Below are 56,638 nucleotides of genomic sequence, written 5' to 3' on the forward strand. Positions count from 1 at the left end.
GACTTAATGTCGGCTTTTTACTCAGCACCTGTCCTTGCTCATCAGTAAGTCCGTACTGTCTGCATACTCATGCCAGTCAAAATTGCAGCAATGCATGCGCCCGAATACGCATTCGGGAAAAGTTTTGTTTGCCACTTAATAGTAGTTCACATTCGGGGTTTTGCACGGCACAGGGGCTTTTTTTTACTAACTTTTTACACTAGAAGTTAGTGAATTTATTCCAAACAGAACTGAAGAAACAATGCATACAAAAGCTTACGCGTTTTGCGCAAGCTTTTGTTGATAAAGTGACCCTAAGAAATTACGCTGCGACGGCGATTAGGTGGCATTTTGAATTTGCTAACCTGCTGAAGCAGAAATTTGCCAGCCCGGTACATCGCAAGGCAAATAATCACAGACACCATCGTTTTGGTACCTTCGTTACTGCTAAAGGCATTAACCGTGGTCAGGATGAACATTAACACGCCGCTTAATAACAGCAAAAAGCCCATTAAGCACAGACCCAGGGCACTGGCAATAGCTGGCTTGTCCGTTCGCTCTTGGTGTTGCTCAGGTCGCTCTGAAGGTAAGTATCGATTCATAATCTCAATTCATTTAATGTGAACGATGTCATTTGAAAATCAACGACTTTAAGGTTAGTCACTTGTATGACGAATTCGTTCAATATATTTACATTTTGATTACAATACCTGAGAACCTTGGTTACGAATATGGGTCTTTAGTATAGATAACAATCATTAACGGCATAGATTATAGACAAGAACCGTCAGCTTGTCGCTAATCTGCTACACATATTATCGGCTTTTTGTATAAAAATAGTATTTTTTTTATCTCTTGTGGCTATAAGTCGATACGGTGCACGATAAAAATGGTACTACTTTAAGGTGATAGCCATCACAGCCTGGCGTGCTGCTTCGTATCCGGCAGCATCGAAGTCAGTAAAATCCTGCACATGAAAACTCAGTAACTGCTGCTGATAAATCAGGCAGTACATTTCGCCATACAATGCCTGATTGTTGTCGGTGCTGCGGCCCTGCCAACGGATCCTTGCCGCCGGTGTACCACCGATCGACACGGTTTCAATGGCAGAAGTAGAAAAGTTATCCCGACGTCGCTTCACGCCTTCCAAAAACTGCATCAGGTATTGTTTGGAAAAAGCGATTTGCTTCGCTTCATTGAGTTCAGGTATGCCATTTGGCGGCGTGAACACTGTCAGTTGCAGCAGCGTGCTTTTCTCATCCCCCTGGTGTTGCCGGGTGAATCCGATAGCGGAAAATTCCTCACTGGGTGTTTTCAGCACAGGCCCCTCAAACCCTTCAGGAACATTAATATCACCCACGCCAAAATCATAAGCCCTGGCGCTCTGGCTGAGGACTAAAAACACACTTAAACACATAAATCGGAACATCACGCTTCGCAGTACTCTCATTGGCTTCAACTTGTTAATTATCATTGCCTTACTATCAGAGTATCAGAAGTTGTGAGAATGTCGGCTTTTTTTAGTGGCGAGTAACGCGCTAATGCCACAACGTGTTAAGCCGAAGGCGACTTATTGATGGCTACTACATCCTACCCACCACACAATTTCTGCCGCCATGCTTCGCTTCATAAAGCAGTTCATCAGCGCGTCCGATAAGACTGGTCAGATCATCGTTACGCTTAAGCTCTGTAACACCAAAACTCGCCGTTATATTGCCGTTGAGTAAACCGGCGTCAAATTTGATACTGGCAATAGACTTTCGCAAACGGTCAATAATCCCATTCGCATTTTGCAATTCGCATTCTGGCAGAATAATACAAAATTCCTCACCGCCTATACGCCCCACCATATCCACCTTACGCAGTTCCAGCTCGACAACCGAACAAACCGTTTTCAGAACCTTGTCGCCGGCACGGTGGCCAAAGTTATCATTAATGCGCTTAAAAAAGTCGATATCAAAATAGGCAACGCTCAGAGTATAGCCATACCGTCGGCAACGGCTGATCTCATTTTCCAGTAAGGTAAATATATGGCGGCGGTTGGCAATGCCGGTAAGCTCATCAAACAGGGCCTGGCGACTCAACGTTTCCTGGGTTTTAAGTAACCGTCTGCGCATTTCAGCAATGCGCGTTCCGTTGCCGAATCGTCTACCACCATTACATTTAGCGGTTCCGCAAAGGATATCTTGCTCTGCATACTGACTAAGGGATTTTCAATTTGTTTTTTAATGTTCACGCAGACTCCCACAATGTTTTTATCCGTTTACCTCAGGATTTAACGGAATCTGCAATTAACATTCCAAGCTCTACTTTGTTAATCAATTTCAATAACTTACCACTATTCTTGCCAGCCAAATTTCTTCCTGTAAATGGTAGAAGGGCTCACATCCAGCAATTCTGCTGCTTTGGGGATATTCCCATTGCAATATGCAATCGCCGACTCGATAGCTTCTCGCTCAGTGACCGCCAGCGGTTGAATTTTTTCAACGGCGGCAGGCGCCGCTTCAACCTGCGGCATACTGGCTTCGGGAGCGGCGGCAGTTTCGCTACTCATCCCACTATTCAAGGGATGTGGCAAATGATGAAGCTCTACCATTTTTGCATTATGCAACACCACCACATTCTGAATAACATTTTGTAACTGGCGCACGTTACCAGGCCAGTAATGCCATGAAAACAATCAGGTTCAGCAAAAATAGTGGCGCTTTGATTTTGAGTAAAGAAGACACAAGACTGTCACTCCCAAACAACGAGAAGTAGCCGGCAGTTACCGGCATCATTTATAAAGCGTAGTCGGGAAACGCAAAAGCACCCATTAACAAATAGGTTAATTTTTTATATGGGGTAAAAGAAAACAACTATGGCGGTAGATGCAGAGCAGCAACCTGTAAAAACACTCACTTAAGAGAAAAAACCTATGCAACAATAGATAAATATAAAGTCTATTCTTCATAGCTAATCCGATTGATATACCAGACCCTGAGACCTTCAGGCGTTTTTACATCGACCTGATCATCTTCCTCTTTTTTCAGCAGTGCCCGCGCCATGGGCGAATCGATGGAAATATAGTCTTTACGGTCATAAATTTCATCCGGCCCGACAATGCGAAAGGTTTTAGTGTCACCGTCGTCATTTTCAATTTCTACCCAAGCACCAAAGAACACCCGCCCTGCCTGTTCCGGGGCAAAATCAACAACTTTTAGTATTTCCAGGCGCTTTCTTAAAAACCGGATCCGTGAGTCGATTTTTCGTAACAGGCGCTTGTTCTCTTTATAGTCAGCATTTTCTGACCGATCGCCAAGGCTTGCCGCCCAGGTTACCTTGGCCGTAATTTCCGGACGGTACTCACGCCAAAGATAGTTTAGTTCATCACGCAGTTTGTCATACCCTTGGCGGGTCACCAGGTTTGTACGCAATTTGCCAGGCCTTTAAAATTGATGCTAAAAGTAAATTGTATCGGCAATTAACGATGCCAGCCAGGGATTATATCTGCCACCTGTTTGCAGCTCAAAATGAGGTAAGCAAACCCATATGACACGGCGGGTAGAGGTGCTATACTCTGTGCCCATATAAAGCGTGACTGACGCTTGCCAGTTTCAACTCAATAGTAGGTAGGAAGGGACACTTCCAATCATTAAATTCACTACCGCCTGAATCTCTTACATGATGATAATTAATACCATTGCCAACGAACTCGCCGTTAAACCTGCACAGGTCGAAGCGGCTGTAAAACTGCTCGACGAAGGTTCAACCGTACCTTTTATTGCCCGTTACCGGAAAGAAGTCACCCAGGGCCTGGATGACACCCAGTTACGCAACCTGGAACAGCGATTAGGCTATTTACGCGACTTAGAAGACCGCCGTCAGGTCATTTTAAAGTCCATCGGTGAGCAGGAAAAACTCACGCCTGAGCTGGAGCAACAAATTCTCTCTGCAGACAACAAAACGACGCTGGAAGATTTGTATCTGCCTTATAAGCCGCGCCGCCGCACCAAAGGGCAAATTGCCATTGAAGCCGGACTGGAGCCGCTCGCTGATGCACTGTTTGCTGATCCAACACTGACTCCGGAAACCTTAGCTGCTGACTATGTTAGTGCGGAAAGTGGCGTGGCAGACACCAAAGCAGCACTGGAAGGTGCCCGCTATATCCTGATGGAGCGCTTTGCCGAAGATGCAGGATTACTGGCCAAAATCCGTCGTTATCTCAACGAAAACGCGCACATTCGCAGTCGCGTTGTGGAAGGCCAGGAAAAGGCCGCGGTGAAATACAGTGATTACTTTGAGCACTCTGAAAAACTGGCGTCAGTGCCATCGCACCGGGCGCTTGCTATGTTCCGCGGTCGTAACGAAAATATGCTGCACATACAGATGATAGCCGATCCGGGTCAGGAAGATTCACCCGCTCAGGCGTCTTACTGTGAGCAAATTATTGCAGAGCATTTTGGGTTGAGAAATCAGGGGCGCGCTGCCGATGTCTGGTTGGCTCAGGTTGTTACCTGGACCTGGAAAATCAAAATTGCCCTGCATATGGAAACAGAATTGTTTGGCCAGCTTCGTGAAAAAGCCGAAGAAGAAGCCATTAATGTGTTTGCCAAAAACCTCAACGACCTGCTTATGGCGGCCCCTGCGGGCGCAAAAGTAACCATGGGTCTGGATCCGGGTCTGCGTACCGGGGTAAAGGTGGCCATTGTAGATCAAACCGGTAAGGTGGTGGGCACAACCACTATCTTCCCCCATGCGCCACAAAATCAGTGGGATAAATCACAGCGAACCCTGGCAAACCTGTGCCGACAGCATAAGGTTGAATTGATCAGCATTGGTAACGGCACCGGTTCACGGGAAACCGATAAACTGGTTGGCGAAATGCTAAAAGCCAATGCCGAACTTAAGGCGCAAAAAATTATGGTCAGCGAGGCCGGCGCTTCGGTTTACTCAGCCTCGGAGCTTGCTTCCAAAGAACTGCCGGGCATGGATGTATCACTGCGTGGTGCAGTGTCGATTGCCCGCCGGTTACAGGATCCGCTGGCCGAACTGGTTAAAATTGAGCCCAAGGCCATTGGTGTAGGTCAGTATCAGCATGATGTGAGCCAGAGTTTGCTGGGTAAATCACTGGATCAGGTCATTGAAGACTGTGTAAACGCCGTTGGCGTTGACTTAAACACGGCTTCTCCGGCCCTGCTCAGTTATGTTTCCGGTTTAAATAAAACGCTGGCGCATAATATTGTCAGCTACCGTGATGCCCATGGCGCATTTGGTCGTCGTCAGGATTTGAAATCAGTTGAGCGCTTAGGACCTAAAGCCTTTGAGCAGGCAGCGGGATTCCTGCGAATTGTAAACGGTAGTAATCCACTCGACAGCTCTGCGGTTCACCCGGAAGCCTACCCGGTAATCGATACTATTGTGAGCCGTACCGATGTCGCGGTAAACGATTTGATTGGTAATACCGACCTGTTACGTAAGCTCAATCCGGAAGATTTTGTTAACGATAATTTTGGTATACCCACCGTTAAGGACATCCTTAAAGAGCTCGACAAACCTGGTCGGGATCCGCGTCCGGAGTTTAAAACCGCCGCCTTTAAAGAAGGGGTGGAAACCCTGGCCGATCTGAAGCCGGGCATGATCCTCGAAGGAGTGGTAAGTAACGTGGCCAACTTTGGCGCCTTTGTTGATGTGGGCGTTCACCAGGATGGTCTGGTACATATTTCAGCTCTGACCAATAAATTTATCTCGGATCCGCGGGAAGTGGTTAAGGCTGGCGATATCGTTAAAGTAAAAGTGCTGGAAGTTGATGTCGACCGTAAACGCATCTCTTTCACCATGCGCCTCGATGAAACGCCGGCACCACAAAGTAAAGGGCCAAAGGGAGCAGGAAAGCCCCAGAGTAAAGGCAACAATAACCGTAACCAGAATCGCCAGCAAGGCCGCCAGAGCGCGCCTGCCAACGCGGCAATGGGTAATGCTTTTGCCGATGCTTTTGCAAAAGCCAAGAAAGACTAATTCAGTAACCAGACTGAACTAAAAAAAGCCCCGCTCGCAAGAGACGGGGCTTTTTTGTAATACATAACTGTTACGCGGAGGCGCTGAAGCCACCTTCAAACGGCTCTGCTACATTCTTGTAAAACGAGGCTATTACCGAATTGCGCTGCTGCATGCGCTCGCTGTCTATTTCCAAAGAGCGACGACCAGTGTTTTGCTGGGTGTACTGGTCTTCACCACCAGCGGCCAGTTCGTCGAGCTTTCGAGTTGGAATTTGCGGCTGATTGTTGGCCACAATTTCTTCAAGCGTCGGCACCTCTGACCCCACACGCGAAACAGAGTCACTTTCTGTGGTATCTACTGCCGCAGTCTCTTTGCGCTCCTCGGCCAGTTTACTGCGCGCCTCAAAGGCAATCCGGGAGGCTTCAGCTGCCACCTGTAAATCCTGCGGTGATGGCTCAGCGGGCGCTAATGCTGCAGCACGAACCTGCTGCATTTTGCGAATAGTCTGCTGCGGAGTATTTTCAGTAGAGACGTCAATAGACACCTCACCGTCAATCGCATAGCGCTGGCCGTCCGGACCGCGTTGAAAGTCATACTGAGGTGAGCCGGCGTACTGCCCACCGGTTGTTGCATGAGCCTGTTCATGAGTGCGCACTTCCTGATCGCGCTCCTTCAGTGATTCTACCTGGCGCTGATCAGCTTGTTGCTGCTGACGCTCCCTGGCATCTTCTTTACCGGCACTTTCTTCGCCAGCATCGTTAAACTGTTGGGGGTTGTCACCGGTCGACTGGGTCGTGCTGTTCTGATTGGCCTGCGGGCGCTCATAGGTAAGGGGCTGATTACCCTTTACTGACGATTTAAGTTTGTCTGACTCAGAACCAAGGCCTTGTTCGGCACTGCCTTGTTTGGCGTCTGAAGGTTGGGGAATAGATTCCCGGGCAAGGTTGTCACGCCGGGCCGCTTCCACGCTAAGATTAGCCGTTGGAATGGCAAAGGAAGTGGGGATGGGCGTAACGATGTTCATACCAGGCTACCCGAACTCAGGCGATCGTATCAATGATGCGGCCAACCGTCTCGTTAGCAACATCAATAACCTTAGCCGACGCCAGGGCGTTATTGGTGTACATCTGCATAGACAACAAATCAGACGTCATACTATCGCCACCGCTGGGCAACAGATTGGATGTGGTGGACAAACTGCGCAATGCAGAATCAGCCAGAAAATTACCGGTTCCATTTTGCGCCACGTCCTGCTGGGCCGTCCGCTGTGCAATATTCATCGCTGACTGGGTCATGCCCTCAAACGATTGCTGCAAACCAAACTGACCAGCAACAATCGCAGAATTTACATTATTGCTTATCGCCATACACTACCTCTACACTCTCATGTTCAATTATTAACCAAAACGGTCAAAAAATAAAGTCTGAGATGGTCGTAGACGTGGTACTAAATCGTTACACAGGCCAGGGCACACGGGGCTCAACTTCGGTTCACGGGTTAATCAGGCGCACAAAAACCAGCGGCCGGCCACCACAGCGACTCCTCTTAACCTAAACAACGCTGGCAAAGTGTCTTCGACACTCTAGCAGCAGTGGCGGTCGATACGGGTCATATTGTTGATGAAATTCAGCAGGATATCTGCAGTTTGCTGCGGATGAGAAATAAATGGCGCATGGGCAGCATGGGGCATCACCACGGTATCCGCACCGGGATGAAGCTCATGAATTCGGTCTATGCTACTGGTCGGCACAAGGCTGTCCAGGCGGCCATATAACCGCAGTGTTGGCTGGCTTATACGCCCAATTTGCTGACGCAAATCCACCGTTTCAAGCAAAGAAAGTCCGGCGGCCAGTGCCACCTCGGCAGGGGAAGGTAAGGCACCAAGCTGCTGACGAATGGTTTTCACATCCTGCCTGGCTGACGCGCTACCCATTGCCTGAATGGCTAAAAACCGGTCCAGGGTTTTGTCATAGTTGCGCGCCAGTTGGCGTTGAAAACCAGTTAACACTTCGGGTTCTATGCCTTTCCAGCAACCCGCAGAAACAAAACAAGGACTTGAAGCCAGGGTAATTAAACCGGCCACTTTATCCGGGTAAGACAGAGCCAGCTGCTGGGCAACCAATCCCCCCAGGGACCATCCCGCGACTATTGCTCCGGCAGGCACAGCGTCATTAACCAGTGCGACGACATTTTCCAGCGAATAGTCGTCGGGCAACTTATCAGTATTAAGACCAAATCCGGGCAAACAAATGCGGATCACCTCCAGGTCTTCCGTCAGGAAAGGTAAAAATTCACTAAAAACGGCGCTGTTCATTCCCCAGCCATGGAGTAAAACCAACGCCCTTCCCGATCCCTGAGACAGGCTTTTTAATGCTGTATTAGTGCTATTGTCACCCACGTAATCACTTCCTGACAGAACGTAGCAAAAGTGTACATGAGCATTTTAAAAACCCCAATAGTGAAATGTGTAGAACGACTAAGAGGCGCGACGAAATTCCTGCCCGACGGTTTGTGCTATTTATGTCAGCAGCATTCCAATACCGCCGTATGCAAGGTCTGCGAACAAGATTGTTTATTCTTTAATAATCACAAGGTGGCGGCTAACCTGTTGAACTGGCCGGCCATTAAACAGGGGCTGGCCCCTGGCCACTATCAGCAGTTGTGTGCCTTGAGCTATTTTCAGTGGCCGCTGGATCACCTGATTCGACGTTTTAAATACGGTCACCCTTCACTGGCAATACCATTGGCCCAGTGGTTTTTGCGTTATTCGTTGGTGCTATCCGGCCCGTTACCTGACTGTCTGCTGCCGGTTCCCATAAGTCCCTGGCGTTATGCTAAACGTCAGTATCATCAAACCCTGTTGCTGGCCGAGTATTTGGGAAAACAGTTAGACATTCCGGTGAGCGCCAACTGGGCTTACCGGCGAGGCTGGCAACGCAGTCAGCAAACGCTCGGCCGGCGCGAGCGACTGCGCAATTTGAAACAGGCTTACCAGTTGGGCAATGTAGTATTCCCGGCGCGGGTCGCACTTATCGACGACGTCGTCACCACCGGTGCCACCATCGCTACCTTAAGCCGTCTAATCCATCAGATAGCGCCCGACACCGACATAGTGGTCTGGTCGCTGGCGGTCACGCCGGCCAAACCCGACACGACCCTGCTCCTTCCGGGCCACCAGCTTGATGCGCTGGCAACAAACTCTTAGTTAATGGCCTCAGCCATAAACAACGCATTGCTCATTAGCTTATTGGTGCCGTACCAGAAGCCCCGGAACTGCGGATCGTCGGTAAAACCGATCACCCGGCCACGACCCAACGGCTGCGCCATTACTGCCACCGAACCGGCAATTTCGTTGGCTACCGCGTCGGCACTGAATCCAGCCACCAGCGGGGAATCGGTATACCGGGCCGCCACCACTGTTGGCGAGGCTTTGCTGAACGCCATCATATTACTGGTTTTAAATAGGTTTAACTGCGCCTCGTCATAGCCGTAAAACAGCGGGTGGGAAGTATCGATGCTGGCCTGATAAACCGCCCCGGCCACCAATTGCTGCGCATTGTGCGCAGCACGGTCGGCAAAGGTCAGGTTCTTTTCGCTGAACAGATCGGCGACGTCCTGACGTGAACTTAGTTTGATATCCAGCCAGTTATGCCGGGCAAATAATCGCAGGGCCGAAGTCTGCCCTACCAGGGTGCCGCCGGCACGAACCCAGTCGGTAAACGTTTCATCGACACCTTCAGGCAATTCATAACGACCACCCACAAATACGACGTGGGTGTAATCATGCAGGGAAACGTTATCGAGATGACTTTGATCCACCAGGGTTACCGGCATGCCCACCTGTGTATCCAGGTAATGCCACACTTCACCGGCCTCATACGGGCTAACCCCTTCGCCGCCTACCAGTAAGATTTTCGGCGCTTTCACCGGAACCATACTGCGGCTGCCAATGTCGATGCCGGTACGGGTAAAGCCACTGCTGAGAGATAACACAGCCACCCCGGCATCAACTGCTGCTCCAGTCAACAGCTCAATGAGCGCCTGCGGCTGTGGTACGCCTCGCGGGATCACAATCGTACCGGCGGCCAGCGACAGGTTGCCCTGAGTGGTTGCTGCGGTAAAAGGCTGGGTAGCAATGCGCGCGGCCACGCCGGCATCAAGCAATTGTTGTAACAACGCAGGGGCTTTGTAGTGATGCCACTCAAAAGCGTAAGCGTAGGCATCATTGTCTACCGGCACAACCGCCTCTGGAGCAGGGCTGTTATCGATGAATTTGGCCCGGCGCAGTTCTCGGCTGCTCATGGGGGCAAAGGCTAAATCAAATGCCAGTGGCAGGTTGAAGTTAGACACATCATAAAAAGTGTTATCCACAAAGTCCTTTTGAGTAGAGAACAATGACTTAATGAGCCGGTACTGCGGCTGGGCCAGTGGCACCACAAGGGTGTTTTCGGCTTTATAGACAGTGTCATTCACCTCTATATCTTCCCGCGGTTGCTGGAAGCGAATATTGTGGCCGGACAGCACCCAACGCGCTTTCTCCAAGCGCCAGCTATCTTTGGGTTCATGCAGTAAATAAGCCGCGTTCTGATCCTGACTGGCCAGTTCAGCGGTTTCTTTGTAAAAGTTATGCTGATAGTCCAGCAGCGCAGCCTTGTTAGCCATGGCGCCATCAAACACCGCGACCGACATAGTAAACTGATTCTGGATAGTCTGCGCAAAAGCCAGCGGGCCGTTAATCGAGTCCTGCAGATGACCGCGGCTACTGGCCTGTTCGAACAGTACACCAATACTGCCCTGGGCATCCGGATAAGACGATCCTTTCCCATAATAGAAATCGTCAAAGCCTTCCTGACTAAAGTACAGTTGCTTCTGGTTGTCGAAAGCACGCACATAATATTCTGCCAGCGCGTTGGTCAGGCGCACATTCCCTTCAGGCGTGAGAGGGTTTTTGCGGCTCGGCACCCCGGGCTGGAAAAAGTACGAGCTGTTGGTGCCCATTTCATGAAAGTCGGTTAAGACATGTGGCCGCCAGTGCTGAAACTGGGTTATACGCGCCTGGGACTCCGGATGTACCATCATTAACCAGTCCCGGTTCAGGTCGAACCAATAGTGATTGGTGCGTCCGTTAGGCCAGCCTTCCTGATGTTCACGATGCGCCGGGTCGGCATTAAGGACTTTACCTTTATGCATGTTGGCCCAGTGAGCAAACCGGGATAATCCATCCGGGTTATAGGAAGGGTCCAGCAGCACCACGTTTTCCTGCAGTAAACGGCTCACTCGCTCATCCTGAGCGGCGGCAAGATAATAGGCCACCAACAGTGAGGCATTGGCACCAGAGGGCTCATTGCCATGCACACTGTAGCCCATGTAGAAGAACAGCGGGGCATCTGACGGTGTTTTCTTACCTTGCTGAACCTGGGCGATGTGTGCAGTGCGCCAGTCATCCAGCTTGCTGCGATTTTTCGGTGAGGTAATGGTAAGCAGCAACAAAGGGCGTTGCTCATGGGTATAACCGGTAACCTCCAGGGTGACCCGGTCAGAGGCCGCGGCAAGACGACGCATGTAGGTTACCAGTAAATCATGGCGAACATGCCAGTCGCCAACATTATAGCCGAGCACCGACTCCGGCGTGGGAATTGCCGGATCGAGCTGAACATTATCAGGCAGGTAGGTCTGCGCCGGCTTGCCCTGAGCAACAGCTAAACTGCTAAGACACAGCGAAAAGGTAACCAGCAGAACAGTGTAAAGCGTGGCAAAACATGAACGTGAAGCGGTGGAATTTGTCGTTATTGGCGCTGATAGCATTTTACGGACACCATAATTAGTTTTATTTGATGGTCTTGAAACCAGTTACTTCGGCATAATATATTTTCAATACCTGACTGTTTTACTCAGGTTAATTTGTTATCATATGCAATAGTTATTGATTATGCAGGACTCTACAATGATCTCAATATCAAAAGAGGCCCAGGGACACTTTGTTAAGTTACTGGCTAAACAGGAAGAAGGCACTAATATTCGTGTTTTCGTAGTGAATCCGGGAACCTCAAGTGCTGAATGTGGTGTTTCTTACTGTCCACCCGACGCGGTGGAGCCTTCTGACACCCGATTACCCTTCGATGGCTTTGACGCCGTTGTTGATGAAGAGAGCGCGCCTTATCTCGAAGAAGCTGAAATCGATTATGTGACCGATCAAATGGGTTCTCAGCTAACCCTTAAGGCACCCAATGCCAAGGCTCGCAAAGTGGCTGACGACGCGCCAATAGTCGAACGTCTGAACTACATGATTGAGTCTGAAATTAACCCTCAGCTGGCTAATCACGGCGGACAGGTTGTGTTGCTTGAAATCACCGACGACGGTTACGCTGTACTGCAATTTGGCGGCGGCTGTAATGGTTGTTCCATGGTTGACGTAACCCTTAAGGAAGGTATCGAAAAGCAGATGCTGGACGAATTCGCTGGCGAAATCAAAGGTGTTCGGGATGCCACAGAGCATCAATCTGGTGAGCACTCTTACTACTAAGCCAACTTCCCGGTTACGGCGTTATGCTGCCGTATAGCCACTGGCAACGCTTTATTCAGGGCCTCAGTGTGTTTGCATTGGGGCTGAGCGTTATGGTGGCGGGCGCCTGGTGGTTCGAACCGCTTTATTACCTGGGATTAGCAGTGCTCTTCGCCGGCTTTGGCTGGGCCATGTCCGGCTATCTTGGATTGCTGTGGCAACGCCTCACCCGATCGATTAACCCTAATCGGCACAAGTAACTTCAGGCGGTTTCAGCTAGCTGGTCTTTACGCCAGTAGAAAATCGCGCCCAGAGTGATTCCCCGGGCCAGTAAAAACGCCAGTAACGCCCACCACAAAGCCGGATTTCCTGCTGACTGAGTGAAGTACCACACCGGGAAATACACTAACAACGCACTGACGATCATGGTATCTCGCATGGCCTTGGCCTGGGTCAGACCAACAAACACGCCATCATATAAAAAGCACCAGTGGGCCACTAATGGCAACAACGCCATCATGCCAAGGTAAGGGTAAGCGGCCTGCTGTAATGACTCAATATCTGTCAGCAGCCCAATGATTTGCCGCCCGGAAAACCAGAATATCAGCGCATACCCGACAGCAAAAAGCCCTGACCACAGCAGGCCCCGGTGAGTCTGGCGCACTACCCCCCGGGCATTTTTCGCGCCGGCGGCTTCGCCGACTGTCGCCTCTACCGCATAAGCAATACCATCGAGGCCCAGCGCGATCAGCACAAAAAACTGCATAAGGATGGCATTCACTGCAGTAGCGGTTTGACCATAGCGAGCGCCCTGAATGGTTAAAAACGCCAGGCACGCCTGCAACGCCAGATTTCGCAGCAGCATGTCACCATTGAGCTTCATTAAAAATTTACGCGCCGTTTTGTTAAACCATTCCAGCGCCGGCGGCTGCCATTGAATGTGTTTCAGTGCAATCAGCATCGCCATTGTCATCATGGTGTATTCAGCCGCCACACTGGCCAGCGCCACACCACTGACGCCCCAATCCCACCACCAGACCAGCAGGATATCGAGCCCGGCATTGAGCAGGTTGCCGACAATCTGCACCAGCAACACACTGGTCGTTTTTTGTTGCCCTACCAGCCAGCCAATAAGGGCCAGATTTAACAGCGCAGCCGGCGCTCCCCACACTCTGATATTAAAATATTCGCGACTATAAACCGCCACATCGACGGCCGGCGCTGCCAACCACAAACCCGCCTGTAAAATTAATTGTTGAGCAAGCCAGATAAGCAGGCCAATCGCCACCGCAATGATTGCCGTTTGATAAAACGACCTGGCCATGGCTTTAACAATGCCCTCGCCCCGGGCCTGTGCGCTCATTCCGGTAGCCGACATTCTGATAAAACCGCACACCCAGTAGATTTGCGTAAGTATTAACGCACCAATGGATGCGCCGGCCAGTTGCGCAGATGAATCCATATGACCCATTACCGCCGTATCAACCAGACCCAGCAATGGGGTGGTGATATTCGCCAGGATCATCGGCAAGGCCAGCTTAAGCAACTGAATGTGGGCAGCACTGCCACGTAACTGATAGGATAGGGTTGTCACCGGAACCTTTTTAAAGTTTTGTATTAATTTCAAGGAGAATGCATGCAGTTTATCATGACCCGCCGATTTATCCCGCTGTTACTGAGCCTGCTTTGTTTGGCCGGTCCGGCTAGCTCGGCAGACACTCAATTAGCGCATTCCAGTGGCGTGATTTTACTGTATCACCATGTGGCAGACGACACGCCACGCAGCACTTCGGTAACGCCCGATGAGTTTGCTCAGCACCTCGACTATATTGCTGAACACTACACGGTGGTGCCCTTAGAACAGCTGGTTGACGCAGCTAAAGGAAAGACTGATGTGCCCGACAACGCCCTGGCGATTACCTTTGATGATGGGTACGAAAATATTCTTACTAATGGCCATCCGTTACTGCAGAAGCACGGCTTCCCTTACACCATTTTTATTAATCCTGAAGTCATTGGCAAACAAGGCAATCAGCTAAGCTGGGAACAGGTAAAGCAAATGCAACAGCAGGGAGTGACTTTCGCCAATCACACCATGGATCATTTGCACTTGCTGGAAAAGCAGGCTGGTGAGAGTGAGCAGGACTGGCTTAAACGGGTCTGGCAAAACATCACCCGTGCCGAGAAAATTATTCAGCAACACACCGGGGAGTCACTCAAATATCTCGCCTATCCCTTCGGCGAATACAATCAGACGCTGGCGAAACGCCTTGAGCAGCATGGTTATACCGCTTTTGGTCAGCACTCTGGCGCATTGGGTAAATTCAGTGATATGACAGCGATTCCACGCTTTCCTGCTGCGGGCCCGTACGCCAAACTCGACACGCTAAAAACCAAAATGGCCAGTCTCGCCATGCCGGCTGTGAAGGTGTCGCTGACCGATCCGCAAATGACCAACCGCCAACTCGATAAAACGGTACAAGTTACACTCGATGCCAGTGCCGCTAAGGATGTGAGATTATCGCAACTGGCCTGTTACTATCAGGGCAGCACGCTGAAAGTGTCCACCGATGCCAGCCAGTTTGGTTTTAGTCTGGATTCAACCTTACCGATTGGTCGTTCAAGGGTGAATTGCACGGCGCCCTCGGAGTCCGCCGGGGGACGTTTTTACTGGTATTCCCTGCCATTTTTTGTGGCCAATGAGCAAGGTCAATATCCGGATTAGCTGAAACAGCGGCTATTGCTGAGGCGATAAATATCGCAGCCAGCAATAGCCCACTGGTTATTCAGTTTCAATATGCAGCGCTTTGATCATTTGCACAAACTGATCGTTGGTCCGGTGTTCACCAAACCCTAATCGCTGATAAAAGGCAATGGCGCCTTCATTAGCAATTTCACAGTTTAAAACGAGCGCGTTTTTCTTCATCGCACGGGCTTTTACTTCCATAAACTCAATCAGTGCCGAGCCGGTGCCCTGACGACGGGTGTCGGGCGATACGGCCAGGTGACCAATACCGAGTTCAGTAAATAAAGGGGCCTCTAATTCAGCCAGGTATCGCTGCGAACGCATGACAATTTCAAGCGCGTCATCGATACCATAGTGCTCTACAATAGAAGACAGGGTTTCTCTGTCGAAGTTTTCAGGCAGGCGATCGTGCCAGCAACTAATCAGGCCGGTCACTTTGCCGTTAAATTCGGCAACCCAATGATTTTCAAAACCGTACTGTCCACCACCTTTACTCCAGGCTGATAACAGGTAGTCCAGGGCAACCTCAGAGTTACCTTGGCCAAAGACCTCGGTAAGCAAGTGCTTACCAGCGTTAAACAGCAGGGGAACAGCTATACTACCATCATCCTTTTTGGCATTTCGGATAATACTACAACATGGCATTTATTGTTCTTTGGTAATAACAGGCATATCAGTAAGTATTTGAACACTGTCACTTACTGCAAGTTCACCAGGATTATACTTAGGCTTAAACCTTCCGATGGCAAAACCATTCGGATCAACAACAACCACAGAAGCACTGTGATCAACAAGATAATTGGGGTTATCTGTACTTTCAGCAATGGCATACATCAGCCCCAGCGATCTCGCCAACGGGAACAACATTTTATGCTCACCCGTTAAAGCAACGAACTCCGGGTTGAAGTAGTCAACGTAAGAGGCGAGCCTTTCAGGTGTGTCCCGCTTTGGATCCACGGAGACAAACACTACCTGAATCGGCGAGTCTGTGGAAATATTTTTTAGTTCTGGATAAATTTTTCCTAATGCCGCCATGGTGGTAGGGCACACATCCGGGCAAAAAGTATAGCCTAGAAATAACAGGCTCCAATGCCCTTTAAACAGCTCATTAGTAACCGTTTCGCCGTGTTGATTGAGCAGTGTTACCTCGGCCAGCTGCCGCGGCTCTGGAAAGGTTTGCAGATACTGAGGTGTTTCGTTTTCGGTGCTTTGGGTGGTGAACCACCACGCCATCCCCACGCCGGCCACCAGGGCCAGCGCAGCAACCAGGGTTAACAACAATTTTTGATTCATAAAACCATCGGCACATAATGATCGACCAACAAGACAACGAATAATACCATCAGATGCACAATAGAGTATTTAAAGGTAGTCATGGCGGTTTGCTCATCCGCCGCATATTTTAGTTTCAACGCATAATATAAGAAGCCGGCATTCAACAATGACGACCCCACCAGATAAATAAGATGCGCTTTACCAATCAGGTAAGGCAGCAGGCACACTAAACACAGTAAAATAGTGTATAGAAGTACGCAGGTTTTAGTAAAAGCAACGCCATGCGTTACCGGCAGCATAGGCACCTTGGCTTTTGCGTAGTCTTTCTCACGATGAATAGCCAGCGCCCAGAAGTGTGGTGGTGTCCAGGTAAATACAATCAGCACCAACAGCAATGCGTAGGCGTGAACTTCTCCGGTGACTGCCGTCCAGCCCAGTAATGGCGGTGCAGCGCCGGCCAAACCGCCAATCACAATATTTTGTGGTGTGGCACGTTTTAGAAACATGGTGTAAACCACTGCGTAGCCCACCAGGCTGGCTAACGTGAGCATGGCCGTTAAGCGGTTAACCCAGATTTCCAGCATCGCATAGCCCACAATGGCCAGAACAAAAGAAAAAAGTAATGCCTGCGGTATGCTGACTTTACCTTTTACCACCGGGCGATTAAACGTGCGGGCCATCTGGCTGTCTATTTTATGATCGACTATATGGTTAAGCACTGCTGCCGCGCTGGCCAGCAGGCCTATCCCCAACAGGCCGGCGATCAACCTATCGGCAGGAACCCAGCCGGGCGTGGCCAGACACATTCCCACCAGCGCCGTGAGTAGCAAAAGCATCACTACCCGGGGCTTGGTCATTTCGTAGTAATAACGCCAATTGGCCCGCCAGCCGCTTGCCGGGCGACTTTTTGAATCAGTAAGCGGTGCATTAATCAGTTGAGATTTTGCCATGAGGATCTCCTACACTTTTCGATACAGTGTGTAAGTAATAAGAACGAGCACCAGTAATAAACATGCCGCCACGGCATTGTGTAATACGGCAACCTGCAACGGTAAGCTGAACACGACATTGCTGATACCCAGACCAACCTGAGCCAGCAATATCAGGCCTAACACCACAGAGGCATTGCGCAGATGCTGAGAAGCGGAGCGGCGATACAGGCTAATAGCAAGCCACCCCAGGTAGAGAAAAGTGATCACCGCCCCTAAGCGATGAGCAATATGCATTGTCATGCGTTCGGCGTAGTCATGCGCGCCGTATTCGTAGTTATCGGCATCAGGCACACTATACGCCCCAGCCACATCAACCCGGCTCAGCCAGTCGCCCTCGCAAACCGGGAATTCGGTACAGGCGAGGGCGGCATAGTTGGCCGATGTCCAGCCACCCAGCGCAATTTGCCCTACCAGCACCACAATGCCCAGCGCAGCAAAGGCCGCATAACGTTTAATTCGCATATCGACAAAGCCAATTCGATAGCGGGATAACCGCAAATACAACAGGAACAAACAGGTAAGCACACTAAAGCCGCCCAGCAAGTGGCCCATCACCACAACCGGCAACAGATTCAGCGTGACTGTCCACATACCGAGCAGGGCCTGAAATGACACCAACACCAGTAAAATGAGTGGCAGTTTTATGGGGACCTGGGCAGACCGTTTGCTAACCGCCCAAATGGCGATAGCCAGAATGCACAGCCCCAGAGTACCGGCAAAATAACGGTGAATCATTTCATTCCAGGCTTTATGGGATTCTACCGGCCGTTCGGGGTAGGCTGCGTTAGCCGCTTCAATGTGATCGTCTGATTCAGGTACCGTAAGGTGTCCGTAGCAGCCCGGCCAGTCCGGGCAGCCTAAGCCAGCATCGGTTAAACGGGTATAGGCGCCAAGCACAATAACCACAACAGCCAGGAGAATGCTAAAACCAACCAACTTCCGCATAGTGCCGCCTTAACCGATACGTGACAGTTTGAGTAATTTGCGCAAATCAGACAGCACGTCACGACTGCCCATTACCGCATCCTGACGAAGTTGGTAAAGGGGGTAGCGCAACATGGCATTGCCCTGAGTATCGACCAGAAAAATATGCTCATTGATCTGGCTGGTTTCCAGTTGCTGAATTTGCGACTGGTTAAGTGTGACCGCATTGATATGTTCGTAATCATGCAGGATATTCATCGCTCTGTTGTCACTGAACGGTGTAACAAACACCGCAGGCTGCGCCCGGTCGGACTCTTTGCCAAGGGCCAGCCAGACCTGCTGGATGGCGTAAATCGCATTTTCACATTCGTTACCACACTGCGCCGGAACGATATACATAACCCGCCATTTTGGGGCCTGTTCGCTTAACAAGGGCTGCAGATTTTCAACCGGTTGCAGCAGTTCACCCTTATTGGTGGCGCCTTGTTCAAACCAGTTAAAGTCGAGGGCCAGCTTGGCCAGCACAACGGGAATAATAAACGCCGCCATTAAAATCAGCAGCGAACGTTTGGGTTTAGCCTGAGGATGCATTGCGGTCGCCATATTATTTGGTTCTCCTGATGAGCACGATAATGAAAATAACAACGGCAGCAATGGCCAGCCCGAACCATTGAATGGCATAGCCGAGGTGTTTTTGCGGTGACATCACAACCGGTTGCCAGTTTGTCGCAAACTGGTTCATCTGAGGTTGGGAAGCTAACCGCTCAATCACCATATCCGGCAGTTGAGATGCCCATTGCTGATTAAAAAGGGGAATATCAATTTGCTGCACCAGCAGCGGAAAATCATCGAAATGCTGCTGGGTTTCCTGGATCAGGGGGTTCATTCCTGGTTGAGTTATAACGCCTTCAATTTCTACCTGACCAGCCGGAAGCTCAATGACCGGCAATTCAGCACGTGAGGCAGGGGCTGCTACCCAACCGATATTCACCAGCACCGGCCGACCGCGAGTTATCACCGGAACCAGCACGTCGTACCCGGTGGCCCCGGCAGTAATCTGGTTATCGAGTAATATAGGCTGGTCTGCGTTGAGTTCGCCACGAAACTTCACCGGTACATCACGCACATCCTGCCATTGCTCTGCCACGTCAAAAGGATGCATTGGCGCAGTGGTGTATTTTTGCGCTATGCTGTCGAGACGGTGTTGTTTTTGTTCCATGCGATCGAGCTGCCAACTACCCAAAAACACCATAATAACCACCGCTGACAGCGTTAAGCAGCTTGCCAGAACCGGCCATTTCATTGGCGCGGGGCTGGTCGCCACGGAGCTCTGAGGAGTTTTACTCATGGTCATCAAAGTGATTATTGTTGGTTTATTGATTTTTATGATCATTAACCTGTTTTTAGCGATGAAAGCGATGCTGGGTAACAACTCAGGTAAAGCCCCGATGAGTAAGTATATTGGCCGACGGGTGATGACATCGGCCCTGATTGTGGTGATCATCCTGGTAGCCATGGCCACCGGGTTGATCACGCCCAATCCAAGTCCTTATTAGCCTTACAGCACGTAAACAAACACAAACAACATTACCCACACCACGTCCACGAAGTGCCAGTACCAACTGCCCGCCTGGAAAGCAAAGTGATTGTCCGGGGTGAAATGCCCTTTGATTACCCGCAGGAAAAGCACCATCAGAATGAGGGTTCCCAGCGTAACGTGCATGCCGTGAAATCCGGTTAACAGGAAGAAAGTGTTGCCATATACGCCGGATTGCAGGGTCAGCCCCAGCTCCTGATAAGCATGGATATATTCTTCCACTTGCAGAAATAAGAAGACACAACCAAGCAGTATGGTTGCCCCCAGCATGGCCGTGAGTTGCTTGCGCTTATCCTGCTCCAGGCCAACGTGGGCAAAATGCAGTGTAACCGACGATATCAACAGGATAATGGTGTTGATGGCAGGTAACCCCGCCCAGCTCATTGGTGTGGTATTGACTCCGCCCGGGGTTTCCACCAGCGGCCACATCGCCTGGAATCCGGGCCATAACACTTCGTTGGTCATGGCATTATTTGATGAGCCACCCAGCCATGGCACCGCAATCATACGAGCGTAAAATAAAGCGCCAAAGAACGCCGCAAAGAACATGACTTCAGAAAAAATAAACCAGCTCATGCCCTGTCGGTAAGAACGGCCTAACTGGTCACTGTACAAGCCGCTCATAGACTCATTAATTTGATCCTTAAACCAGCCAAACAGCATCACCAGTAACATAAAGATGCCGACACCCAGCACGTTGTCGCCCCAACCGCTTTCACCTCGGGTTGATTCAATAACAAAGTTGCCGGCCCCTACTGCAATTAAAAACAGCGCAATCGCCCCTACAATAGGCCAGTAGCTTTGCGCTGGTACATAGTATTTCTGATACTCTTGTTGCATTACTTTCTCCTTAGACTCAGTTATCGCTAAACGAAGTCAGGAAAGGGTTGTTAAGTTGTTTGTCATCGGTACCATTACCAGTGACGTCAAAAAGGGTGTATTGCACGGTAAAAAAGTGAATGTCTTCGGGCAGTTGCGGATCCACATAAAATCGCATAGGCATAAGTGATTCGCCGCCTGCCGCCAGTGGCTGACTGTTAAAACAAAAACATTCTGTTTTGTTCAGGTATAAGGCCGCCTGACCCGGTGTAACCGATGGAATGGCCTGCGCCACCATGTCTTTGTGAGCCGGATTGCGCACATAAAACTCCACCATGTTCATTTCACCGGGATGCACTTTTACTTTCTTGGTTTGCGCCCTGAATTCCCATGGCATACCGGTATGTGTGCGGGTAATAAATTCCACCGTAATGGTACGCGACTCATCCACCTGGCCGTCGTAGTAAACCGCAGCGGTTTCATTGGTTTTGCCATTGATGCCGGTGATGTCGCAAAACACGTCATACAGCGGAACCAACGCAAAACCAAAGCCAAACATACCCACTACAATCAGCAGTAATTTGGTTACCAGTGCCGAGTTGGAATTGGCCATGGTTGTGCCCTTACTTCACAACCGGTGGCGTTTCAAAGGTGTGATAAGGTGCCGGAGAGGGAATTTCCCACTCCAGGCCTTCCGCACCATCCCACACCTGATCCGACACCGGCTCACCCTGTTTACGACAGGCTTTAATCATTACCGCCAGGAAGATGAGCTGGGACAGACCAAAGGCAAAACCGCCCAGACTGATCCACTTATTAAAATCAGCGAACTGTAATGCATAGTCGGGGATCCGCCGTGGCATGCCCGCCAGACCCACAAAGTGCATGGGGAAAAACAGCACGTTAACGGAAATCAGCGAGCACCAGAAATGCCATTTTGCCAGCGTGATATCGAACATGCGGCCGGTCCATTTCGGGATCCAGTAATAGACTGCCGCCATTATCGAGAACACCGCCCCCGTCACCAATACATAATGGAAATGCGCCACCACAAAATAAGTATCGTGGTACTGGAAATCCACCGGTGTAATCGCCAGCATCAAACCGGATAATCCGCCTATGGTAAACAGCACTATGAAGGCCAGGGCAAACAGCATCGGGACCTCAAAGGTCATCGAACCGCGCCACATGGTAGCCACCCAGTTAAACACTTTTACTCCCGTAGGCACCGATATCAGCATGGTGGCAAACATGAAGAACATCTCCGCCGCCACCGGCATACCCGTGGTAAACATATGGTGTGCCCACACAATAAAGCTGAGTAACGCAATGGATGTGGTGGCATAAACCATCGAGGCATAACCGAATAAACGCTTACGGGAAAAGGTAGGGATAATCTGCGAGATAATACCGAAGGCCGGTAAAATCATGATGTACACTTCAGGGTGACCAAAGAACCAGAATATATGCTGGAACATCACCGGGTCGCCACCGCCGGCGGCATCAAAGAAGCTGGTGCCAAAGAACTTATCGGTGAGTACCATGGTTACGGCCCCGGCCAGTACCGGCATTACCGCAATGAGCAGGAACGCCGTAATCAACCAGGTCCATACAAACAATGGCATTTTCATCCACGTCATGCCCGGCGCACGCATATTAAAGATAGTAACGATAACGTTTATCGCGCCCATAATGGATGAGATACCCATGATGTGCACCGAAAACACGAACAATGCCGTGCTGTCGCCACTGTAGGTGGTAGACAGCGGTGCATAGAACGTCCAGCCAAAGGCCGGGCCACCGCCCTCTACAAACAGCGAAGCGAGCAGAATAGTGAAGGCAAATGGCAAGATCCAGAAGCTCCAGTTATTCATCCGTGGCAGCGCCATATCCGGCGCGCCAATCATCATTGGGATAAGCCAGTTTGCCAGCCCGGTAAAAGCTGGCATTACCGCACCAAATACCATGATAAGCCCGTGTACGGTGGTCATCTGGTTAAAGAAGTTTGGTTCAACAATTTGCAAACCGGGTTGGAATAATTCCGCCCGGATCACCATTGCCATGGCCCCGCCCACTAAAAACATAATAAACGCGAACCACAGGTACAGTGTGCCTATATCCTTGTGGTTAGTCGTCAGTACCCAGCGCATTAACCCTTTGGGAATATGATGCTCGTGGTGGTCGTCGTGGGCATCTGCCGCCCCGTGTTCGGGGCTGATGATCTCAGTTGCTTTACTCATGTTCTGCTCCTATTCCCCGTTGACGACAGCGTTAACGTCTTTGGCCTGCACCAAGTCACCGGTGTTATTGCCCCAGGCGTTCCGCTCGTAGGTAATCACCGCTGCCAGCTCTTTAAGGCTCAGCATTTTGCCGAACGCCTGCATAGCGGTGCCGGTTTTACCATTCAGCACAATATTGATATGGCCCTGCATGTCATTTAACGCCATTGGACTGCCCTTAAGTGCCGGGAAGACACCTGGCAACCCTTCGCCATTAGGCATATGACAGGCCGCACAGGTAGCGTTATAAACCCGCTCACCTTCGGTCATCAGTTCATCCATAGACATGTTCATAGCCAGTAACCGTTGCTCTTCTTCTCGGGCTTGCTGACGGATAGATTCCTGCTCATTCACCCAGGCCTCATAGGCGGCTGGCTCTTTAGCAATCACCACCACCGGCATAAAGCCATGATCTTTTCCGCACAACTCGGCGCACTGACCACGATAGATACCCGGCTCATCCACACGGGCCCACGCCTCATTGATAAAGCCCGGATTAGCATCTTTTTTCACCGCAAAGTCCGGCACCCACCAGGAATGGATCACATCGTCTGAAGTGATCAGAAAGCGCACTTTCTGGCCGGTGGGGATCACTAGCGGACGGTCGACTTCCAACAGATAGTTCTCGCCTTTGGTATACCGATTATTGATTTGCTCCCGCTGGGTAGCCAGCAGTGAATAAAACTCAACGTCGCGATCCATATACTTGTAATGCCATTTCCACTGCGACCCCGTTACCAGAACGGTCATATCCGGTTCTGTAGTGTCTTCCATTGCAAGCAGAGTTTTGGCGGCGGGTACCGCCATAAAGATAAGAATTAAGAAGGGTATTACGGTCCAGGCTATTTCGACTTTCACGCTCTCATGAAAATTAGCGGGTTTTGCCCCCCGTGATTTGCGATGCAAATACATAGAAACAAACATGATCCCAAACACTACTACTGCTATTCCCACACAAATGGAGAACATCAGCATGTGCAGATCGTAAACCTGCCCACTGATCTCTGTCGCGCCACGACGCAGATTCAGTGCCGACACTTCGCTACTCCCTGCTGCAGACGCTGTTGCGCCAGCCACCAATAGAACGAGTGTTGTCCAGGCTTTCAGTACACATATCCCGAGTTGTTTCACTCGACACCTCCGTTAGACCGGTAGCTACTCGCGAAACGCCCCAATGCGAAAAAGCCAAACTGGTCTGTTTTGGTTGTTATTTGAACTGCCTTTTTAATATTTTGTACTTACTTTGTTATTTTATTGTTAAGCACTGTATAAGAATTACTCATTGTGACAATGGCGTCCAGTTCTTTTTGCCTAAAATTCGGATAAATGGTTATTTTTTGTTCGTAGGGAGGGGATTTGATGCAGTTTGTTAGTAAGCTTTTACTAACTTAATAACCAGACCTGAGCAGGTCAAAAGCAACGGGAAAGCGTTGCTTAAAGGAAATAAAACCTTCAAAGCGAGAAAACCGGCGAATGCCGGTTTTCAAATTCATAGATTTAAAAAATAATGCCGGACGTGCTTACATCCAGTCGGCATTACGGATAACGCCTACAGCAATACCTTCGATATTAAACGGCTGATTAGCCAGGTCGACCTTAATGGGTGAGAATTCTTCATTTTCTGCATGCAGCAGTACTTCACGGCCACGCTTTTCCAAACGCTTTACGGTAACGTCTTCATCTACGCGGGCCACCACTACCTGCCCATTGTGAACATCGCTGGTGCGGTGCACTGCTAATAAGTCGCCGTCCAGTATGCCTATGTCTTTCATACTCATACCGTTTACACGCAGCAGGAAATCGGCTTTGGGATGGAATAACGCCGGATCCACTTTATAGTGCATTTCCACATGTTCCTGAGCCAGAATCGGCTCGCCAGCCGCTACCCGTCCAATTAGCGGCAAACCTTCCTCTTCGGCTTCGTCGTCCAACGGAATATTCAATTTGATACCCCGCGAGGTGCCCGGCAGAATTTCAATCACGCCCTTTTTCGCCAACGCTTTTAAATGCTCTTCTGCGGCATTAGCAGAGCGAAAGCCTAACTGACGGGCAATCTCTGCACGCGTGGGCGGCATACCAGTATCCAACATCGTGGATTTGATCAGATCGAGTACTTCTTGTTGTCGTGGGGTTAGTGGACGCATAAACAGCCTGTTATTCCATACAGTTGTTAGCAGTATAGCGACTAATACTCAAAACACAACGATTTTTGTGTCAGACGCAAGAACTGTGCAGATAGCACGATTTTACCCAAAATAAAGCCCCGCAAGTGCGAGGCAGTAAGTTCAAACAACGTTTTCAAAAAAGTGACTGTCCTACTTATTCAGTGACTGCCTGTCACAACTCAACCGGTAGCCGAAGGCTGCACTCAGTAGAGATAGGAGCCTGTCACCACAGTTCTGAGTTAGTGCAACTTAATCCTTAGCGCGTTTTATTATTTTTACAGCATCTTCATAGGGGATGGGTTCTTTCTGAACCCCGATAATCATTCCATTTTCTTTATGATAGACAGATTCATCAAAACCTATCGTCGCATAGAAGCCTTCGGGCTCATAGGGTGGCATAATCTTTTTCATTACTACAATTGCTTCGCTACCAATACAATTAAATCCAATATCATTTCCTGTAAATCCACTCCCCAAAAGCTTAAGTTGAGCGCCATTTTGAAGCTTATATATTCCATCTACAACTTCGACCAACAACTCAATTCGTCTATTTTTCCCGTCTGGATATGTAATTTTTGATTCGATTAGTTTAACTAGTCCGATAGTCTCTGCTTTATCGAGTTGTTGATCAAAAGGTATTTTTTCTATGCGAATGTTGGCAATCGCATTTAAGGAAAGCACGAATAGCAAGATAGCTAAGAAATTATTCATTTCTCCTTATTCCTAATGATGAGTATTCCAAAAAGCAAAAAAGTGACTGTCCTACTTATTCACTACTTATTCAGTTGCTGCATTCATAAGATTTTCTTTAGAAAGTGGATTATTCCCCTTTCTCCGTTTCTTTAATTTTGTTCTCTAAGCGGGCAACGTTTTCTACAAAATAATCGTAGTAAGGATGCTCCTTAGCAGCGACCGCCAGTGCTTTTTTAGCAAAATTAAGTGCCTGGTCGAGATTACCTTGCCCTTCATAACCATAAACGACACCAGAAATAGCATCGGGGTTTTGCGGGTGGTGAGACATATTATGCTTAAACAATGTCATCGCCAGATCGGGCTGTTGCTGCCAGTCAAAATAGTAGCCCAACTGGCGAACAGTGGCTTCCGGTGGGGTATGCCCTATGCCCCACTGCTCTCCTAACTGCCGATAATAACTATCGATTACCTGCATATCGGAGGTGACATTTTCACGCGCAAACTCTTTGCTCAGAAAAAATGACTGATAGGCATTAAAAATACCCGCCGCGGAGGTTAAACCATGTGAAACTCCCGGGTGTTGCTCCACCACTAACTTTATATGGCGGTTATTGTGCGTCGCAAAGGCAGTGAGCAGTTCATCATAGTAAGGGCGCATGGGCAGTCCTTCGTTACCCATATTCATATACACATAGGTGGGAGTTGCCGGTTGCGTTGAAAGCCATTGTTTAGTTCGCTCCACCATGGCTCCCGCATTCCACCAAACCGCCGGGCTGTAAGCGATGTGCGCATCAAAAAGACCCGGGCTTTGCTGCATGGCATACAAACTGAAAACCCCGCCTGCTGAGGCGCCGGCTATAATTCGGGTTGAGTGCGCACGGTAGCGTTTTTCCACATCGGGAATAAGTTCCTGTTCGATGAACGCCAGAAATTTCTCAGCGCCGCCGCCCACTCCAACCGGGCCATTTCGGTCCTGATTAACGGTGGGATACATATCACGAAGCCTGTCGCTGTTTTCAATAGCTACGATGATGACATCAGGTGCTGCGTTGCCTTCACGCAACCGGCCCAGAACCTCTTTCATCAGCGGGATGTTTCCCGCACCATCGAGCCGATAAATCACCGGATAGTGTTGTGACGTTGCTGAATAATTCTCTGGCAGCAATACCTGATATTGCCGTTGCTCGTTCAGTACCTCCGAATCGAGGGTGACTACATCGTACTCCTGTGCCTGGCTGGCGAACGATGCAGTGAGACAAACTGCAACCGTCATCAGGTATCTTAAATATTTCATATCTATCCTTGTCATTTTTCTTCCACTCTAGCAACTTTACCGTTTTACGTATGCAGTTTTTTGAGTTGCATTGATTGTGTAAAAGCGCCTCTTAACAAATAGTTAGAGCCTATTCTCTATTCGTAATATACTCGCTACAAATACTTTATCCGGCGCGCTGATTCTCACAGTTACAGCCGTTTTAAATGGAAGTGCCCGTATTGGAATAGCCCGATTGAACGATTCGGGTGTGTGGCTAAAGCCGTTTTTTTTGGGAGATTGATGAAACATGAAATGGTTAGTGAGTGCAGTATTGATTGTCGTTTTAACTGGCTGCGAAACCTTTGGGGATAGGATTACAGAAGAGCAGTTAGCGGCTATCGATAAAGTGGGTGTTGTATCGCTTATCGATGATCAGATTGCCTACAGCTATGTAGGGGTAACCATCTTTAACAACGAAAATAACTTGTATCCATTTCCTGGTCTCGGCATTGATAACTATATTACAACAACCATGACCGAAGCGCTCAGCAGGGTGAACCCGCGAGTGAAAGTGCTGCCGGTTGATGCAGATTTCGAAACGTTCAGAGCGGCTTATAAAAACGAGGAGCTCATTGCCTCGTTAGATAACAAAAAGTTCATCTCATTATTTGCCAGTCAGGTATCCCAAATGGGATTGCGATATGTGGTGGTGGCGTCAAGAGACAGTATCCAGTTCGACCAAACTCCGGTGAGCGTAAATGGTTTCGGTTTAAGAAAACACGTGGCAAGTGATAGCGTGGGTGCCTTTGTACTGATTAAATTTGAGCTGATAGATTTGGTATCGCAAAAGGTGCTGGCTAAAGCCCGTGTTTTCGAGCGCGATCAGGCAAGTGAATTTGCCTGGCTTGAACCCTTTGCAGACAATGACGAAGCATTCAAAACTTCGATGAAGGACTATATCTACCAGGCCATAGACGGCTGGACGAAAAGCGTTTCATCGACATTACTGATGTCACAAAAAGATCAGCAGGTCTGCGCTAAACAGGTTTATACCCGGGGCTTTGAAATCGACGGGGTTAATTACACCACTCAGGAAGCCGTGTTGCAGCAACGCTATGAGTATATTCGTCATAAAATCATGAATGAGGAGGCAAAGGGTGATGACGCACTGCCTCCTTATGAAGAGCGCTTCAAAGCCACTGAAGACAAAGTAATTGACTGCCTTTCGCAACTAAGCCACTAACCGCACACCCCACTCAGAAGAAAACCGGCTATTCCTGTATCGTAAAACGCTATCAGGAATAGCCTGCAAACTACTTTTCTGCCAACTCTGCGTTACCGCTATTTTATCTTTTTCAAAAAATCGCTTGCCAGAACCGATTACACATGTAATCTTAAAAACAGATCGACTACAAATGTAATCATAAAATTGGATTTGAAAGGAGGTGATCGATGAGTAAAGACAATCCCAAAGCGGATATCTCTAACGCCGAATTTGAAGTGCTCGATGTGCTGTGGGATGACTATCCCGCTACATCCAGCGATATTGTTGAGCGCTTAAACCGCAAAAAGCCCTGGCACGATAAAACCGTAAAAACCTTGCTCAGTCGCCTGGTGAAAAAGTGCGTGCTGGATTTCGACAAAGCCCAGCGTCAGTACCTTTATCGCCCACTGATTGCCAGGGAAGACTACACCAAAAAAGAAGCCACCAGCTTTGTGAGCCGATTATTTAAAGGCAAGGTAGCGCCTCTTGTGGCCGGCTTCGCTAACCAGAACTCCCTGTCTCAACAGGATGTGGATGAGCTGAAAGCACTGATTAAACAATGGGAGCAAAAAAATGACTGAATGGCTCCTTCAGCAACAAGGCCCGTTATGTTTAGTGCTGCTCACTCTGATGGTCATGGAGCACTTTTTTACTGCAAAAATTGGCATCCGGCTGATGTACAAGCTATGGTGGATGGTACCGGCTGTGCTGTTAATCACTAATCTGCCCATCCCTGCCATTTCATTACCTGCCAATAGCTTTACCCGCTACGTGGTGAGCGGCTCATTATCGGTGACTGTCCCGCAAAACGTCATATGGCTGGGGCTATGGGCGCTTGGCGTATCGACCATCACAGTCTACTTGTTATCCCAGTATTCACAGCTCGCTCGTTCTGTTGAGAAACCCCTGACCGACAGCAAAAATACCTGGTTTGCCCGGCGAGCAACCACGCCCATGCTGTTTGGTGTGCTTGCTCCCAGAATATTACTCCCGGCAAGCTTTACCCAACTGTTTTGCCCCGTGCAGCAGCAGTTGGTACTCGAACACGAAAACACACACCTTCGGCACGGCGATCACTTGTGGAATGCCTTAGCCCTGACAATCGTAACGGTATTTTGGTTTAACCCGCTGGTCTGGCTGGCGCTGCGCTCATTCAGGATCAATCAGGAGCTGGCGTGCGATAACCAGGTACTGAGCCAGAAAAGCCCACAGGAAAAATTACTCTATGCCAAAGCCCTGGTGGCCTGCGCTGAACAAAACTCCTCGTACCTTACAACCTATCCTACCTTCGGAGAAAAAAGCACCATGTTAAAACGACTCAATCTGATCAATAAGCCAAATTCGGCCAGTAAATTTGCAGGGGTTGCGGCCCTGGCTATCGCCGCCATTCTGACCACCCATACGGCATTGGCAAACCTGCCAACCAGTGATATACAGGCCGACAAGGTCAATCTGGCTACCCCGGTTAAACGCGTCTCACCGGTTTATCCGGTTAGTGCAGCGCAGGCAAATCAGGAAGGTTTTGTCACCCTCCAGTTTGATATCACTGAGACCGGCGCTACCGACAATATTAAAGTGGTTAAGTCGTCACCCGCTGGCGTATTTGATACCAGTGCAGTGAAAGCAATGGAACAATGGCAGTATAAACCTCGGGTTCAAAGCGGTAAGGCACAAAGACAAACCGGCATTTTAGTGCAACTGGACTTCAAACTGGCTACCGACGACGATGAAAGTGCAGCAAACCGGCAGGATATTGAAAGAATCAAAGTATCCAAAGCCAAATAAATCCTGGTACCTAAGACTCCCGTTAGCGTCAATACATACCGCGCTGGCGGGGTACCTTCATCCACTCAGGCTGGCGTAAAGTGTTGCCGACGCCGGGCCGCCACACTGCTAACCTTCACCCACCGGAATAAATACATAATTATCACTTTCGTTACCGCACTGGTTATCGCCAGAGTAAGCAGTGGCCAGCCCTCCCTTATTCCCATGCTTAGGGCAAAGGCAATAGTGGAAATATCCATAAGCAAAATAAACTGACTCATTTTAAGATCCACAGCGCCGGTTTGTCCTGAGTTCACAATCAGGCGGATTTGATGATAATACCCCTGGCCAATAAACACCGATACCATAAGAATAAGCAGGGTAGAAATGTGCTTCCCCTGATCGGCGATGGTCTCGCCCATAAACAACCCGGTAATCGCCAGTAATAAGCTACCCCCTGTCAGCACAACACTTGTCAGGGCAGCCCGGGATTTGCGGTCCAGCCAGATTTCAAACAAAATACCGCCCACCAGCAAGGCTGCAATAAGCCGGGGCCATACAATGTAGTGATTGAATGGCTCAATGGAATAGCCATAAATAAAGAACGACAGGTAAGCCAAAAAACTCACCGTAAACTGATTGAGTGATAACAGCGAAGTCGGGCGGGCAATGTCACCAACCGCTTCCTTACGGCGCCAGATTGTTTTAAGTTGCGAATATACACCCAGCACGCTCACCATAATGAACAGCGTATTAAGGGTTCCAAATAGATTATATAAGTCAAACATTTCATTCCTCACCATCATTATTGTCGACAATATTAACGTTTAAAGCGAAAAATACACATTCTTAACGCTTATAATCACAAGTGATGTCGACAATAAAGGGAAATTGAATTATGTTGTAATGACTCAAAAGAAAGGGGTAAACGCTGGTCACTTTACCGGCAAAAGCCTTAACCATCGTGAAAACAAAAGGGCACATCCTATGTCAAATCAGGTCGCAATTATCACCGGCAGCAGCAGAGGAATTGGCACTGCTACTGCCAGGCTTATGGCCACGCAAGGTTATGCAATAGTCCTTAATTATCAGCATTCTGCCGGGCCGGCTGAGGCATTAAAGCAAGACATCTGCGCGATGGGTGTGCCATGTATCGCTATTAAAGCCGATGTGTCGGAGGAAGACCAGGTTGAGGCATTGTTTGCACAAGCTGACGCCTTTGGTCCTCTTGGCGTGCTGGTTAATAATGCAGGCATCCTGGCGCAACAAACCGGCCTGCGAGACATTTCGGCTGAGCGGTTTCGTCATATCCTCAATGTGAATGTGTTGTCCTGCTTCTTGTGTACCAAGGCAGCCGCAACAAGAATGTCGACAAAAGAGGGCGGCATGGGGGGCACCATTGTGAATGTTTCCTCCACGGCGGCCAAATCCGGAGCGCCTAATGAATACACAGATTACGCTGCATCAAAGGGCGCCATGGATACCTTTACCCGGGGCGCCGCACTGGAACTGGCCAGCGAAGGAATTCGGGTAAATGCGGTGCGACCCGCCCTGATAGATACTGAGATGCATGCCTCAGGAGGCGAGCCGGACAGAGTCAAACGCTTGCAAGCGAAGATCCCTCTGCAGCGGCCGGGCACCGTACAAGAGGTTGCTGAAGCCATTGTCTGGCTGGCAACGGACAAATCGTCCTTTGTAACCGGTAGCTTTATTGACGCATCCGGTGGATTATAGTCAAACTGTATTGGCTATTTTTAAGGGCAGCACAAGGAGGTCAGAATGATGACTAAAACCCTCGCCTACACGCCGGGACTTCTTATGACTATCAGTGTTTGGTATACCACCAATGACTAACATTACGCGGGTCCTGGCGATCGCTTTTTTAGCGTTCATTGCGTGGGTAATTTATATGGCCAATGCCGGGCAAAGCAGTGTCTTTTTCGACTTTGTCGCCGCTATTCCTTATGGCGATAAAGTGGGCCATGCGGGCCTGTTCGGCACACTGACCTTTTTAGCCGTGCTGGCGTCCAGGTTTGCCGGCTGGAAGGCGTATAATACCAAGCTGTATTTTGGCGCCATCGCGGTTACGCTGTTTGTGATTGGCGAAGAAATCAGCCAGGCGTTTATTCCCTCCCGTACCTTCGACTTTACCGACTTAAGCGCAGATGCGGTAGGCATTCTGTTGGCCGCCCTGGTATTACGAAAGCTCGAGCAATCGGCCATTGCACAAACCGGTCTTCAGCGTTGACGCTGCACCAAACGGTGATAAGCCAGCGCCAGGATTAAACACGCCGCCGCGGGCAAGACCAAAGCCAGTTGCTGATAGCGGCTGAATCCCAGCGCCCCTCCCGTACCACCGGCAATAAAGCCTAAGATGATCACCAAAAACAACTGTAGCTTGCGGGCATCGATGGGCTCTCCGCGTAATTTTGCCCCCAGCATGATGCCCAAATCGGTAAAGATACCGGTAAGATGAGTGGTTCGTACTACCGCTCCGCTGTAGCGGGTGGCCAGGGCATTTTGTAAACCGCAGGCGGCAGAGGCAAGGAAATGCGCGTAAAACAGTCCTTCGTTGAGTAATAGCTGTGCGGCTATCAATAAAGCCGCTTCAATAACCAATGCCGTGTCATAGTGCCGTCCCAGTTTTAAGGTAGAGGCGTTCAGCAGTAACCCGGCTAGTGCGGCACCAAATAAGAACGAGATTAATACGCCCAGTAAATGCGCGGCGCTCAACCAGCCCCGATCAAGCAGGCCTGCGCCTAGCAGCGTAGCCGTGCCGGATAAATGTGAAACCGACTGATGTTCAAAACTCAGCAACCCAATGGCATTTACATAACCCGCCACCAGGGCGAGTAGTAAAGCACCGACTTCGACCCAGTGGGGCAACCTGGCAGGCACGAAGCAGTTCCTCCCTTAAAAAGACAAAAAGCCGGACTGTCAGCAAGACAATCCGGCCTTCACGAAGTGTTACCATACCACTAGCACGGCATGAATAAACCAGCCATACGGTTAGTTAATCTTTTTCTCTACTTTAGCGCGCAGGGCTGCTATCTCTTTATGGCGACCTTCATCGGCCAGCGGTCTTGCCGGACGTGGAGCAGCTTGTAAAGCTTTGTCGAGATAAGCCAGCGCCTGTTGGTATTCACCATCGTCATAGAGGTATTCGGCATAAAAGTAGTTGCTGTCAATGCCCTCAGGATTCACCTGTAGCGCACTCTTTAACAGCTGCTCGGCTTTTTTATCGCTACCAAAGCCAATCGGCCAGCCTGGCACTTTATGGTACAACACACCCAGGCTGGTCATTGCTGAGCCTTGCAGGGCGTGGGAGTCGATAGACAACGCATCCTCAAAGCTTTTCTTAGCAGACTTGGCATATTTCAGCGCGCCAATACCGCCTTCAGCACCGGCGGTGCTGGACTGAACAATCCCCAGCCAGATTAAGTATTCGGGCTGTTTCGGCTGCTGTGCCACCAGCGCTTCAGCCTGTTTGATCAGCGACTTGAATTCATCGGCCTTCTTATCGCTGTCGATATCAGCATAATTAATTTTAGCCCAGGCAGACTGAATATCAGCCAGTCCCGGTGTACTCTCGGCAGCGCTGAGTGGCAGGCACACAGCAACCAGTATTGTTAACAAATAGCGAACCGTTTTCATAACAGTTTCTCCTTGGTGACGGATGTCAAAAAGCGTTGAATAACAGGTAATTTTTTAATTAAAGCGCGGTCTACGATGCCCGGTAACACACCGTTGATGCGGGCGAACACTTTTTCCGGAAAACCAATAAACCAGCGTGACTTATTGCCTTCCAACTGCGCAACCAATGCATCAGCTACCCGTTCAGGTGGATCCATCTGGTTGCCCAGGGCCCGGTTCATCGACACCACGGCATCGGAGTTAATCGACGTTTGAGTAGCGCGGGGCGCCAGGTAATAGAAGCTCACCGGGCTGTGCGCATATTCACGAATAAGCGACTCGGTAAATCCACGTAAGCCGAATTTAGAGGCGCAGTAGGCGGCATGGCACGGAAACCCAATACTGCCGAAGGTAGAACCCACGTTTACCACGTAGCCTTTGCCAGCGCGCTGTAAAAGAGGCAGTAAACGTTGCGTGAGTGCAATGGGGGCCGTTAAGTTGGTGGCCAACAGCGCTTCAATGCGGGCCATTGGAATGGCACTGAAATCGCCAATTTCATTCACACCGGCGCTGTTGATCAGCATCGTGGGCTGATGCTCGTGACACAGCGTCACCACTTTATCCAGACCTTCCTGAGTCGTAATATCGGCACAGGCTAAGGTGTGTCGCCCGGGCAAAGATTCAAGCAGTGCACTGAGTTTATCGGCGTTGCGACCGGTTAGAATAAGCGAGGCACCAAGGCCCGCCAGTTTTCGGGCGATGGCCTCACCAATGCCGCCGGAAGCGCCCGTAATCAGACAAACCTGATGTTGCCATTCAATAGCCATCAGGCTGCCTCCCCCAGGGTGGCCTTACTTGCCAGCGTGCGGAAAATATTGGCATACAGCTGGAAGAACATCTTTGCTGAATGAATAATCACATCCTGCTCGGCTTTATCGTCGATTTTGCTCATCAGATCTCGGAAGAACACAATGTGCTCCTGATCCAGCGAGCCATGGGAGCGCAGGTAGCTGAAAGCGCCGCCGGGTAAATCCAGGGTCTTCCTGATCATCGCAGCAGCATTATCGGCCAGCGCGATACTGGTGCCTTCCAGCACAAACACCATACCAAAGAAACACAGCGGGTTCTTGCGGCGCACCGCATCATAAGCGTAAGCCACCATTAATTCAGTCGCGGCTGAAGGCTGACTGTGGCGCACAGCTTCTTTATCTTCACCACAGGTAGCCAGGTCATTGAGGATCCATTCCTGATGACCCATTTCTTCCTCGATGTACTCACCGACCGCTTCACGCAGCCATTCTTTGCTTTCTGGCAAGGCGGCACCGGTGGCCATTAGCAGCGGCACCGTATGCTTTACGTGGTGATAGGCTTCACGCAGAAACGCGGTGTAGTCATTAAGGGAAATATCGCCTTTAAACACCTGCTGAATAATTGGCGAACTGGTTAAGTAAGCTCTTTCTGCCTGGGTTTCTTGTTCTAATCGGGTATATAAGTTCATGCTAATAACTCCTCGCCTGATACAACTTCTGGCGCGTACATCGTTTCAATAAGGGGCTGAAAATGCGTAACGGCTTGGTGCCGTTTTAATTTGCCATTGGCGGTAAATAAGCCGGCATCGGCAGCAATGTCAGGCAGGGTGTGCCACACCTGTAAGCGGGCATAGTCGGGCAGTTTTTGATTCACCGCCCTCATGTAGTGATCTATCATCTCAGCCGATACCGCATTGTGACGCGGCACCAACAGTGCGGCGCAATGCGGGCGCGCTTCACCCACCACCAGCACCTGACTGAATAAGCCACCGGCCAGTAACAGGCTTTCGACCCACTCGGGCGAAATATTGCGCCCTAATGAGGTGATGATGAGGTTTTTCTTACGGCCGGCCACGTAGTAATAGCCGTCTTGCTCGCTAACTAAATCACCGGTGTTAACGGCCGTGGGGTAAAACGATTGCGGCTGATTCAGGTAACCAAGGAAAATCGTGCCACTGGCCACCAGCTCACCATTGATTATCGTTAACTGGTTGTGACCCAGCGAACGCCCTACGCTATCAGGATGGTCTGCACCGGGCAGATTAAGGGTATTCACCGAAACACATTCAGACAGGCCGTAGCCCTGATAAACCGGCAGACCGGCTCGACGAGCACTGACCATCACGGCAGCGGGCACATGTGCGCCGCCCACCGCTATAAACGCTAAGGACTCGGGCGGCTGCCAGCCGTTATTGCAGGCAGAAACCAGCATAGCTAACAACTCGGGGACCAGAATCAACGATTCAGGCTGTGCTTTACTGATAGCGCTTAACATGGCCGCCGGGTCGCTTAAACGCGCGCCGGAAAAGCCCAGCTCGTCACTACCACAAACCACTACCGTACCGCCACAGGTTAACGGCGCATATACACCGGCAATATTTTCCAGCAAGGTAGCCAGCGGCAGTAAACACTGATGACGCACATGTAACCTATTCAGCGCGCTGTCGATACTCGCCGCCACCTTGGCTTGCGAAGCATTGCTCAGGCAAACGCCCTTGGGGTTACCCGTAGATCCAGAGGTAAACGTAACTTTACCGGTACCCGCCGGAATTTGCGGCGTAGATGAGTTTTCGCGCACCATAGCCCTCAGCACAGTAAAGGGCGAAGTGGTGACCTGCCCATCGTCAAACAGGGCCGGCTGGTCGGTGATAATGAATTCGATACCGGCTTCGGCGAGCAGATGTTGCCGCTGAGATGCCGAGAAATAAGGCGGCACCGGTACCAATAATTTATCAGCACGCTGACAGGCCAGGTCGCAAATGATCCACTCAGCACTGTTATCCGCCAGCAGGGCTATTCGCTCGGCGGCTAGCTGAGTCAGCCAGTCTGCCACTTCGCAAACCCGGTCATTCAACTGCGCGTAGGTAAGGCTGCCACATTGCGATTCCAGAGCAGTATGATTCGGCCACTGCTGCCAGTTATGCAGGATCATAATTGTGCTCCCAACTCAGCAGAAAATGCAGGGGCCAGCGGCGCAAATTGTTCGTAGCCGGCGCGAAGTTTGGGGTTATCCAGGGTTAACTGAATAATATCGGCCACTTTGGCAGTCACCACTTTGGGAGCAGTTTGATAATAAGTCCCCCAATTTTGCTTTGGCTCACCTAACCGGCTTTCATCGGCCTCAGTAAGGTAATGCAGGGTCAGACCGCCATGCTCCATCATTCGTTGAAGCCTGGTAGTCGCGGTAAACACCAGCACTGAGATATGCTGCTGAAACAGCCCCATGGCGGTTAGTAACAATAGCGGCATGGTATAGCGGGAAGAGCGGCTATAAAGATTGCCGATTTCGGCCAGGCGATGACGAGGGCAATGGATACCCGTTTCAGCCAAAGCCTGCTCCAGCGAATGCTCGAAATAGGTCTCAACAAACAGCTTTTGATTGCCGGTTCGCAGCCCAAGAGCCGCTTCTATTTTGTCGCGTCCGAGAGCCACCAACAGGGGCATAAATTCGGTAATGTCTGCCTGATAGGCCTGGTTAAAGCCTTTAGCGATATGGTTTTCAATGGTTTTTCTCTTTGCGCTCTGCTGATTCGCTAAATGGATTGCCGAATGGCTGCCAGCAGGCACTACAGTCAAGCTTTTACGCGGAACGCGCAAGCCGGATAATTGTTCTGAAACAGGTTGGATGGTACTCAACATAACTTCGTCTCATTGGTGACTGTTGAGCGTAAGTATGAAGTGTCAACATTAAGGCAAACTTAAGGGCCCAAAAATCTAAAGATTTTTGGGCATCCCGGAAACGTTTACGTCATGCAGGACCTACTTAACAGGCTGATTTCTCTAAAAAACTGTCAGTCACAAACCTGTTTGGGAAATTTATGCTCGCCAGAGTGGCGCTTTATGGAACGGGAAAGTTGGCCGCTATTTATAAACGTGGCCATGTATTGATTGATGGCTGGCAGCATGGCTTGCCTGCCGGGACGGAGAACCAACAACAGGTCTACGCTGCTGATAATGTTTGGTGATTGATAAAACTCGTTGTTGCAGAACTGTTGTTTATTGAGCACCGACAATGCGTTTTGTTCGCTCATAATCGCATAATCACACCGGCCTTTGGTCAGCATCAGTGCCATCAGTGTCTGACTGGCCGAGTTTACCCGAATCAGCGGCTGGTCCTGGTGGTCAAAAGCAGTTTGTAGCACCGGGTATTTAAACCCGAAACGGGTACACACCGATTCGCCTGCGCGCTCCATAGGCTCAAATGGCCCCTCAAATGCGGTGGTAGCATAAAGGTAGCTGTCATGCTGTATCAGGGGATCACTGAATATAAATCCACGGGGGTCATCTAACCACTCTTCACCAGAAAGAAACATATCAGCTTTACCGTGGCGCAATAGCAGCTCATTGCGGGCGCGGCTGGAGTCAAGGTAAGTCACCTGCAGGTTGGCTTCATCAGCAATGCTATTAAAGAAGTCCACTACCACGCCCTGATAGGACTGGCTTTGAGAATCAAAATAGAGATAAGGCGGCGAACCCGGAGAATTGATGGCAAAGGTGATGTCTTGCGCTGAGGGCGCAGCCATGGCGCGACTAACAGAAAATACACTGCAGAGGAGTAAGAGTATGCAATATGAAATTAACCGCACTGTGCCCAACTTTTCTTTCCGGCCTGCCAACGCAGCGATGCGCTGCAAAATACAACGCCGGAGTATAACCCAAGGGCTCGCCCTACGCTAACCCCGGAGTGTTGTGTGTTGGCCTATCCTTGCGATGCATTGCATATTAACGCGTATTTAGGTATTTATAGCGCCAGAATGACAGACTTTGATAATTGGAAAATCATGAATTTAGCGACGTTTTTAGCCACCCTGAACAGCGGTAAGAAAATTTTGGCTGGCTCCGAAGCACACATGTACATGCATAAACTAAGTCAGGATGCATTTAAGGTAACCGCCAGAATCAATAATCAATACAACACACCAGAGGAAATGACCGCCTTGTTGTGCGAGCTCACCGGCCAGAAAGTCAGCCCCACCGTTACCGTGTTTCCACCGGTCTTTACCGACTGTGGCAAGAATCTGCACTTTGCCGAGAATATTTTTATTAACTCAGGCTGTAAGTTTCAGGATCAGGGCGGCATTGACATTGGTTCCGGCACACTGGTGGGCCATAACGTGGTGTTTGCATCACTGAATCACGAACAGGATCCGCAAGCCCGTGGCAACCTGCTTCCGGGTAAAATCACGGTCGGTGAAAATGTCTGGATTGGCGCCAATGCCACCATTCTGGCAGGCGTAACCATTGGTGATGGCGCGATTATCGCGGCGGGCGCGGTGGTCACCAAAGATGTGCAATCCAATACTATCGCTGGCGGCGTCCCGGCAAAATACATTAAAGATGTAGAGGCCGATTAGAACTCATATTCCATGGCCATACGCAGGGTATGGTCTTTACTATCCCCATTGAGTCCGGCTATAAAGGCCAGCTCCCATTTGAGCTGCTTTTGTTTATCGAAGCGCTTGATCCCCATAAACGCCGGGCCTACGCCAATAAAATCCTCGGCCGCATAGAATTCAACGGCAGGTTGAATTTCGGGGATCCAGCGGTAGCGAAATTTCAGTTTAAATTCGCTTTCAAATTCAGACTCGATGGTATCGCCCCATTCATACACCAATAATACGTTGGTAGTTAAGCTGAATCGCCCCAGCTCCTTTTCTGTTAGTACGCCGCCTTTAAACTCCCAGTCGTTGCTGGCATTTTGCTTTTCCAGCTCAAACAACAGCCCCCAGTCGGCCCAGTATTGCCCCTGTTCGGTAAGCATCGAACGCAATTCCAGCTCATAGCCGGCTACCCCGAAATTACCGGTGTCGTCACGGGCGCCAACAATATAGGCTTCTAATATGGTGTACTCCGATAAAGCATGGCCAAAGGAAATCCGCTGCATCAGGATATTGCCGTCCTCCTCACTCTGCCTTGAGGTCAGGCGCCATTCCACTTCCCGCTCGAAAGGTAAAACATAAGGGTGGTATACCCTGTCTACGGTAAAATTGTCGGCCCATACTTTGCCTGGCAGAACCAGTAAAAGGGCAATAGCCAGATATAATCTCATCTCAACTCCCCGGTTAGCTGGCGCTTGCCAACCAGTAACGAACGCAGGTAACAATACGCAACAGGGAACAACACCGATGCCACGTAAATAAGCATGTAAGCACCGGTAGGCGTTGCTTCGTACCCGATTAATACATTTAAAAAATGACCGTACTCGCTGTCGTCGGCCACCCAGGCTGAGGTATCCCATAAGCGGCTTTGGTTTGGCAGCAGGTTAATTTGTTCAAGCAACATCGCAATACCCGCAATCTGGCCGGCAAAGAAAACCGTCAGAACCGCCAGCTTGATTATCCAAATTCGCATGGCGGCCACCGCCACATAAAGCAGAACGCCCACACTCAGACTAATTCCCAGCCCAATCACATTGCCCAGAATCAGCGAGGTTCCGGCTTCCGATGCCGACCAGTAGGCCAGCAGATAAATCATAAAATGGATCACGTTGATGAAGGTGATTCCGACCATCAGCAAAGCACTCAAGCCCGGAGTGGCGTCAGACTCGCCCTGATACTGGCGGCGGATAAATTCCCCCAGACCGGCTAACATGACTACCAGCACCAGGGTTTTGATGAGCTCCAGACCACCGCCCTCAAACCATTCCGACACGACCGACAAATTGATATACAATCCCACTGCCAACAAAAAGCCGACCAGCGTGCCACCCAGTAAATAGCGGACGTTGCTGCCCTGCTGAGCCAGCAAAAAGCTAAACAACAAAAACACCGGCAGCGTGTCCCGGATAAACAGGATCACGGTATTAATCAGCACCCGTCGCCTCCTTATCGGTAACAATGACATAACCCACGGCTGAGTTCGGATGCAGCTCACCAAAGAACTTATAGCGCCCGTTTGGTAACGGCCCGACAAATATGGAGCCCTTGCTATTGCCGAAGATCACCTTTTCACGGTTGAGATCGAAGCTGTCTATTTCCTCCGGCGAGGGATCGTGATTGATAAACACCAGACGGACTTTTTTGTTTGGCGGGATCTGCACCGTTTGGGGAATAAACAGATGGTCGCGAATTTCAATCACAACCTCCGGCAATGCAGCCAATACTTGCAGCGGCACCATAGTTAACAGTGCCAAGGTTACCGTTCGCTTAATCAACCTCATGACTCGGTTACCTCAAAAGGCAAACTGACCGTCACCTTCAGCCCCCCCAGCGAAGACTCGCCAAGGATAATCGAGCCATGATGTAACGTGACAATCTGCCCGACAATGGCCAGGCCCAGGCCACTTCCCGTTGATTTGTATTTCTCATCCTTTTGATCACGATAAAAACGTTTGAGCACCTGTGGCCGCTCTTCAATGGCAATACCGGGTCCGGAGTCCTCCACAATCAGGCAGATCAGATCCCCCTCACGGCTGACCGTCACCTGAATAGCCGCTCCCGCAGGAGAATAGGCACTGGCGTTAGCAATCAGATTCTGCAGCAGGGTATAGAGCGTAAATTCAGTACTCATAATACAGGCGCTATCGCCTTCAAGACTGATATCCTGTTGTTTAGTTTCAATTTTACTGTAGATATCGGCAATCACATTTTGCGCCACCAGAAAAGCATCCACCTTGCTTAACTGTAAATGAAACATTTCCGGACTGGTGCGACTGAGCAGTAAAATTTGATTCACCACGTGGATCATGCGATCCGTATCCTGCTGGATGGCTTGTAATTTCCCGGCATCATCCTGATGCGTTTTCGCCAGGTTATGCAGGTTGATTTTCATGACACTTAAGGGCGTACGCAGCTCATGAGCCGCATTCGAGGCAAACTGCTGTTCACGCTCAAAGGCTTCATTGAGACGCAGGAATATGGTGTTCAGGGTATCCATCACCGGCTGCATTTCGATAGGTACCTGAGGCAAGGTGACCGGCGACAGATCTTTCCCTTTTCGGTGAGACAACTTCAGCGACAACAGCTTGAGTGGTTTTAACCCCAGACTCACCGACATAAACACGATGAGGGCCAGAATAGGCACGGCATAAATAAACGGCATAATCACCGATACGGTTAATGCATCGGTTAACCCTACCCGGCTTTGCAACGGCTGACCTACTATTACCGTAGTGCCATCTATCAGGGTTTGTTTGTAAACCCGCCAGCGCCGGCCATCAAAGTTTTGCTCAGAAAAACCGTCGGCACCAATAGTGAGTGGCTCATCCGGCTGATTCGGCGAGTCGGTGATCAGCTCATCGTCGCGCCAAATCTGATACACCAGCTCACTACTGCCTAAGCCTTCCACCTGCTGTCCATTACTCAGTGATACCGAATAAAGCAGGGTAGTTAATTCCTGATCCATAAACCGCGATGACATCGACAGCGCCGCCCGATAACCATGGATCGCGGCACTGAAAATAACCAGAATCAGTGAGCTGATAAGGACCAGGGTGATGGTGCGCCGTATCGAATGCAATCGTCAGGCTCCGTGAACGGGAATGCTGTAGCCAACACCACGAATGGTTTTAATAAAGTTCTCGGGCAACTTTTTGCGCAGATGGTGAATATGTACTTCAATGGTATTGCTCGAGACCTCGTCACCCCATTCGTACAAACGAGACTCCAGTTTTTGCTTGGGCTGAATGCGGCCGCCATTTTCCATCAACACCTTTAACAACATAAGCTCACGCCGGGGCAAGGAAACCGGCTCGCCGGCCACGGTGAGCTCCAGAGTCTGCGTATTTAAGGCAACCTCGCTTATTTTCACCATTGCGCTACTTGCCGTGCCCAGGCGGCGCTCGAGCACTCGTAAGCGAGCGAACAGCTCGTCCATGTCAAAAGGCTTGGGCAGGTAGTCATCGGCGCCGGCATCAAGGCCCAGTATTTTATCGGTAATCTTATCCCGTGCGGTAAGAATGATCACCGGCATGTCTTTGACCTTATGCCGAATTTTTCGCAGCACCTCAAGGCCATCCATATCCGGTAAGCCAAGGTCAAGGATCACAATATCCGTTTGCTCCGCCGCCAGCATGGCTAACGCCTCTTTGCCACGGTACACGCAGTCCACCACATAACTGGCATCCCGCAGTGATTTGCTCAGTGCGGCCGACAGTGGTTGATCATCTTCAACAAGAAGTATTCGCATGTTATTGATAACGGGATAATTTAAGGTCTTAGTAGTATAGCAGCTAAACCTTAAGCAAACCTTAAGGAAAGGTGAAGCAGATCATGGTTTGGTGCCGTTACCTACCGGCGCTTAGTAAGGATAAGAGAGGATAAAACAGGCGCCCCCCAGCCGATTGCTGGTTGTCACGGTTGCTGTGCCCTCATGCCACCACTGAATGCGCTTCACAATAGCCAGTCCTAATCCGGCTCCTCCCGCGTAACGTACGCGGCTGTTATCAGGGCGGAAGAAAGGCTCAAAAATGCGCGAAGCCAGCGACGGCTCCACACCATTACCGTCGTCATGTACCGCAATACTGATGGCATTATCGCCCTGGAAAACGTCAATAATAACCTGTGACTTTGCGTGTCGCAGGGCATTGTTGAGAAGATTGATAACGGCCCGCTCTATAAAGTGGCCGTCGCCACGCACGGTAAAGTCATCACCGTTAACCCGTAGCGTTTTGGCCGTTGTAGGAGCTAACCTCGCGACCACTTCACTGCACAACGTTTTTACCGGAATATCGGCGATGTTCAGTTCCGGCGTCATGGCATCGTACTGCGTATAGTCCAGCATCTCCTGAACCAGCCCCTCAAGCTCGTCCAGATCGGCCTGAATTCCCCGCCATGTCTGACTATCCGGTTCCGGCTTCATCTCCAGAGCGAATTTTAACCTGGCAATAGGGGTTCTGAATTCATGCGCCACCGCACCAGTGAGTTCCCGCTGATCGCGAAGCAAACCATGCACCCGTTCACTCAGCATATTCAACTTGTTGGAGATAGGCTGGATAACCGAACGCTTTCTCAGCGCAATCGACACATTGTCACTTTCCTGCCCCAGGTGATCCACCTTGCGGGTCAGGTAAGCCAGATCGCGCCACAGCGGCCACAACCAAATCGCCAGCATTACGCCCAGTAACAACAGAAATGCGGAAAGATAGATCAGCAGATACGGCCGCGACACTTCCGAAAAAGGCAGCGAGAGCACAATAACGCTGTTTTCACCTGCTGGCATGTAGATAAACCTGGCGGTCTCTGTGTAAAGGGTTACCGGTAATCCGGCGGCGAGATTGTTTTTCTCTGCTTCAGACCAGTTAATAGCGGCTTTTTCTTTGAGTTCATAGTCAATGCCAGCTTGTTCAAGCTCGGCCAGCAACTGGCTTTTATCGCGCAGCGCCAGTGGCAGGAGGGCTTCTGCCAGCACCATGTCGGCTGACTCACTGTAGTCTTCACCCGGCCAAACAAGTTCCAGCGTGCTGCTGATTAACACCAGCGAAATAGCCATAAACAAATAAAAACTCACGAACAGCCGGGTCATTCATCACTCCACGCATCGGCCACAAAAAAGAACCCCTTACCCCAGATTGTTTTAATGCGGTAAGGGTTTTGAGGGTTGTCTTTGAGCTTTTTCCGTAACCGGGAAACGCGCACGTCGGCGCTCCGGTCAAGACCGTCATATTCCCGGCCAATAAGTGCTTTGTAGAGGGTGGTCCGCTCGACGAGTTGCGAGGCATTGTCAGCCAGTAAACACAGCAGGTCGAACTCGTGACTGGTTAAGGCGATATCCTCGCCCCCCAGACTCACCCGACGTGACAGCTTATCAATACTCAATTTGCCAAACGTCACCAAACTTCCGCTATTCACTGCAGGTTCGGCAGATGCTGCACGCCGCATCAGGGCATTCACCCGTGCCAGTAACACGCGCGGTTCAACGGGCTTTACCACGTAATCATCGGCGCCAATCTCCAGACCCAGCACCTGATCGAAACTCTCACTCTTAGCGGTCATGAATAATAAAGGGCCGGTGTAAAACTGACGCAAACGGTTGCACAGCGTAAACCCATCGTCGCCGGGTAACATTACGTCCAGAATAATGGCATCCGGTGCCAGGGTTTTAACTCGCTCTATCAACCCTTCGCCATCGGCAAACCGAACTACGCTAAAGCCATTGGCAGTGAGGTACTGACCGACTAATTCTGCCAGTCTTTCATCGTCTTCAACCAGGATCAGCGACTTCATCAGAATAAACTCCAGGGGTTTCTAACGCGACGCCTAAGCATGGAAGCGCTGCGATAACGTAGTGTTAATATCACCGACGCGTGATAGACAGGGCTTTCGCTGACCAGGCGAAGTTCAGACTCCTCTTTTAAGGTAATCTTAACGGTGCCTGGCATGGTACTGTGAGGCCAGCATCCCAGGGATTCGTCATTTAACGTTAAACAGTATTCACCGGCCCGAAGGGGCGGGTAGGTCAGCGCTACTGCCATCACACACAAATCGCCTTTTTCTGCCGCAATACATTCGCTGGGCGTGGCGGCAAACTCACTTTCTTCTGCTTCCACCGGTGCCAGTACTGTGCTCAGAGTAAGAAGGAGTAAGCAGAATAAACGCACTGCAGCCCCTTAAAACCGATAGCCGAGGCCGATGAAACCACTGGCAACGGAGTCTTTCGCCACCAGCGGGCTGTCGGTCATGCCGCTGCCAAGGCTCGTCACCTGTACCCGTGCCACCCATCGCCAGCGCTTGTTAATTGGCTTATTGAGTAATAGACCAACGCTGGTTTGCAAGGCAGGGTCTGCCTCATACCAGAGGCGGCTGTTACTGGTATCCCGACTATCAATGCCGTAGTAATAATCAATCAGCTTGCTGCTTTTGTAGGTTAGCGATGCGTTGGCGGCAAAGTGCCAGTCATCCCACTGCCAGTGATACCGGTATTTCAATTGCGCGTAGAACCCCTGATGCACCCCCAGCAAGTCGCCCGCCACCGCGGCGGAAAGCAAGCTGTCAGGGCGATTCCAACTGATTCTGACACCGGCATCGGCAGTCCATTTGCGGGAGCTTATATCGTTGATGGAGATAGTTTCCCGGGAGACGGGGGACTCGCCATCACTCCCCCCGGGCTGCAATGGACCCGATATAATATCCGCCGAGCTGGTGTTCACTGAAAGGACAATATTGGCCGGATGCCAGAACGAAAAGTAGGCTCGCTCACGGTTAGCCAGCACAAACAGCTCTGTGCTAACGTCGCTGCGCACCTGCCACTGATAGCCAAATTCACCGTTGTCAAAATACGCATTCTCGCCATACCAGGCCACATCGGGTAACACGACGAGAGGAATAGGATCACCATCTACCAGAGGATTGGTTCTACCACCCACCCCCAGGGCTACGCCTATCTGCCAGGAATTAGGCGCTATACAGGCATCGTCGTTTTCACACCCCCACGCAGTGCCAGGGCCAGACAGCCACAGCAATAAACAGCACAGCAAAGGAATCCGCACAGCACAGTCCCGGCAAGTTAATCAGATTTTTAAGATTATCAAACCCTGAGTGCCTGCACAGCACCTGATTACAAATTGTCACATTTCTAAATAGTTTGGATCGGATTATTGATTGAACAAGGACTAGGGTATATCTCAACCTTACCGTGCAAAGGACATGGATATGAACCTTAAGCAACAAACCGACCTGATGTGGAAATGCCTGGCCGTAGCGATTTTTTCAACCTGTACGATTACCGCCTGCAGTAACGATGGTAATGAGAGTCCGCCGACCCTCAGCTTCATGACAGCGACGGATTCAGCCTTATCCACCGCACAACAGGTCAGTGCCGAACGCTATGTTAAAAATGGGATGTATCTGATGAAGACAGCGCAGGCAACTGCGGTGGAGGGCGCCGCCGATGATGCCGCGGCGCCGGCCAGCTTTTCGACCACTAACACCCAGATTGCCGGCGTGGATGAGGCGGATCGCATTGAATACAACGGTGACTACTTGTTTGTGGCCGATTTACCGGTGTGGACGGCGAGCGAGGGAGAGGTCAAAAAAGTGCGCATTCTCGCGCGCCAGAACGATTATTCTTTAACCGAAGCCGCGACCATCTCATTACAGGACAACCTTAACGTAGCGGGCATGTACCTGTATGAAGATACCCTTGGCGTGGTCAGTCACTCTTTCCAGTATTACGCTATGGCCGAGATTCTGGTCGACTCAAGCCCCTGGCAACAACCAGAAAACGATACTTATATTGATATTTACGGCGTCGCCGAACCGGCCAGCCCCAGTACTGTGAGCAATATTCGCATCGATGGCGGCCTGATTAACTCACGGCGCATCGATAACCATTTGTTTATTGCCACGCAGTTTGTGCCCAATCTGGAAGACTTGCCGGATGCTGGCACCAGCAATCGTAGCCTGGTTGATCTCTACAACGCGATCCTGGCAAAAGACATTAGTGAGCTGGTACCTCAAATTACAATTGATGGCCAAACCCATCCTCTCTTCCAATTGAACGACTGCTTGCTTCCCCAACAAGCCACAAACAAGAACGGGCATACTCAAATGGTCAGCGTGGTTAAGATTGATCTGGATAATCCAACCGATTATTCGGCACTTTGTCTGCTCACTGAGGCTCATGGTCTGTTTGCCTCGGCCGACCATTTATACCTCCATGCCAGCACCGGAGAGAGAACGGTTGTTCACAAAGTCGCGCTGGGAAGTGAGGTTCGCTACCAGGCTACCGCCAGTGTTGCCGGGATTCTTGGCTGGCAAAGTTCGGCCCAGTTTAAACTGGCCGAGCGCGACGGCAAATTACTGGCAGTGACCACCCTGGGGACCCGCTCTAACGATCCCCAACATGAACTCCACGTGCTCGAACAGCAAGGCAGTGAACTGGTGGAAGTTGCTACCCTGCCGAATGAATCACAACCTGCCCCCATCGGTAAACCCGGTGAAGCCATTTATGCCGTGCGGTTTGTTAATGACAGAGCCTACATTGTCACCTTTGAACGGATTGATCCACTGTATGTCATTGACTTAACAGACCTTCACGCTCCTGCGATTATCGGAGAACTGGAAATACCCGGTTTTTCCAGTTATTTGCATCCCATGGAAAACGGCCTGTTACTGGGTGTTGGACAACAGGTGCGGGCGGACGCTATTCCGGCCAGTGGCACTACCCCGCAGGAAACGCCAATTGAGGACGGTATGAAAGTCAGTCTGTTTGATGTACTCGACCCGGCAAACCCGCTAGTGCTGGGCGAATATGTCTGGCCCGATGCTTACACACCGGTGGAATATGACCACCGTTCGCTGTCGGTACTCAAAACAAACCATGGCTATCAGTTTGCGTTACCATCACAAACCTGGGGCTTCGATGACAACGGTTACTGGTTTACTCGCAACGCCTTGCAAACCCTGGAGGTCGATGAGGCCAACCGGTTGCTAAGCCTTATCGATTCGGTTACGCCAACCGAAGAAGACGACTATTACATTGGCAGCTATGAAGACCGCAGCGTATTGCACAATGGCCATATTTATTATGTGCGCGGAAATAAGGTTTACCATGCGCTCTGGCAACCAGACGCCGTGGTAAACGGGCCTTACTGATCTTGTCTGGACACAACGGTATGAAGAAGCCTCAAAGGACTAACCTTATGGCACTTTGAGGCGCTTTATCGGAGTAAATCGTTAGCCTTTACTGGTCAGTGACCAAAGCTTTTCAACCGCAGGGACTTTCCCTTTTAATCCCCCTTGTAAAGGCTCGCTTTGAAGCAGTTCTATCTCACAGTATTTACCATAATGACTTTCAATTTCGTCGCTAGGAATGGCAAAAGGCGGGCCTGCAATTAACGTCTGGTCGTAGTCGAATGTGACTAACAGGTGTTTTGCACCGGGCGTCAGTGAGCAAAGGCGCTGGCTGTACTGCTTACGCATATCCTCTGGCAACGCCACCAGTGCTGCCCGATCGTAAACCACATTAATGGTACCCAGTTGTTCGGGGGTGAGTGCGAAAAAGTCACCGCAATAGAGGGTGATATCCGGCGCCTTATAGCGGGTTAATTTACCGCACTCTTCAATGACCGGCGTAACGCCAAGGTTCTCAAAATACTGACTGACCGCCAATTGACTAAGCTCTACGCCCACCACTTCGCAACCACGCTCAAGCATAAACGTCATGTCATTGGATTTACCGCAAAGCGGCACTAATACACGGCATCCGTCGCCAATGCCAAATTTATCGGCAAAACCGGACAGCATCGGATGGATATCGCTCTGATGAAAACCTATCTCGCCTTTTTCCCACTTGTCATGCCAGAACGTATGCTCCATGACCACTCCTCTTAAACCGCAACCAATCGACTGAATTCACAGGCGATAAACAACCAGCCTGGTGCTATTGCTCGACCGCAAAAGGGCGGCGCTGCAAATAATCACAGGCCACTTCCATTTTATACAGAATCCGGGTGGCCTCAAGGTTTAGCGCATCATGCATGCGCTGACGCTGCTCTTCATAGTCGTCACTCATACGGTTAGCGCCAGCCTGTTCCCAGGTTGTGCGGTCCGGCCATTGAGCATAAGCAATCCAGCGGCCTTCTTCATCTTTGTGCAACCGAGATCCAAGGCTACCGTGAAACAGGTAAATGCCCTGAGTGACTTTTGGCCACGCGTTAAGAAAATCCGCTTCTTTACCCGTTTTGGGCACAAACTCAAACATGACAATAAACATCGTTTCTCCTGTTGAACCGCGATTAGGTACCGCCGACTACCCGCTGTTTGCGTTACTGCGACGGGCAGACCAGAGCGCCCACACCGCCAATACCAGCAAGGGCACATTGATTTGCAATGCGGCCACAGAAAATGTGGCTCCGCCAAAACGCAGCAAATAAACCAACCAGAACAAAGCAATGCCCACCGTCAACAGCTGTTTAAATGAGGACACAATGTGTGCTTCGTTTTTCAGGCGCAGCGCCAGCGCTGCAAGCACCACCATTGCCCCCCAGAATAGCGGGGTAGGAGAGAGTGCCACCGCAAAGTAGCCCGCAGCACTGGCCACCAGCGCCACCGGCGTGCCCCACACAAAGGCCGGCCAGAGTAAATTCAGCGCATCACGGGTCTGGCGCTTCTTCAACCAGATATTCATGCCGGTTGCGGAGACCACAGTGAGCATCATACCCAATACAATATAGAGTACTTTTACCGGCATACCGATAAAGTCACCAAAATGAATTCGAAATACCGAATACAGGGTTTGCATGCCACCGTCGCCATCGGAGTACCCCGCTTTCCCCAGATAATTACCCGCCGAGTCATAGCGGTAGTTCTCTGAGTAAATCAGTCGCTCAGGGGTTTTAACGAAAAACTCGAGAAACTGCTGTGGCGTGTGCGGTTCATGTACGGTAAAGAACAGCAAGTTGCCCTCGGTATCTACCCGGGTGTTCAAATCTCGCATAGCAGCACCGATGTCAGGCGGGGCTATCTCCTGCACCAATTCAGGCTCCGGTGTAAACGCGCGATCGTAGACGGCCTGGGTATCACCGTCATAGAAAGCCTGGGCAATCAGTGTGACAAACACACCGGCCAGCCCAAAATACGCACCGGTAATCGCAATCATTAAATGGAAAGGCGTGCCCCACACACTCAAACGATTATGCAGGTCGATATTTTCTTTGAGGCGGTCACCACCATAACGAAACTTGAAAGCATCCTTAATAATTCGCGGATGGGCCATCAGCCCCGAAACGATAAGTGCACATAATAAAGCGCCGCAGGCACTGACCAGGATCATTCCAAAGGAATGAGGCAAGTGCAGATACAAATGCAAATCCACCAGCATTCGCGACCAGGTGACATTTTCCTGCTCAATCAGCGCCCCGCTGTCATCCACAAAATGAGCGCGATGGTCATCTTCCATCACCAGCCGCGGAATCCCTGTTCCGGGAAACACAAAATAGTAGTGATGGGTGTCATCACTGTATTGCTCGGTGAAGCGGGTATAAGCGCGTTCAACCTGCTCGATAGTGTAGTGAGTTGTCTCCGCAATGTTGGGTTGCTCCCAACGCTCAAACTCTTTGTGCAATACCGCGATAGTGCCGGATAGGCAAATCAGGAACATCACCGCGCTAACCACAAGTCCCAGCCAGGTATGTGATTGCAGCGACCGTTTGGCAAAGCTGCCCGCAGAAACCGATTTAGCCATGAGCGCCTCCTAATAACCACACGCCCGCCAGTGCTGCCGCGCCTACAGATAAAACAATGTGCAGCCACTTACGTGCTGACAGCGCATACCAGTAAGCCAGCAGGCCCCATAACACCGGCATCAACAGCACGCCCGTGGCCATTTGCTTGGGTTCCGACACCGGAAGCTGATAAACCAGCGCAATCATAATCAGCGCACAAATAAACATCTGCCCGGGTAAAACGTAAAGAATATGCCCGGTGTGACGGGCTATTTGACGAGGGGCCACCCGCCATTGATGCGGCGGCTTAACGCGCGCCCTCACCTCACGTTGCGGATTGGCTTCAGCCACGATTGCCACCCACACGGTCAGCGCAGGCAGACACAATCCAATTGTCAGGCCGTACTCAAGGCCCAGGGCGAAATACCAGGCATAAATACTGGCTGCCATAACTAGCCAGCCTAATACTGCATACAGTAACGAACGGTGGCGCCAGCCAAGATACACGCCACAAGCGGCCACGGTTGATACAATCAACGCTAGAAAACTTCCAAAAATCATAAACTTTACTTATTATTTTGACCGCGCGAAGCGGTCAGCTCCCAAGTGTTGTGTGATCCATAACCACACTGTTTGCGACTGTCAGGCTGATCCCACACCAAAACGCAAATAAGAATAATTTACATTTGCAAAAAGATCAATCGACCTAAAGCGATCTGTTTGTTGCTTACTGTCATATCAGTCAGTAAGGGAACGCCGCCATACAAGGAAATACCATGACATCCACTCACGCTTCTAAGATCAGGGTTACTCAGCTGTTACTGGCTTATGTCACTATGCTGCTGACTTTCGGTATTCTGGATGGTGTCTGGCTTGGTGTTGTGGCGAATCAGTGGTACTTCGGCAGTCTGTCTGGCCTGTTACGCGATGGCTTTATTACCTGGCCATGGCTGGTATTTTATATTGGCTACTGTGCAGCCAGCCTTTATCTGGCAGTACTGCCGGCCCGCCAAAGCGTGGCAAAGGCCTTTCTGAACGGCGCTGTGGTAGGTGCAACGGCCTACGGTGCCTATAACCTTACCAATTATTCCATTGTGGCTGACTGGCCGTTAGCTATTACGCTGATCGACTGGACCTGGGGCACCGTCGCCACCGCTTTGGTCAGTGCCAGCGGGACACTGGCACTAAAACTTAAGGATTAGGCCCGGCGCGGTCAGACAGGCTATAACTACCTGAATTCGTGATACACTATGTGGGTATTTCATTAAACAGGACACCCTATTCATGACTTGGATGCGTCAGGCTTTGCTTAACGTGTTTCGTCTACCGGTTAAGTGGCTGGTGAAAACCAACAGTATTCCTTCTGATGTGGAGAGTGAACTCGGCATCGATAAATCGCGCCCCATTATTTATTTACTGCCATCCGACTCGGTGACCGATCAGCTGGCATTGCAAATGTCCGCGCAGAAAATGGGTCTACCTGACCCCATTGAGCCGGTTACGCTGGCGAAGAAAACCTATCCGGGCAGTCTGTTTCTGCGTCGCACTGAGGCACTGTTACGCAAACGAAACCAGGATACCGATATCGAGCCGGTATTTACTGATCTGTTCCAATTGCATCGCGATCACAGCGACTTCGATGTTCAGGTGGTACCGGTATTTATTACCTGGGGCAGGGCACCAGGCAAAGGCAAGCCGGGGCTGGCGGATCTACTCACTCTGTCCGCCGCGCCCAGTTGGTTACGCAAGTTTTTTATCGTGTTATTCCTCGGCCGGGATACATTTATTAGTTACAGCCAGGCAGTGTCGTCCCGCGCTATGGTCGATCAGCGCAGTTCCGACGAAAAGCTGGCCCACAAGCTTTCTCGCGTAGCAAGTACTCACTTTCATCGTAAACGCCAGGCTATGACCGGCCCCACTCTGCTGGAACGGCAGGAACTGAATAATGCGGTACTCGGCTCAGAAATGGTTCGCAATGCCATTGGTGAAGAGATGCGAGCCAAAAAACTCAGCGCCGAAGAAGCACGCCAGGTTGCGGCAGGCTACTTAACAGAGATTGCCGCCGATTATCGGGAAGGGCTGATCCGCTTTGGTGATCGCCTGTTAACCCGTATCTGGAACAAAATTTATAACGGTATCAGCGTTGGTCACGCCAACCGTATTCGTGAACTGGCCAATAATGGTCACGAAATTATCTATGTGCCCTGCCATCGCAGTCATATGGATTATCTGTTGCTTACTTATGTGATTTACCATGAAGGCCTGGTTACACCGCATATCGCTGCCGGTATCAATCTTAACTTCTGGCCGGTAGGCGGTATTTTTCGGCGCGGCGGGGCATTTTTCCTGCGCCGCAGCTTTGCCGGTAACAAGCTCTACACCGCCGTATTCCGCGAGTATCTGGAATTACTGTTTAAAAAAGGCTACGCGGTGAAGTATTACCCGGAAGGCGGCCGCAGCCGCACCGGACGCCTGATCCCGCCGAAAACCGGCATGCTGGCCATGACTATTCAGGCCGCAGTCAAAGGGGTAAACCGGCCAATCAGTTTGGTGCCGGTGTACATTGGCTACGAAAACGTCATGGAAGTGAAGAGCTATCTTAGCGAGCTGAAGGGCGGCGCGAAAAAGAAAGAGTCCAACTGGCAGGTGTTTTCAGCCATTAAAAAACTCAAAAATTATGGTCATGGCTTTGTGAATTTTGGCGAGCCACTGCCGCTCAATCAATTTCTCGACAATAAAGCCCCTAACTGGCGTGAGAGTCAGACCTTAAACCCCGAGAAAAAACCAGCCTGGTTAACACCTACGGTTAACGGCCTGGCCAACGAGTTAATGACCCGGGTTAACAGTGCGGCTGCGATTAACGGCATGGCCCTCACCGCGCTGTGTCTGCTGGCGTCGAAAACCCAAACCATGAGTAAAACGGAACTGGCCCAGGCGATGCGCGACTACCTTGCCCTGTTTGAGCTGGCTCCGTACAGTGCTAATGCCACCCTGCCTAAAGAAGATGCCAACGCGCTACTCGATCACACCTTATCGTTAAAACGATTACAGGTAACCGAAGACAACTACGGCACGCTGATCAGTCCGATGGCGGATAACGCGGTGTTTTTAACCTACTATCGCAATAATATTATTCACCTGTTCGCGCTGCCAGGCATTGTCATGACGGCCATTTTTGCCCATGGCAAGCTGGAGAAAACCAACATTCTGCAGCTAATTGCAGCGCTTTACCCACTGCTGCAGCGCGAGCTCTTCCTGCACTTGTCGCAGGATGAAGCGCTGGCCTACACCGCGCAACTGATAGATGCTTTCAAACAAACCGGCATGTTGCAGCAAAAAGGGCGTTATCTGGCGTTGCCGGAAGCCGACAGCGAACAGTTCCATTCAAGCTGGCTGCTGAGTCGCTGTATGCAGGAAACCCTGCAGCGTTACGCGGTAGTGCTGACCATTCTTAAACGCGACAAATCGATTAGCCGCAATGCCCTGGAGCGGGAAAGTAAAACCGTGGCCGAGCGTTTATCCAAACTGTATGGCATGCACTCGCCGGAGTTTTACGATAAAAATGTGCTGTCGAGTTTTATCAGCGCGCTGCGCGACAACCACTGGCTGGACGCCGACGAAGACGGCAGCCTGAAGTATTCCGAGGAAGCCTCGGCCCTGCGTAAAGACATTATGGCGTTAGTCTGGCCGGAGATTGTGCAGCATTTACAGCAGGATATTCTTCAGGCCGACAGGGAAGCAGGCGCCGATGAAAAAGTTTGATGTTGAGTTACTCAGTGAACTAAGAGCCCAGGCGGAAGCCAGCCCACGTCGCCGCGCACACCACAATGTGCATGATGACTACCGGCAGCCGGTACAGCGCCTGTTTGTCTGCATGCTGCCCGACTCTTATGTCAGGCCTCATCGCCATAGCCAACCGCATAAATGGGAATTCTTTATGGTGGTGGATGGCTGCCTTGAGCTGCTGTTTTTTGATGATTACGGCGTGCTCACAGAGCGCCTTGCTTTGGGCCCGGGCAGTGACTGCCTGGGGGTGGAAATCCCTCCCAACACCTGGCACGCCACCGTATGCAATCAGCCGGTAACTTTTGTTGAGGTAAAACAAGGCCCCTACGAAGTGACCGACGATAAAGACTTTGCCGACTGGGCGCCGGCTGAGGGCGACGATAACGTTGCGGCTTTTCTGACCGGTATGAAAACACTGCGGCCGGGGAACGCCTTAAACTGAATAACATCAGCAATCACACTTTGTATCCGTGTAATGCGACTGATGCTGACGATGGCGATAGCCCCCTTTAGCCGGTTACTCTTCGCCAGGGGAAATTCCACGGCCCGAAGCAATCCGTGCTTCTTTAAAGGACGATTCAGCTTTCCAGCCCGGCCAGTCGCCATTGTTGGCAAGCTCAGCCATAATCTGCCCAATCAGGTCCAGATCCTGAACCACCCCGCCTAATGACCAGCTATCAAAGTAATCATCACCAGATTTATGATAACGACTGGCGATAAATTGCGGATCGGTATCCCCCAGACTCATAAATAAATACGACGGGATCCCCTGGCGGGCTGCGGCAAAATGATCGGAGCGAAAAAACAGGCCGTTCTGAGGCCGCGGATCTGGTTTAACAAAGCGCCCCTGACGTTTAGCCACGCGGGCAACATAGTCTTCCAGATCAGATACATTCTCTCCGTATTGCAGCGTATAAGGGGTGGCATCATTTACGTTCATGCCGTCTATATTTAAAAATGCGACGATATCCTTAGCCGGCACCGGCGGATGCTTAGCAAAATGCTCCGCACCAATTATGCCGGTTTCCTCGGCAGTAAAGGCAGCAAACATCAGCGTACGTTTAAGGGGCATTGCTTTGGCCTTTTGCTTGAATACCCTGGCGAGCTCCAACACTCCGGCCACACCAGAGGCATTATCCACCGCACCGTTCAGGATCACTTCCTGACCATTCTCTGTGCCTTTACCCAGACCATCCCAATGGGCATGCAAGGCTACCCATTCATCCTGCGCCTCGCTACCGGGCAGCATCGCGGCAACGTTTTGTGAAGCCTTGTGTTCAATGGTGTTGCGCAGCTTCAGCTTGGCGTGCTGCTGCAGCTCAATGGCTGTGAAGCCTGGCTTACCCGCCTGCGTTTTTAACTGCCGGTAATCCAAACCCGATGCGGCAAACATTTTTTCGGCCGCGCGCAGTGTCATCCAGCCCATCACACCGATTTTCGACAGGTTATTGTTGTTGTCGACCAGGGTGTATTTTGCCGTGGTGCCACCGGCTTTTACCACGCCCCAACCATAACCGGCCGCCATGGTTTCGTGAACAATAAACACCGCTTTTGCACCCTGACGGGCGGCCTCCTCATATTTGTAAGTCCAGCGACCGTAATAGGTCATGGCCTGGCCGTTGAAAAACGCCTTGTCGCCAGAGGTAAAGCCCGGATCGTTAACCAGTACGATCACGGTTTTTCCCTTAACATCAACCCCGGCATAATCATTCCAGTGATACTCCGGCGCATTGATACCATAGCCGACAAACACCACTTCGTTATCCAGCGTAAGTTGCTCTGTGATGCGCTCAGTACGAGCCACGAAGTCGTCGCCATTGGTAAAAGTGGCGCCTCCAACAGATAGCGACATGTC

General features: G+C 50.5%; 61 protein-coding genes (1 of these 61 cut by a window edge). 16 read left to right on the forward strand and 45 right to left on the reverse strand.

Features of this window, described 5'->3' with window-relative positions; all coding sequences use genetic code 11:
* Positions 1–293: 293 nt before the first annotated feature.
* The 5 genes from AC27IB_RS11965 to greB form a co-directional block, all read right to left on the reverse strand.
* Positions 294–581, reverse strand: coding sequence for a hypothetical protein (locus AC27IB_RS11965; protein ID WP_296046327.1), 288 nt, complete (start codon positions 579–581; stop codon positions 294–296).
* A gap of 293 nt (positions 582–874) precedes the next feature.
* The gene (locus AC27IB_RS11970) at positions 875–1,429 is read right to left on the reverse strand and encodes a hypothetical protein (protein WP_296046329.1); all 555 of its coding nucleotides are present in this window, start codon (positions 1,427–1,429) and stop codon (positions 875–877) included.
* Positions 1,430–1,562: 133 nt separating this feature from the next.
* Positions 1,563–2,096 (reverse strand): GGDEF domain-containing protein, encoded by a 534-nt coding sequence (locus AC27IB_RS11975; RefSeq protein ID WP_487121098.1) that lies wholly within the window; start codon positions 2,094–2,096, stop codon positions 1,563–1,565.
* Between the two features lie 221 nt (positions 2,097–2,317).
* Positions 2,318–2,629: a helix-turn-helix domain-containing protein gene (locus AC27IB_RS11980; protein WP_487121100.1), complete on the reverse strand. Its 312-nt coding sequence runs from the start codon at positions 2,627–2,629 to the stop codon at positions 2,318–2,320.
* Positions 2,630–2,921: 292 nt separating this feature from the next.
* Positions 2,922–3,395 carry a transcription elongation factor GreB gene (gene greB, locus AC27IB_RS11985; RefSeq protein ID WP_296046334.1) on the reverse strand — a complete coding sequence of 158 codons (474 nt, stop codon included), beginning with the start codon at positions 3,393–3,395 and terminating at the stop codon, positions 2,922–2,924.
* Positions 3,396–3,645: 250 nt separating this feature from the next.
* Here greB and AC27IB_RS11990 point away from each other — a divergent pair, with 250 nt between their 5' ends.
* Positions 3,646–5,976, forward strand: coding sequence for a Tex family protein (locus AC27IB_RS11990; RefSeq protein ID WP_296046419.1), 2,331 nt, complete (start codon positions 3,646–3,648; stop codon positions 5,974–5,976).
* Positions 5,977–6,046: 70 nt separating this feature from the next.
* On the opposite strand, the gene AC27IB_RS11995 is transcribed toward AC27IB_RS11990, so the two are convergent.
* The 3 genes from AC27IB_RS11995 to bioH form a co-directional block, all read right to left on the reverse strand.
* Entirely contained in the window at positions 6,047–6,982 is a 936-nt protein-coding gene (locus AC27IB_RS11995) for a putative metalloprotease CJM1_0395 family protein (protein WP_296046335.1), read from the reverse strand.
* Between the two features lie 16 nt (positions 6,983–6,998).
* Complete coding sequence (locus AC27IB_RS12000) at positions 6,999–7,325, reverse strand: hypothetical protein (protein WP_487121103.1); 327 nt, start codon at positions 7,323–7,325, stop codon at positions 6,999–7,001.
* 216 nt (positions 7,326–7,541) lie between these two features.
* Positions 7,542–8,357, reverse strand: coding sequence for a pimeloyl-ACP methyl ester esterase BioH (gene bioH, locus AC27IB_RS12005; RefSeq protein WP_487121105.1), 816 nt, complete (start codon positions 8,355–8,357; stop codon positions 7,542–7,544).
* 36 nt (positions 8,358–8,393) lie between these two features.
* Between bioH and AC27IB_RS12010 the strand changes: the two genes are divergently transcribed.
* Complete coding sequence (locus tag AC27IB_RS12010; protein ID WP_487121107.1) at positions 8,394–9,164, forward strand: ComF family protein; 771 nt, start codon at positions 8,394–8,396, stop codon at positions 9,162–9,164.
* On the opposite strand, the gene AC27IB_RS12015 is transcribed toward AC27IB_RS12010, so the two are convergent.
* The gene (locus tag AC27IB_RS12015) at positions 9,161–11,764 is read right to left on the reverse strand and encodes a M14 family zinc carboxypeptidase (RefSeq protein WP_487121109.1); all 2,604 of its coding nucleotides are present in this window, start codon (positions 11,762–11,764) and stop codon (positions 9,161–9,163) included. The two genes, AC27IB_RS12010 and AC27IB_RS12015, sit on opposite strands and share 4 nt — an antisense overlap.
* A 139-nt stretch (positions 11,765–11,903) precedes the next feature.
* On the opposite strand from AC27IB_RS12015, the gene nfuA reads away from it, so the two are divergent.
* On the forward strand, positions 11,904–12,482 hold the full coding sequence (nfuA, locus tag AC27IB_RS12020; RefSeq protein WP_296046345.1) for a Fe-S biogenesis protein NfuA: 579 nt from the start codon (positions 11,904–11,906) through the stop codon (positions 12,480–12,482).
* 23 nt (positions 12,483–12,505) lie between these two features.
* Positions 12,506–12,721, forward strand: a complete 216-nt coding sequence (locus tag AC27IB_RS12025) for a hypothetical protein (RefSeq protein WP_487121111.1) — start codon at positions 12,506–12,508, stop codon at positions 12,719–12,721.
* Between the two features lie 2 nt (positions 12,722–12,723).
* Here the strand turns inward: AC27IB_RS12025 and AC27IB_RS12030 are convergent, their stop codons facing one another.
* Positions 12,724–13,986 carry an MATE family efflux transporter gene (locus AC27IB_RS12030; RefSeq protein WP_487121259.1) on the reverse strand — a complete coding sequence of 421 codons (1,263 nt, stop codon included), beginning with the start codon at positions 13,984–13,986 and terminating at the stop codon, positions 12,724–12,726.
* Positions 13,987–14,097: 111 nt separating this feature from the next.
* Between AC27IB_RS12030 and AC27IB_RS12035 the strand changes: the two genes are divergently transcribed.
* Positions 14,098–15,186, forward strand: a complete 1,089-nt coding sequence (locus tag AC27IB_RS12035; protein WP_487121113.1) for a polysaccharide deacetylase family protein — start codon at positions 14,098–14,100, stop codon at positions 15,184–15,186.
* Between the two features lie 57 nt (positions 15,187–15,243).
* Here AC27IB_RS12035 and AC27IB_RS12040 read toward each other — a convergent pair whose 3' ends face one another.
* The 6 genes from AC27IB_RS12040 to AC27IB_RS12065 are packed head-to-tail and all read right to left on the reverse strand — an operon-like array spanning position 15,244 to position 19,746.
* Positions 15,244–15,852, reverse strand: coding sequence for a GNAT family N-acetyltransferase (locus AC27IB_RS12040; protein WP_487121115.1), 609 nt, complete (start codon positions 15,850–15,852; stop codon positions 15,244–15,246).
* Positions 15,853–16,500, reverse strand: coding sequence for an SCO family protein (locus AC27IB_RS12045; RefSeq protein WP_296046353.1), 648 nt, complete (start codon positions 16,498–16,500; stop codon positions 15,853–15,855). It lies immediately after the preceding gene.
* Positions 16,497–17,432, reverse strand: coding sequence for a heme o synthase (cyoE, locus tag AC27IB_RS12050; RefSeq protein ID WP_296046355.1), 936 nt, complete (start codon positions 17,430–17,432; stop codon positions 16,497–16,499). Before cyoE ends, AC27IB_RS12045 begins: the two co-directional genes overlap by 4 nt.
* A 9-nt stretch (positions 17,433–17,441) precedes the next feature.
* Entirely contained in the window at positions 17,442–18,419 is a 978-nt protein-coding gene (locus AC27IB_RS12055) for a COX15/CtaA family protein (protein ID WP_487121117.1), read from the reverse strand.
* Between the two features lie 9 nt (positions 18,420–18,428).
* A complete protein-coding gene (locus AC27IB_RS12060) occupies positions 18,429–19,001 on the reverse strand; it encodes a hypothetical protein (RefSeq protein ID WP_296046361.1) in 573 nt (190 codons plus the stop codon).
* A 1-nt stretch (position 19,002) separates the two neighbouring features.
* Positions 19,003–19,746, reverse strand: a complete 744-nt coding sequence (locus tag AC27IB_RS12065) for an SURF1 family protein (protein ID WP_296046363.1) — start codon at positions 19,744–19,746, stop codon at positions 19,003–19,005.
* Here AC27IB_RS12065 and AC27IB_RS12070 point away from each other — a divergent pair.
* A complete protein-coding gene (locus AC27IB_RS12070) occupies positions 19,745–19,954 on the forward strand; it encodes a DUF2909 domain-containing protein (protein ID WP_279319594.1) in 210 nt (69 codons plus the stop codon). The genes AC27IB_RS12065 and AC27IB_RS12070 overlap by 2 nt on opposite strands.
* Positions 19,955–19,956: 2 nt before the next feature.
* Here AC27IB_RS12070 and AC27IB_RS12075 read toward each other — a convergent pair whose 3' ends face one another.
* The 7 genes from AC27IB_RS12075 to AC27IB_RS12105 form a co-directional block, all read right to left on the reverse strand.
* Positions 19,957–20,835, reverse strand: coding sequence for a cytochrome c oxidase subunit 3 (locus tag AC27IB_RS12075; RefSeq protein ID WP_487121120.1), 879 nt, complete (start codon positions 20,833–20,835; stop codon positions 19,957–19,959).
* A 16-nt stretch (positions 20,836–20,851) separates the two neighbouring features.
* Positions 20,852–21,427 carry a cytochrome c oxidase assembly protein gene (locus tag AC27IB_RS12080; protein WP_487121122.1) on the reverse strand — a complete coding sequence of 192 codons (576 nt, stop codon included), beginning with the start codon at positions 21,425–21,427 and terminating at the stop codon, positions 20,852–20,854.
* A 10-nt stretch (positions 21,428–21,437) separates the two neighbouring features.
* Positions 21,438–23,054 carry a cytochrome c oxidase subunit I gene (ctaD, locus tag AC27IB_RS12085; protein WP_296046369.1) on the reverse strand — a complete coding sequence of 539 codons (1,617 nt, stop codon included), beginning with the start codon at positions 23,052–23,054 and terminating at the stop codon, positions 21,438–21,440.
* 9 nt (positions 23,055–23,063) lie between these two features.
* Positions 23,064–24,173, reverse strand: coding sequence for a cytochrome c oxidase subunit II (coxB, locus tag AC27IB_RS12090; RefSeq protein WP_487121261.1), 1,110 nt, complete (start codon positions 24,171–24,173; stop codon positions 23,064–23,066).
* Between the two features lie 440 nt (positions 24,174–24,613).
* Positions 24,614–25,237 (reverse strand): transcriptional repressor LexA, encoded by a 624-nt coding sequence (gene lexA, locus AC27IB_RS12095; RefSeq protein ID WP_279319590.1) that lies wholly within the window; start codon positions 25,235–25,237, stop codon positions 24,614–24,616.
* Positions 25,238–25,507: 270 nt separating this feature from the next.
* Positions 25,508–25,969, reverse strand: a complete 462-nt coding sequence (locus tag AC27IB_RS12100; protein WP_487121125.1) for a hypothetical protein — start codon at positions 25,967–25,969, stop codon at positions 25,508–25,510.
* Positions 25,970–26,078: 109 nt separating this feature from the next.
* Positions 26,079–27,245, reverse strand: a complete 1,167-nt coding sequence (locus tag AC27IB_RS12105) for an alpha/beta hydrolase (RefSeq protein WP_487121127.1) — start codon at positions 27,243–27,245, stop codon at positions 26,079–26,081.
* A gap of 268 nt (positions 27,246–27,513) precedes the next feature.
* Between AC27IB_RS12105 and AC27IB_RS12110 the strand changes: the two genes are divergently transcribed.
* The 3 genes from AC27IB_RS12110 (at position 27,514) to AC27IB_RS12120 (ending at position 30,255) form a co-directional block, all read left to right on the forward strand.
* Complete coding sequence (locus AC27IB_RS12110) at positions 27,514–28,449, forward strand: hypothetical protein (protein WP_487121129.1); 936 nt, start codon at positions 27,514–27,516, stop codon at positions 28,447–28,449.
* Positions 28,450–28,658: 209 nt separating this feature from the next.
* Complete coding sequence (locus tag AC27IB_RS12115) at positions 28,659–29,051, forward strand: BlaI/MecI/CopY family transcriptional regulator (protein WP_487121131.1); 393 nt, start codon at positions 28,659–28,661, stop codon at positions 29,049–29,051.
* Positions 29,044–30,255: a M56 family metallopeptidase gene (locus tag AC27IB_RS12120; protein WP_487121133.1), complete on the forward strand. Its 1,212-nt coding sequence runs from the start codon at positions 29,044–29,046 to the stop codon at positions 30,253–30,255. The genes AC27IB_RS12115 and AC27IB_RS12120 overlap by 8 nt, the downstream gene beginning before the upstream one ends.
* A gap of 65 nt (positions 30,256–30,320) precedes the next feature.
* Here the strand turns inward: AC27IB_RS12120 and AC27IB_RS12125 are convergent, their stop codons facing one another.
* The gene (locus AC27IB_RS12125; RefSeq protein ID WP_487121135.1) at positions 30,321–31,022 is read right to left on the reverse strand and encodes a hypothetical protein; all 702 of its coding nucleotides are present in this window, start codon (positions 31,020–31,022) and stop codon (positions 30,321–30,323) included.
* A 199-nt stretch (positions 31,023–31,221) separates the two neighbouring features.
* On the opposite strand from AC27IB_RS12125, the gene AC27IB_RS12130 reads away from it, so the two are divergent.
* Together AC27IB_RS12130 and AC27IB_RS12135 are read left to right on the forward strand one after the other, a co-directional pair.
* Positions 31,222–31,968 carry an SDR family oxidoreductase gene (locus AC27IB_RS12130; RefSeq protein ID WP_487121137.1) on the forward strand — a complete coding sequence of 249 codons (747 nt, stop codon included), beginning with the start codon at positions 31,222–31,224 and terminating at the stop codon, positions 31,966–31,968.
* Positions 31,969–32,080: 112 nt separating this feature from the next.
* Entirely contained in the window at positions 32,081–32,482 is a 402-nt protein-coding gene (locus AC27IB_RS12135) for a VanZ family protein (RefSeq protein ID WP_296046384.1), read from the forward strand.
* Here AC27IB_RS12135 and AC27IB_RS12140 read toward each other — a convergent pair.
* The 7 genes from AC27IB_RS12140 to AC27IB_RS12170 form a co-directional block, all read right to left on the reverse strand.
* Entirely contained in the window at positions 32,473–33,132 is a 660-nt protein-coding gene (locus AC27IB_RS12140; protein ID WP_296046386.1) for a YoaK family protein, read from the reverse strand. The two genes, AC27IB_RS12135 and AC27IB_RS12140, sit on opposite strands and share 10 nt — an antisense overlap.
* 111 nt (positions 33,133–33,243) lie before the next feature.
* Positions 33,244–33,888: a tetratricopeptide repeat protein gene (locus AC27IB_RS12145; RefSeq protein ID WP_296046387.1), complete on the reverse strand. Its 645-nt coding sequence runs from the start codon at positions 33,886–33,888 to the stop codon at positions 33,244–33,246.
* Complete coding sequence (locus AC27IB_RS12150; protein ID WP_487121140.1) at positions 33,885–34,694, reverse strand: SDR family oxidoreductase; 810 nt, start codon at positions 34,692–34,694, stop codon at positions 33,885–33,887. The genes AC27IB_RS12145 and AC27IB_RS12150 overlap by 4 nt, the downstream gene beginning before the upstream one ends.
* Entirely contained in the window at positions 34,694–35,365 is a 672-nt protein-coding gene (locus AC27IB_RS12155) for an iron-containing redox enzyme family protein (RefSeq protein ID WP_487121142.1), read from the reverse strand. The genes AC27IB_RS12150 and AC27IB_RS12155 overlap by 1 nt, the downstream gene beginning before the upstream one ends.
* Positions 35,362–36,828, reverse strand: a complete 1,467-nt coding sequence (locus AC27IB_RS12160; RefSeq protein ID WP_487121144.1) for an AMP-binding protein — start codon at positions 36,826–36,828, stop codon at positions 35,362–35,364. Before AC27IB_RS12160 ends, AC27IB_RS12155 begins: the two co-directional genes overlap by 4 nt.
* Positions 36,825–37,535 carry a thermostable hemolysin gene (locus AC27IB_RS12165; protein ID WP_487121146.1) on the reverse strand — a complete coding sequence of 237 codons (711 nt, stop codon included), beginning with the start codon at positions 37,533–37,535 and terminating at the stop codon, positions 36,825–36,827. The genes AC27IB_RS12160 and AC27IB_RS12165 overlap by 4 nt, the downstream gene beginning before the upstream one ends.
* A 152-nt stretch (positions 37,536–37,687) precedes the next feature.
* Positions 37,688–38,419 carry a substrate-binding periplasmic protein gene (locus AC27IB_RS12170; protein ID WP_487121148.1) on the reverse strand — a complete coding sequence of 244 codons (732 nt, stop codon included), beginning with the start codon at positions 38,417–38,419 and terminating at the stop codon, positions 37,688–37,690.
* Positions 38,420–38,587: 168 nt separating this feature from the next.
* On the opposite strand from AC27IB_RS12170, the gene AC27IB_RS12175 reads away from it, so the two are divergent.
* Positions 38,588–39,250, forward strand: a complete 663-nt coding sequence (locus AC27IB_RS12175) for a DapH/DapD/GlmU-related protein (RefSeq protein ID WP_487121150.1) — start codon at positions 38,588–38,590, stop codon at positions 39,248–39,250.
* Here AC27IB_RS12175 and AC27IB_RS12180 read toward each other — a convergent pair.
* The 9 genes from AC27IB_RS12180 to AC27IB_RS12220 all read right to left on the reverse strand — a co-directional run bounded on the left by AC27IB_RS12180 (position 39,247) and on the right by AC27IB_RS12220 (position 46,320).
* Positions 39,247–39,945, reverse strand: coding sequence for a hypothetical protein (locus AC27IB_RS12180; protein ID WP_487121152.1), 699 nt, complete (start codon positions 39,943–39,945; stop codon positions 39,247–39,249). The two genes, AC27IB_RS12175 and AC27IB_RS12180, sit on opposite strands and share 4 nt — an antisense overlap.
* Positions 39,942–40,709 carry an FTR1 family protein gene (locus AC27IB_RS12185; RefSeq protein ID WP_487121154.1) on the reverse strand — a complete coding sequence of 256 codons (768 nt, stop codon included), beginning with the start codon at positions 40,707–40,709 and terminating at the stop codon, positions 39,942–39,944. The genes AC27IB_RS12180 and AC27IB_RS12185 overlap by 4 nt, the downstream gene beginning before the upstream one ends.
* Positions 40,699–41,049: a cupredoxin domain-containing protein gene (locus tag AC27IB_RS12190; protein WP_487121263.1), complete on the reverse strand. Its 351-nt coding sequence runs from the start codon at positions 41,047–41,049 to the stop codon at positions 40,699–40,701. Before AC27IB_RS12190 ends, AC27IB_RS12185 begins: the two co-directional genes overlap by 11 nt.
* A gap of 2 nt (positions 41,050–41,051) precedes the next feature.
* Positions 41,052–42,353: a sensor histidine kinase gene (locus tag AC27IB_RS12195; RefSeq protein ID WP_487121156.1), complete on the reverse strand. Its 1,302-nt coding sequence runs from the start codon at positions 42,351–42,353 to the stop codon at positions 41,052–41,054.
* Between the two features lie 3 nt (positions 42,354–42,356).
* The gene (locus AC27IB_RS12200; RefSeq protein WP_487121158.1) at positions 42,357–43,022 is read right to left on the reverse strand and encodes a response regulator; all 666 of its coding nucleotides are present in this window, start codon (positions 43,020–43,022) and stop codon (positions 42,357–42,359) included.
* Between the two features lie 111 nt (positions 43,023–43,133).
* The gene (locus AC27IB_RS12205) at positions 43,134–44,357 is read right to left on the reverse strand and encodes an ATP-binding protein (RefSeq protein ID WP_487121160.1); all 1,224 of its coding nucleotides are present in this window, start codon (positions 44,355–44,357) and stop codon (positions 43,134–43,136) included.
* Positions 44,354–45,058, reverse strand: coding sequence for a response regulator (locus tag AC27IB_RS12210; protein WP_487121162.1), 705 nt, complete (start codon positions 45,056–45,058; stop codon positions 44,354–44,356). The genes AC27IB_RS12205 and AC27IB_RS12210 overlap by 4 nt, the downstream gene beginning before the upstream one ends.
* On the reverse strand, positions 45,058–45,432 hold the full coding sequence (locus tag AC27IB_RS12215; RefSeq protein WP_487121164.1) for a DUF3019 domain-containing protein: 375 nt from the start codon (positions 45,430–45,432) through the stop codon (positions 45,058–45,060). Before AC27IB_RS12215 ends, AC27IB_RS12210 begins: the two co-directional genes overlap by 1 nt.
* A 9-nt stretch (positions 45,433–45,441) precedes the next feature.
* On the reverse strand, positions 45,442–46,320 hold the full coding sequence (locus AC27IB_RS12220) for a MipA/OmpV family protein (RefSeq protein WP_487121166.1): 879 nt from the start codon (positions 46,318–46,320) through the stop codon (positions 45,442–45,444).
* A gap of 163 nt (positions 46,321–46,483) precedes the next feature.
* Between AC27IB_RS12220 and AC27IB_RS12225 the strand changes: the two genes are divergently transcribed.
* Entirely contained in the window at positions 46,484–48,427 is a 1,944-nt protein-coding gene (locus AC27IB_RS12225; protein ID WP_487121168.1) for a beta-propeller domain-containing protein, read from the forward strand.
* Positions 48,428–48,508: 81 nt separating this feature from the next.
* Here the strand turns inward: AC27IB_RS12225 and tmpT are convergent, their stop codons facing one another.
* From tmpT to AC27IB_RS12245, 4 genes are all read right to left on the reverse strand, one after another.
* The gene (gene tmpT / locus AC27IB_RS12230) at positions 48,509–49,150 is read right to left on the reverse strand and encodes a thiopurine S-methyltransferase (RefSeq protein ID WP_487121170.1); all 642 of its coding nucleotides are present in this window, start codon (positions 49,148–49,150) and stop codon (positions 48,509–48,511) included.
* Between the two features lie 64 nt (positions 49,151–49,214).
* Positions 49,215–49,547, reverse strand: a complete 333-nt coding sequence (locus tag AC27IB_RS12235; RefSeq protein WP_296046417.1) for an antibiotic biosynthesis monooxygenase family protein — start codon at positions 49,545–49,547, stop codon at positions 49,215–49,217.
* A 36-nt stretch (positions 49,548–49,583) separates the two neighbouring features.
* Complete coding sequence (locus AC27IB_RS12240; protein ID WP_487121172.1) at positions 49,584–51,017, reverse strand: PepSY-associated TM helix domain-containing protein; 1,434 nt, start codon at positions 51,015–51,017, stop codon at positions 49,584–49,586.
* Entirely contained in the window at positions 51,010–51,558 is a 549-nt protein-coding gene (locus AC27IB_RS12245; protein ID WP_296053646.1) for a hypothetical protein, read from the reverse strand. Before AC27IB_RS12245 ends, AC27IB_RS12240 begins: the two co-directional genes overlap by 8 nt.
* 215 nt (positions 51,559–51,773) lie before the next feature.
* On the opposite strand from AC27IB_RS12245, the gene AC27IB_RS12250 reads away from it, so the two are divergent.
* The 3 genes from AC27IB_RS12250 to AC27IB_RS12260 all read left to right on the forward strand — a co-directional run bounded on the left by AC27IB_RS12250 (position 51,774) and on the right by AC27IB_RS12260 (position 55,225).
* Complete coding sequence (locus AC27IB_RS12250; protein ID WP_296053647.1) at positions 51,774–52,199, forward strand: DUF2177 family protein; 426 nt, start codon at positions 51,774–51,776, stop codon at positions 52,197–52,199.
* A gap of 82 nt (positions 52,200–52,281) precedes the next feature.
* Positions 52,282–54,759, forward strand: a complete 2,478-nt coding sequence (gene plsB / locus AC27IB_RS12255; protein ID WP_487121175.1) for a glycerol-3-phosphate 1-O-acyltransferase PlsB — start codon at positions 52,282–52,284, stop codon at positions 54,757–54,759.
* Positions 54,746–55,225 (forward strand): WbuC family cupin fold metalloprotein, encoded by a 480-nt coding sequence (locus tag AC27IB_RS12260; protein WP_487121177.1) that lies wholly within the window; start codon positions 54,746–54,748, stop codon positions 55,223–55,225. Before plsB ends, AC27IB_RS12260 begins: the two co-directional genes overlap by 14 nt.
* A 75-nt stretch (positions 55,226–55,300) precedes the next feature.
* Here AC27IB_RS12260 and AC27IB_RS12265 read toward each other — a convergent pair whose 3' ends face one another.
* Positions 55,301–56,638 carry the 3' portion of a M28 family metallopeptidase gene (locus AC27IB_RS12265; protein WP_487121179.1) on the reverse strand. 279 nt of this gene lie beyond the right edge of the window, so 1,338 of the gene's 1,617 nt are visible here — the last part of the coding sequence; the start codon falls outside the window, past its right edge; its stop codon occupies positions 55,301–55,303.

The organism is Alteromonas sp. 4NH20-0104 (assembly GCF_057547795.1).

Bases quoted from the DNA above. Each gene is read 5' to 3' on its own strand.
- AC27IB_RS11965 (WP_296046327.1), bottom strand. From the start codon at position 581: ATGAATCGATACTTACCTTCAGAGCGACCTGAGCAACACCAAGAGCGA.
- AC27IB_RS11970 (WP_296046329.1), bottom strand. From the start codon at position 1,429: ATGAGAGTACTGCGAAGCGTGATGTTCCGATTTATGTGTTTAAGTGTG.
- AC27IB_RS11975 (WP_487121098.1), bottom strand. From the start codon at position 2,096: ATGCGCAGACGGTTACTTAAAACCCAGGAAACGTTGAGTCGCCAGGCC.
- AC27IB_RS11990 (WP_296046419.1), top strand. From the start codon at position 3,646: ATGATAATTAATACCATTGCCAACGAACTCGCCGTTAAACCTGCACAG.
- AC27IB_RS11995 (WP_296046335.1), bottom strand. From the start codon at position 6,982: ATGAACATCGTTACGCCCATCCCCACTTCCTTTGCCATTCCAACGGCT.
- AC27IB_RS12000 (WP_487121103.1), bottom strand. From the start codon at position 7,325: ATGGCGATAAGCAATAATGTAAATTCTGCGATTGTTGCTGGTCAGTTT.
- AC27IB_RS12010 (WP_487121107.1), top strand. From the start codon at position 8,394: ATGAGCATTTTAAAAACCCCAATAGTGAAATGTGTAGAACGACTAAGA.
- AC27IB_RS12015 (WP_487121109.1), bottom strand. From the start codon at position 11,764: ATGCTATCAGCGCCAATAACGACAAATTCCACCGCTTCACGTTCATGT.
- nfuA (WP_296046345.1), top strand. From the start codon at position 11,904: ATGATCTCAATATCAAAAGAGGCCCAGGGACACTTTGTTAAGTTACTG.
- AC27IB_RS12025 (WP_487121111.1), top strand. From the start codon at position 12,506: ATGCTGCCGTATAGCCACTGGCAACGCTTTATTCAGGGCCTCAGTGTG.
- AC27IB_RS12030 (WP_487121259.1), bottom strand. From the start codon at position 13,986: ATGATCCTGGCGAATATCACCACCCCATTGCTGGGTCTGGTTGATACG.
- AC27IB_RS12035 (WP_487121113.1), top strand. From the start codon at position 14,098: ATGCAGTTTATCATGACCCGCCGATTTATCCCGCTGTTACTGAGCCTG.
- AC27IB_RS12040 (WP_487121115.1), bottom strand. From the start codon at position 15,852: ATGCCATGTTGTAGTATTATCCGAAATGCCAAAAAGGATGATGGTAGT.
- AC27IB_RS12045 (WP_296046353.1), bottom strand. From the start codon at position 16,500: ATGAATCAAAAATTGTTGTTAACCCTGGTTGCTGCGCTGGCCCTGGTG.
- cyoE (WP_296046355.1), bottom strand. From the start codon at position 17,432: ATGGCAAAATCTCAACTGATTAATGCACCGCTTACTGATTCAAAAAGT.
- AC27IB_RS12055 (WP_487121117.1), bottom strand. From the start codon at position 18,419: ATGCGGAAGTTGGTTGGTTTTAGCATTCTCCTGGCTGTTGTGGTTATT.
- AC27IB_RS12060 (WP_296046361.1), bottom strand. From the start codon at position 19,001: ATGGCGACCGCAATGCATCCTCAGGCTAAACCCAAACGTTCGCTGCTG.
- AC27IB_RS12070 (WP_279319594.1), top strand. From the start codon at position 19,745: ATGGTCATCAAAGTGATTATTGTTGGTTTATTGATTTTTATGATCATT.
- AC27IB_RS12065 (WP_296046363.1), bottom strand. From the start codon at position 19,746: ATGAGTAAAACTCCTCAGAGCTCCGTGGCGACCAGCCCCGCGCCAATG.
- AC27IB_RS12075 (WP_487121120.1), bottom strand. From the start codon at position 20,835: ATGCAACAAGAGTATCAGAAATACTATGTACCAGCGCAAAGCTACTGG.
- AC27IB_RS12080 (WP_487121122.1), bottom strand. From the start codon at position 21,427: ATGGCCAATTCCAACTCGGCACTGGTAACCAAATTACTGCTGATTGTA.
- ctaD (WP_296046369.1), bottom strand. From the start codon at position 23,054: ATGAGTAAAGCAACTGAGATCATCAGCCCCGAACACGGGGCGGCAGAT.
- lexA (WP_279319590.1), bottom strand. From the start codon at position 25,237: ATGCGTCCACTAACCCCACGACAACAAGAAGTACTCGATCTGATCAAA.
- AC27IB_RS12100 (WP_487121125.1), bottom strand. From the start codon at position 25,969: ATGAATAATTTCTTAGCTATCTTGCTATTCGTGCTTTCCTTAAATGCG.
- AC27IB_RS12105 (WP_487121127.1), bottom strand. From the start codon at position 27,245: ATGAAATATTTAAGATACCTGATGACGGTTGCAGTTTGTCTCACTGCA.
- AC27IB_RS12110 (WP_487121129.1), top strand. From the start codon at position 27,514: ATGAAATGGTTAGTGAGTGCAGTATTGATTGTCGTTTTAACTGGCTGC.
- AC27IB_RS12115 (WP_487121131.1), top strand. From the start codon at position 28,659: ATGAGTAAAGACAATCCCAAAGCGGATATCTCTAACGCCGAATTTGAA.
- AC27IB_RS12120 (WP_487121133.1), top strand. From the start codon at position 29,044: ATGACTGAATGGCTCCTTCAGCAACAAGGCCCGTTATGTTTAGTGCTG.
- AC27IB_RS12125 (WP_487121135.1), bottom strand. From the start codon at position 31,022: ATGTTTGACTTATATAATCTATTTGGAACCCTTAATACGCTGTTCATT.
- AC27IB_RS12130 (WP_487121137.1), top strand. From the start codon at position 31,222: ATGTCAAATCAGGTCGCAATTATCACCGGCAGCAGCAGAGGAATTGGC.
- AC27IB_RS12135 (WP_296046384.1), top strand. From the start codon at position 32,081: ATGACTAACATTACGCGGGTCCTGGCGATCGCTTTTTTAGCGTTCATT.
- AC27IB_RS12145 (WP_296046387.1), bottom strand. From the start codon at position 33,888: ATGAAAACGGTTCGCTATTTGTTAACAATACTGGTTGCTGTGTGCCTG.
- AC27IB_RS12150 (WP_487121140.1), bottom strand. From the start codon at position 34,694: ATGGCTATTGAATGGCAACATCAGGTTTGTCTGATTACGGGCGCTTCC.
- AC27IB_RS12155 (WP_487121142.1), bottom strand. From the start codon at position 35,365: ATGAACTTATATACCCGATTAGAACAAGAAACCCAGGCAGAAAGAGCT.
- AC27IB_RS12160 (WP_487121144.1), bottom strand. From the start codon at position 36,828: ATGATCCTGCATAACTGGCAGCAGTGGCCGAATCATACTGCTCTGGAA.
- AC27IB_RS12165 (WP_487121146.1), bottom strand. From the start codon at position 37,535: ATGTTGAGTACCATCCAACCTGTTTCAGAACAATTATCCGGCTTGCGC.
- AC27IB_RS12170 (WP_487121148.1), bottom strand. From the start codon at position 38,419: ATGGCTGCGCCCTCAGCGCAAGACATCACCTTTGCCATCAATTCTCCG.
- AC27IB_RS12180 (WP_487121152.1), bottom strand. From the start codon at position 39,945: ATGAGATTATATCTGGCTATTGCCCTTTTACTGGTTCTGCCAGGCAAA.
- AC27IB_RS12200 (WP_487121158.1), bottom strand. From the start codon at position 43,022: ATGCGAATACTTCTTGTTGAAGATGATCAACCACTGTCGGCCGCACTG.
- AC27IB_RS12205 (WP_487121160.1), bottom strand. From the start codon at position 44,357: ATGACCCGGCTGTTCGTGAGTTTTTATTTGTTTATGGCTATTTCGCTG.
- AC27IB_RS12210 (WP_487121162.1), bottom strand. From the start codon at position 45,058: ATGAAGTCGCTGATCCTGGTTGAAGACGATGAAAGACTGGCAGAATTA.
- AC27IB_RS12225 (WP_487121168.1), top strand. From the start codon at position 46,484: ATGAACCTTAAGCAACAAACCGACCTGATGTGGAAATGCCTGGCCGTA.
- tmpT (WP_487121170.1), bottom strand. From the start codon at position 49,150: ATGGAGCATACGTTCTGGCATGACAAGTGGGAAAAAGGCGAGATAGGT.
- AC27IB_RS12235 (WP_296046417.1), bottom strand. From the start codon at position 49,547: ATGTTTATTGTCATGTTTGAGTTTGTGCCCAAAACGGGTAAAGAAGCG.
- AC27IB_RS12240 (WP_487121172.1), bottom strand. From the start codon at position 51,017: ATGGCTAAATCGGTTTCTGCGGGCAGCTTTGCCAAACGGTCGCTGCAA.
- AC27IB_RS12245 (WP_296053646.1), bottom strand. From the start codon at position 51,558: ATGATTTTTGGAAGTTTTCTAGCGTTGATTGTATCAACCGTGGCCGCT.
- AC27IB_RS12250 (WP_296053647.1), top strand. From the start codon at position 51,774: ATGACATCCACTCACGCTTCTAAGATCAGGGTTACTCAGCTGTTACTG.
- plsB (WP_487121175.1), top strand. From the start codon at position 52,282: ATGACTTGGATGCGTCAGGCTTTGCTTAACGTGTTTCGTCTACCGGTT.
- AC27IB_RS12260 (WP_487121177.1), top strand. From the start codon at position 54,746: ATGAAAAAGTTTGATGTTGAGTTACTCAGTGAACTAAGAGCCCAGGCG.